A 57671-nucleotide genomic window follows, 5' to 3' on the forward strand; every position below is an offset into this window, starting at 1 on the left:
TGCCGATTCTTCATCGGCAGAAGCGGGAGCGGGACTGCTGTAAGCTAAAAGCTTCTAAAATTGCTTTACAAAAAACTTTGGTTCGGCAGACAAGAATAATCAGTATAATCATTTTTAATTTACTAATTTTTTTAGTAAATTTGATTTATGGAAAATCTATATTTAGTATGTTTAGTCCCTCCCATTTCTATTACAGAAGATATAAACGATATCAGAACCTACATTTCAGATAAATTTAATGTGCACGAATCATTAAAACGTCCGGCACATATTACCTTATACCCTCCGGTAAAATTGTCGGATTACAATACGGAAAAAAGTTTTTTCGAAGCTTTAACAGATGCTTCCTTTCATCAACCCTTTACACAAGTACTCCGAAATTTCAATTCTTTTTCGGAACATACCTTTTATCTCGACGTTGAACAAAATGAAGGATTAATGCTCCTGGAAAATCAGATAACCAAAGCACTAAAACCTTTAAAATTGATCGAAAAAAAAGAAAAATTCAATCCACATTTAACTTTGGCTTTCAGAGATGTAAATCCACCCGTTTTCAAACAGATTTCTGCTGAATTTAAAGACCGTAAATTTAAACGTGAGTTCCCGGTTTCATCCTTTTCTGTTTACAAGCATATGGATAAAAGATGGCAGCCCTTTAAAGAATTCTCTTTTAAAGATCCCGATACAAAACCCAAAGCTTTAAGCCTTTTTGGTTAATTAAAACGGCATACCTATACCAAAATTGTATTGTATAAAACGATAGGTATCAGGTCCGTGTGTAGCATTGTAAGTATCTTTAAAATCTCTCGCTCCGGATAAAAACTTACTGATTACCCATTGATCCGAACCCGAGAACTGAGGATCTTTAAGCTTTAAGCCCACATCAAACCTAAACACAAAATATTGCACATCGTATCTCAATCCTACACCTGTTCCAACAGCCAGCTGCTGTGCAAATTTACTTAATCTAAATACGGTTTGTTCATCAAGTGTTGGCGTTGAAACGAGGATTGATTCGCCTTTACGTAGGTTCCAGACGTTACCAATATCAACAAAAGCTGCACCTTTCAATGTTGCACCAAGAAACTTCTTGGCAACGGTAAAACGGTATTCAAAATTGGTCTCAATCCGCATGGTTCCAAGCTGATCAAGCCCAAAAAATGCCCTTCTGAGTGTATCACTTCTTAAAAGACCTCTATCGTAGTTACCAGGCCCGATGGTTCTTGCCTGCCAGGCCCTTATTCCGCTCGATCCACCAGCAAAAAACTGCTTTTCGAATGGAATACCTGTTAACACCGAATTTCCATAGGCGTAAGCTACGCCTGCGTTTAAGCGGGCAACAAACTGCCGCTCCCCACCCAAGTGTTTGTACCACCTTAAGTCAACCTCCGGGCGCATATATTGGTTAAATGGCAAACCCAATATTTTTGCAGGATCGTTGTTGGCAGGATCGTTTTTATTGCCACTTAATTTAGATATGCCCTGCAACATATTACCCGCAATGTCCATCCCTGCCCTTAAATAAACAAAAGACCGGTATTCATTTAGCTTATTTGCATTTAAGGTATAAGTATATTTCATTCCCAGGGTTAAATCTTTACGACCTAACAATGTTGAGTAATACAGGTTATTCAATACGGTTTGAGCATCAACATTCGGATCTAAATTACCAAAACGGTATTCGAAATTTAATGGGGTAAAAGAGTGTAACTTAGATTTGGTTTCAAACCAATCATAAGTGATCGAATTGATAAAAATTCTTCTTACTGATACATCTTTTTGCAAAGCATAAATATAACTGCTTGAAAAAGTAGTGTGCGGCATTCCATTGCCACCCAAAACCGGATTGTAAAAAGGAATCATTAATCTGGGTACCGTAATACTGGCACTGATTGAAAAATCGCGCTGATAAATATCACTAAAGGGTTTAGCGCCATTGCCAATTCTTGATTGCAAACCACCTTTTACCTGAAGTTCAAATCGTTCTGCTCCTCTGAAAATGTTATTATTGGTATAGGTATTTCCGAGAGTAAACCCTACAGTACCTCCATTAAACGGCACCTCACCTTCCACACGGTTAGTCATCACCTTTTGTGGAATAAGCTGGATTACAGCATTTACTTTATTTGAGGTACTATCTCTCCTGAAATAATCGATCTTTACATTTTTGAAAATATTAAGTTCATATAACCGATCGTAAGTGAGGTTTTCATTCCGGATATCGTAAAGGTCGCCTTGCTTCAGAAAATCATACCTCACAATTGGGTTTCTGCGGTAGCGTTTGGAAAAATCGGTGAATATAATGCCGTTAACCGTGTCTTTGCTGAGCTTATAACGCACTGAATCAGGAAAACCATCAGGGTTAGGTGCAATAATCATGTGAGTATATCCAATATTGAACTGCTTATGTTCGCCGTCGTTAGGGTTGGCTACATTTAGGTTAAGATCAATTTTATTGGTTTTAGAAGTAGGCTCCGCACCGTAAACGTCGAAATTAACATACGGTCTTAAGAAATAAAAATATCCATTTTCTTTCATGATGCGATAAATCTGTTCCCTTTCATACGTTAAAGAGTCTTCATCATACTGCATTCCCTTGTGTAAATGGGTTATTTTAGCCTTATTCGATTCGTAAAGGTTTTTAATATTTGTATTTGGTATTGAATCTGAAAGTTTATCAATAAGATAAGCAGGCCCGGGTTTTGCACTGAATACAATTTCGGCTTTTTTATCTGCAATCTTTATAGCAGAAGTTACTTCGGCCTGGCGGTAGCCCTTACTTTTTAAAAACTTCTGGATCTGTGTTCTGGAAATTTCGACCAGCGTGCTATCTAAAATGGCTGGAGGCGTACCAAAGGGCTTAATATCACTGGTTTTATACCGGCCATCTTTAGTATTAAACAGGTTATATAACGGCACCTGAATACTCAGCTTAGAAGCTGGCCTGATATCTTTCTGAACATAATTATAAGCCTGTTCTTCAAACTTAGCATCAACACTGTCAATAGTTACCTTTTTCACTATCGATTGATAGTCGGCAATGTATTTAGTTGATGAGCAGGCCTGAATTAAAACAATAATAAATAGTAATATTGCAGTGCTTTTCAGTTTAATATTTATTGAGTTTTGGTATGCTTTCAAAATCACAGATTAGTTTTATAAAATCGTTACATCAAAAAAAATATCGTAAAGAACATGGTTTGTTTATTGTTGAAGGTATAAAATCCATACAAGAATTTTTCCAATCAAGCTACCAGATCCACACTATATTTTACAACAGCGAACAATACAATTTGTTACCCAAATTACCCGCAAATATAAACTTATTTGAAGTAAAGAACGCCGAATTAGACAAGATTAGTACGCTGCAAACACCACAAGGCTTTTTAGCGTTGGTCCACATCCCCAAAAACAAGGAATTGGATCTAAAAGAGTTGAAAAATGAGTTCACTTTAGTGTTAGATGGTGTTCAGGATCCGGGCAATATGGGCACCATTATCCGTACGGCAGATTGGTTTGGTGTTAAAAATATAATCTGTTCTGCCGACTCTGTAGAAGTATTTAACCCAAAAACGGTACAGGCTACCATGGGCTCTTTGGCACGGATAAATGTTTATGAAGCAGATTTACCAGCATTGTTAGAGAAGAATACCATTCCTGTATTCGGTGCATTGTTAGATGGCGAATCGATTTACAAAACGCAATGGGGAACTGAAGGATTGGTGATTTTAGGAAATGAAGGAAAGGGAATATCGCCTGAAGTGATCAAAAAAATAAATAAACCGGTTACCATTCCAAAAATTGGGGAGGCAGAATCTTTAAATGTAGCTGTAAGTGCCGCAATCTTTTGCGCTGAGTTAGTGAGAGTTCGAAATTAAATTGAGATATTATTTGCAGGCTAGCTAATAATTGCTATTTTTGCAGCCTTGAATTTAAGGGTCGAGTGGCCGAGTGGCTAGGCAGAGGTCTGCAAAACCTTCTACAGCGGTTCGAATCCGCTCTCGACCTCCATTTGTACAAATAAAATAATTAAAAGGTTATTACCATGGCAGTTACCAGATTAAAAAGAAAAGACAGAAGAAATAAAAATACAGCTCACCAAGAGGTGGCTTTTTTAAAGAGAGCAACTAACATTGAGTTAGGAAGCCGCTCTGCACAACCTAAAAGCGATCAATTAGCTAAAAACAATGCTGTTTTAGCTACTTTGGCAAAATAGTTTTTAGAAATTCTTCTTAAAGATTTAAAGCATCCTTCTGATCAAAGGATGCTTTTTTTTATGCCCGAAAAATTTGAATAATATTTAAATTTGATAACAACGAAAGATAAAACCATGAATCTTACAGAAACTCTTTCAAAATTAGAATCACTCGGCGAAGAGAAGGTCCGTACCATGCACCTCAAAAACGGTGCAAGAGAAAACATTTTTGGTGTTAAAATGGGCGACATCAGGGCAATAGCCAAAAAGATCAAAACCGACCATGCGCTTGCACTTCAACTCTGGGAAACTGAAAATATTGATGCAAGATTGCTTGCCATCTTAATCATTAAACCAAAAGTGCTATCTGCAGAACAGATTGAGAAAATGGTAGCATCAGAAAATTTTACCTGGGCTGCAGACTGGTTTTACAATTACATCGTTAAAGAATATCCTGAAAAGGAACAATTCAGGGAAAAGTGGATGAATTCAGGAAATGTTATGCTGGCCCGCGCAGGCTGGAGCTTAACCAGCGGACGAATCACCAGAGCACCTGAAGGAATAAACATTGCATCAATTCTCGACCGGATTGAAAATGAAATGCCTAAAGCAGCTCCAGAAATCCAATGGACGATGAATACTGCATTGGCTCAAATTGGCATTAACCACCCTGATTATAGAGAAAGAGCCTTAGCAATCGGCGAAAAACTTGGCATATATCGTGATTACCCCGTTTCTAAAGGCTGTACTTCACCGTTCGCACCAATATGGATTAATGAAATGGTAAGCCGCCAGAAATAGTTGTTTAGCCAGTAGTGAATGTAGTTAAGTTAAGGAGAAATATTACCACCACAAACCTTTCATGATAAACCCGATAGTAGCGTAAAACCCGCAGGCGAGGAACGAGCCAAGGCTTTGAAGCGATAGCGGGACGATCACCGCCAAAAAATACTGACATTCATTTCCAAAACCTAAAAACGTCTTAGATTTTTATGAAATAAATTAATCCTCACACTAACAAAACGTATAGCAAGATTAGTTTTTACATGAGAATAAAAAAGAAACTTTCATAAATTTAACACCTTCAGTTTATCAGTTATAAAACTATAAGGCGCGCTTAAACTAACGCTTTACAGATGCTTTTGATTAATCCTGGCCCCTCATATATAAAACCAGTATACAATTGAATTAAAGATGCTCCGGCATCCAGCTTCTCTTTTGCATCTTCTGCGGAATGAATCCCACCTACCCCAATAATCGGGAAAGCTTTGTTTGATTTTTCTGAAAGATAACGAATGACTTCAGTAGAGCGTTCTTTAACTGGTTTCCCACTCAGTCCTCCGGTTTCCGCTTTTAATTGCTGCTCTGTGGCCAGGTTTTCCCTGCTAATGGTGGTATTGGTGGCAATAATGCCTGCAATCTTCGTTTCTGCTACAATCTCTATAATATCATCTAATTGCGCATCAGTTAAGTCAGGCGCAATTTTCAACAAAATCGGACGCGAAATATCGTTTTTACGGTTGCGCTGCTGTAAGGTATTCAGAATTTTTTTCAGGGGTTCTTTTTCCTGCAGTTCGCGTAAACCTGGCGTATTTGGCGAACTTACATTTACCACAAAATAATCTACCACATCAAAAAGACGATCGAAACATTTAATATAGTCGCTTACTGCATCTTCATTTGGTGTAGCCTTGTTTTTACCGATATTGCCACCCACCACAATGTCAGGATGTTTATCTTTCAGCAAACGCAAACGCTCGGCCATTACATCTACCCCTTTATTGTTAAAGCCCATCCGGTTGATTAAAGCTTCATCATTAGGTAAACGAAACATTCGGGGTTTATCATTTCCGGGCTGAGGCATTGGCGTTACCGTACCCACTTCGATAAATCCGAAACCTAAATTATTAAGCGGTTCCACATATTCACCGTTTTTATCAAATCCGGCAGCCAGGCCAACGGGATTTCGGAACTTTATTCCAAAAACCTCACGTTCTAAACCTTTAATGTGTACATCAAAGCTGCTACGGATAATGGTTTTACCCAGTGGAAATTTATCATTAAACCACTTTAACCGCTTGACTACAAAATAATGTACATTTTCAGGGTCAAATTTGAAGAATATTGGTTTAATAAGGCGATACATGGCACGAAGATAAGAACTTATAGGTAATTATGGAAGATGGAAAATGTAAAATGGATGATGAATCTTTCAATATCCCTATAAGTTCACTAATTTATTTGCCATTCGTTTATTGGTCTGGGGGCCGAAATGCAAGTTTCATCTACAACTTTGGTTGATGGTTTGATGGCCATAAGTGATCATTACGAATGACCAGTAATCAATCCCAATGATCCATGCGACAAACATTTCGCCCATCAACTATGAACCCAGGCAACCTGCCTGTCAACGAACAAACCAATGAATCAACTTCCGCCCTCACCCATTTTCCATCCTACATCTTCCCTTTTCCATCTTCCCTTTTCCATCTTTTAGTACGCTGCTGTAAACTGCTCCTGATGATGTGCTTTATTTTCCAGCTCATCAGCAATAACAATCGCCAAATCTTCTACCGATAAAATAGAACGGCCTTCTTCATTAAAAACCGGGCTAGTTTTACCCAAGCGGTATTTTCCGGTGCGGCCAATAGTGATGCCTTGATTCATCTCAATAGCCGGACTAAAAAACAACCAATCTAATTCTTTCTCTAGTTTTAGCGTATTAAAATAATCTCTTACTGCTGTTGCTCCTGGTTTGTACTCGGCAGGGAAGTTTGGTCCGTCTACGATTTGGTGACCATCAATCTGCAAAGTACCTGCTCCACCGATAAAAATATAACGTTTAACGCCCGATGCCTTTACAGCAGCCTGAATGGCATTTGCACCCTCTACTGTATCGTTATATAAATTTGGGTTGGTCCAGCCTGCGTTAAAAGCACTTACCACCGCATCCGCTCCTTTTAAAGCTGCTGCTAATTTTTCCGTTTCTAAAACATCGACAGCAATTTTATTCACAAGATCATTGGTACTTTCAATTTTGGCGGTATCGCGTGCAATGGCAATCACTTCATTTCCACGACTTACTAATTCGTTCAAAATCGCTTTGCCTACAAATCCGGAGGCTCCAATTAATGCTACTTTCATATTATTTAATTTTTAATTAACTTATTATTATAAAATTGTAATGTTTTTTATTACAGTTATATCCAAAAAAAAATTATTCAAACGCCGAGGCAAAATCTGCCAATGTCTGTTTTGATAAATTGGCGATTAGCGCATTCTCTGCATTGCTATACAGGGAATCTAAATGTTGATTGATCTGTCTACCGATCGGACATTTAGGATTCGGTTCATTTTTATGTTGCCCCAACACATTGCTGCTTCTAACCGATTGGTACACTTCGCCCAGATTAATATCTTTGGCACTTTTAGCCAGAAATGAACCTCCTCCCTTACCTTCTTTACTTTCAACAAAACCATGTTTCCGTAAATTCATAATTTCCTTGCGGACCAAAACAGGATTAATATTGATACTTCCGGCCAGATACTCTGAACTCACAACAGCACCTTTCGCCTCATTTAATAAGGTTAAAATGTGTAGGGAGATTGGAAACCGGCTATTGCTCATTCTGTAATTATTTTTATTACAGTACAAAAGTAAGAAGGTTTTATCAGAATCAAAATTTATTTTACAATTTCTAATAACGCTTGGTCACTGCATTCAGGATAGCAGTTTTTCCTATTTGACTTTCCACCTGAAAAAAGCCTTTAAATTTCGTACTTTTGCAGCCGAAATGATTTCAATAAATAATTTAACTTTCCTGATTGGCTCAAGAGCCTTGTACGATGACGCGAACTGGCACATAAAACCTGGCGACAGAGCCGGTTTGATTGGCGCCAATGGAACAGGAAAATCAACACTTTTAAAAATAATTGTAGGCGAATATGCACCTAGTTCGGGTACTGTTTCCATGTCGAAAGACCTGAAAATTGGCTACTTAAACCAGGATTTACTTTCTTATGATTCTCACCATAGCATTTTGCACGTGGCCATGGAAGCTTTTGAGCGCCAAAACCAGTTGCATGATGAAATTGAAGAACTACTTAAAAAAATCGAAACTGATTATAGCGAAGAGGTTTTATTTAAATTAAGTGATAAACAGCAAGAGTTTGAAGCTTTAGATGGCTATAACATTGAATATAGGGCTAACGAAATTCTGGCTGGTCTGGGTTTTAGCACGGCAGATCAGTTACGTCCGTTAAATACCTTCTCCGGAGGGTGGCGTATGCGCGTAATGCTGGCCAAAATATTACTGCAAACTCCTGATATCTTATTACTGGATGAGCCTACCAACCACATGGATTTACCATCTATTAAATGGCTGGAAAACTATTTAATGGGTTTTGAAGGTGCCATTGTAATTGTATCCCACGATAGGTATTTCTTAGATAAAATTGTAAACCGTACGGTCGAATCGCGCAAGGGCAAGTTAACTGTATATGCAGGTAACTATAGCTTCTATGTGGAAGAAAAAGCCTTACGTGGAGAAATCCAAAAGGGTGAATTTAAAAATCAACAGGCCAAAATTAAACAGGAAGAACGTTTAATTGAGCGCTTTAAAGCAAAGGCGAGCAAGGCTAAAATGGCTCAATCGCGGATGAAAGCTTTAGACAAAATGGAGCGTATTGATGATGTTGATGATGATAACCCGACCGTTAATTTTGCTTTCAAATTTTCTAAACCATCGGGCAGACACGTGGTGCGGATAGAGCATGCCAACAAGAGTTATCCAAATGTGCATATTTTAGATGATGCTGAAGGTGTAATTGAAAAAGGTGATAAAATTGCCTTGATTGGTGCCAACGGTAAGGGTAAATCTACTTTATTGAGAATGATTGCCGGAACTGAAAAATTTGAAGGTTTCTGCGAAACGGGTCATAATGTTACCACCACTTTCTTTGCGCAGCACCAATTGGAGTCGCTGCATTTAGAAAATTCAATTTTAGAAGAATTACAGGCATTTGCCCCAAAACATAGCGATACTGAATTACGGAGTATTTTAGGTTGTTTCCTTTTTACCGGTGATGATGTTTTCAAAAAGATCAAAGTGCTTTCGGGAGGAGAAAAATCGCGTGTGGCCCTTGCTAAATCTTTAACAACAGATTCAAATTTCCTGATTCTGGATGAGCCTACCAATCACCTGGATATCCAATCGGTAAACATCCTGATTCAGGCACTGGATCAATTTGAAGGTACTTTTATTGCCGTATCTCACGATAGGTATTTCTTAGATAATGTGGCCAACAAAATCTGGTTTATAGAAGGCGGAAAAATTAAACAATACCCTGGTACTTATGCCGAATATGAAGAGTGGAATAGCAAAAGGGTAATTCCTGCTGCGAAACCTATTCCGGTTAAAATGCCAGAAAAACCAAAAGAAGAACCAAAACCAATTACTCCCAATACGGCGAACCAGTTGAAAAAGCTGAATGACGAGCTGCAAAAAACAGAGAAATTGATTACCGAACTGGAGCAGAACGTTAAAAACATTGAAGCAGAACTGGCAGATGAAAATGTTTACGCCAAAGCCGATAAATTAGCAGAAGCCAACAAACGTTATTTAGCAACTAAACAAGAGTTAGATAACAGCCAAAGTAAATGGGAAAGTTTAGCTGCTGAGATTATGGAGCTGGAAGGTTAGTTTTAATGTGCAGTCAGATGTTACCATCTGATTGTTAAGTAATCCTTAGAAAATCCAAAAATAGAATTTGAATGCAAATAAGATCAGTGTCAGATAGTAATATCTGACACCACGAGAAAAGCATATTAAGGCCACAGAAATTGGACTGCCCCCAAAAAGTTGGACAAACTTATTAATTATTTAAGACTTGTGTCCGGTATTCAACCGGGCTCATTCCATTTAAGTTCAATCTTATCCTTTTATTGTTATAATAACTAATATACTCATCAACATCACCCTTCAGCTCCTCCACCGACAGGTATTTTTTGCGGTAGAACATCTCAGACTTTAGCGTACCAAAAAAGTTTTCCATTACAGCATTATCCAGGCAGTTGCCCTTTCTCGACATACTCTGTATAATTCCATTCTTGAGCAGGATTCCCTGGTAACTCTTCATCTTATATTGCCATCCCTGGTCGGAATGCAGCATGGGTTTGGCATTACCTGGCTTTTTTTTCAATGCCTGGTCCAGCATATCAGTAACCTGCCCGAAGTCCGGCCTTAGGGATTGCGAATAACTTATAATCTCTCCATTGAACAGATCAATTATGGTAGAGAGATACAGTTTCTTACCGGTTACATTGAATTCTGTGACATCGGTCGCCCATTTTTCAAACGGCCTGTCAACGTTAAACTCCCTGTTGAGTATATTTGGGACTGTTTTGTTCTCTTCTTCTTTATATGATCTGTATTTCTTAAGTCTGACGGCACTTTTCAGGCCCATCTCTCCAGTCAGCCTCAATACCGTCTTATGGTTGATGATGTGCCCTTCCTTTTTCAGCTGGAGCAGCATCCGCCTATAGCCATATCTACCTTTATGCTGCTTGTAGAGTTCATTGAGGCGGCCCCTAACCACTCCGTACCTGTCGGCCGTACCATTACATTTCATATGGTAATAAAATGAGCTCCGTGCCATACCGGCCACCTCTAAAAGCACTGGCAGGTCAAACATATTCCTTAATCCGTGAATGATCAGCGCTTTTTGTTTTTCTTTGATTCTTCTTTCTGGATTAAGGCCCGTAACTTTTTTAAAAACGCGACCTCCGCACGTAAACGATTGTTTTCTTCCAGGACCTGTTCATGATCTGTCAACAGGGAAGGTGCTTTTTTCGGAATCTTTGGCTTCATGAGTCGATGTTTTCCTCTTGTTGTTTCAGACAGTCCCTCGGCTCCAGCAGATTCGTATATCCTTAACCAATTGGATAGGACACTGTTACATCTGATGTTAAAATGAAGGCATGCCGCCCTCAAAGATACCTTATTGGAAATAAAGTAACGGATAACCTCAAGTTTGTTTTCCAGTGAATAGTCTGTCGACTGGGGGATTAGTCCGGCCTCGCCAAAACGTTGATAGAACTGTACCCACTGATAGACCATACGCCGTTCGATACCATTTTCCCTTGAGATTGAATCCAAAGGTTTCTCTCTACTTAAGACCTGACCGATGATAGCCAGTTTAAATTCCAAGCTATACTTAATTTTTCTGCTCATAAAATGCTCCTCTTAAAGTGTCCAACTTTTTGGGGGCAGTCCAAATTCTGTGGCTTTTTTTTGTTGCCACGGAAGCGCAGAAACACGGAGAATAATATTTCAAGTTATGTCATGCTGAGGTACGAAGCATCTGTTCCATAGGTTGCAGATGCTTCGTGCCTCAGCATGACAGCATATTCAAGGTTGCTGTTAACCAGAAAAACCACTGTATTATTTACAATTATTTCCTTCTTATATAGATCCCTCCACTACCGTCGGGATGACGATACGCCGGAAAATCTTCCGTATTAATTCATGTATCCATGCCAACCAAACCCTAACCCAATTTTGTCACTTCCCAATAAAACTTTACTTTTAGCCATGCAGAAAATATTAATTCCGGTTTTATTTTTCATCTCTACTTTAGCTTTTGCACAAAACGATACAAAGTTTACCAACGAGAATAAAATTTATCTTCCAAATATTAAAACTGTGCTTTGCTATAACAGCAATAAAGAGCAAAGTTTACCTGTTATTATGCTCAATTCTTCAGAAACAATCACTTTTTCTTTTGATGACCTGCTGGCAGGCACCCAAAATTACTGGTATACCATTGAACATTGTACTGCAGAATGGGAGACTTCTAAAATTTCGAGCATTGATTATCTGGGGAGTTTTAATGATGACCGCATCATCAATTATCACTACTCTTCTAACACCACACGAAAATACACCCATTACGAAGTCAGCTTACCCAATACCCAAATTCAACCCAAAATCGGCGGCAATTATATATTAAAAGTCTATTTAGATGGCGACAAAAACAAACCGGTTATTTCGCAGCGCTTCTACATGCTCGATAGTCAGATAGCTGTAGCAGCAGAAGTAAACAATTCCATGCAGGTAGAAAACAGGAATTATAAACAAAAAATCAATTTTACCATTAACCATACTTTCCCCATCCCTAACCCCTATCAGGATATAAAAGCGGTGGTGATGCAGAATTTTAATGCGAATACCATTCAGGTTAATACCAAACCAGCCTTTGTACGGCCAAACCAATTGGTTTATAACGACCTCAATACGAATGATTTTTGGGGAGACAACGAATTTAGGAAATTTGATACGAGGAGTTTGCGTTACAAGGCAGATAATGTGAAGGATATTTATCGCGATAATCAATCCGTAAATGTTATACTTTTCCAGGATGCATCCAGAACTGTAGGTGCATTTGCCAACCAGTACGATGAAAACGGAAACTTTTTTATCCGCAATACCGACGGGCGCGACGATAAAACAGAAGCAGAGTACATGAGTGTTTTATTCACTTTAAATGCCCCGGCACCCAGCCCTAACGGCGATGCTTATGTTGTTGGCCGGTTTAACAATTTTACCATAAGCAATGAAAATAAACTCCTCTACGATGCCAACAGGAAACAATTTTATGGCAATGTGATCCTCAAACAAGGCCTCTACGATTATGAGTATGCCTGGTATAATAAAGATACCAAACTAATGGAAACCAAACCTTTTGAGGGTGCATTTTTCCAGACTGAAAACAGCTATCAGATCTTCGTTTATTATCGTCGCCCTGGTGCGCGTTGGGATACCCTGGTTGGTTATACCAATTTAAGCAATAAAGTTTCAGACAGAAGATAACCAACTGGACCGAAGCGAAATAGTAATTGTCAACCTGACTTTTAATATTGCAATACTTACCTTTATTGTTACATAATTTTTCTTTGTTTTAAATGTGGTTTTTTACTTTAGTGTTTCAGAAAGCTAACCAGATAAACACCTGGAAAATTAAGTGTTTCTAACCAAAAATTATGTTTAAAAAATTAATTGCCGCAGCATTAATAGTCTATCCCTGTGCACATATTTCAGCACAAACTTCTACTGATTCCTACACACAATCCATCAATGGAACCAAATTAAAATTCGATATGCAGGCTATACCAGCAGGAAAATTTAAAATGGGAAGTAAAACAGGGAAACCAGATGAACAACCTGTTCATGAGGTTAAACTCGATGCTTTCTGGATTGGAAAACATGAGGTAACCTGGGATATTTTTGAGCCTTTCCTTTACCGCGATTATGAAAAACAAGCCAGTACAAGCGCTATTCCTGCTGAAGTAGATGCCGTTACCAGGCCCACAAAACCCTACCTCGATATGACTTTTGGTATGGGTAAAGCGAACCAGCCAGCAGTAGCCATGACACAATATAATGCCATCCAGTTTTGCAAATGGCTTTATGTGCGTACAGGTGTTTTTTATCGGTTACCAACAGAGGCAGAATGGGAATATGCCTGTAAAGCCGGAACCGAAAGCAATTATGCTTTTGGTGATGATGCGACTAAACTAGGCGATTATGCATGGTATAAAGACAACAGCGATAACAAAACACACCAGGTAGGACAAAAAAAACCAAATCAATGGGGTTTATTTGACATGTATGGAAACGTTAGCGAATGGACCTATGACCAGTACTTTCCCGATTTTTATAGTAAGAGCAAAGGTAAAACTGCAGAAAACCCGGTGGCAGTACCCGAAAAACTCTATCCCAATGTAGTTCGCGGCGGCTCGTATGATGAAACACCAGCTAATTTAACTTCAACAGCCAGATTGGCTTCTGATCCGTCATGGAAACAATTAGATCCACAGATTCCGAAAAGCAATTGGTGGTTCCCTGAAGCTCCTTTTGTAGGCATGCGCCTGGTACGCCCTGTAAAAGCGCCTTCAAAAGCAGATATAGATGCATATTACAATAAGCAACCGATAAAAGACCTTTAAAAACACAACCTAACCAAAATAAAATTAAACACATGAAAAAACCAATTAACCAACAAGATCGTCGCGATTTTCTAAAAGCAACAGCCATGCTGGCCGGCGGGGCCATGTTAAGCAGTATTCCACTAGCAGGAGCATATGCATCAGGATCCGATACCATTAAAATTGCCTTAATTGGCTGTGGCGACCGTGGAACAGGAGCAGCTTTCCAGGCCTTGAGCACTAAATTTAACATTAAACTGGTTGCCATGGCCGATGCTTTCCAGGATCGCCTAGACAGCAGTTACCAATCGTTAAGTTCGAAATTTGCGGCAAAAATGGATGTTCCGAAAGAACGCCAGTTTATAGGTTTTGACGCTTATTTAAAAGCCATTCCATTGGCCGATGTAGTGTTGTTAACTACGCCTCCGGGCTTCCGTCCGATCCATTTCGAGGAAGCAGTTAAACAGAATAAACAAATTTTCATGGAAAAACCTGTTGCTGTAGATGCACCGGGCATCAGAAAAGTATTGGCCGCAGCCGAAGAAGCGAAAAAGAAAAAATTAAACGTTGTAGTAGGTTTACAGCGCCGTTACCAGACCAACTATCGCGAATCGATGAAACGCATTAACGATGGTGCCATTGGCGATATTATGTCGGGCCAGGTATATTGGAATAGCGGGGGCGTTTGGGTACGTCCGCGCACAGCAAACCAAACCGAAATGGAGTACCAAATGAGAAACTGGTATTATTTCAACTGGTTGTGCGGCGATCATATTGTTGAACAACATGTACATAATATCGATATTGCCAACTGGATAAAAAACGGACATCCGGTTTCGGTACAGGGAACAGGTAGCCGTGCCTGGAGAACAGGAAAAGACTATGGGGAGATTTATGATAACCACTCTATCGAATTAACGTATGCCGATGGTGCGGTAATCAATAGCCAATGCCGCCATTTCGAGGGTACCGCTAACCGTGTTGATGAATCTTTTCAGGGCACCAAAGGCAAAATTTACCTTTCGGGCAGCAACCAGGCCATTATGAAAGATTACAGTGGCAAAGAGCTTTATAACCACAACACCAAAGGAAATGCAAATCCATACCAAACAGAGCACGACGAACTGTTCGATGCGGTTTCTAAGGGAGAATACAAATTCAGTAATGTAGATTATGCTGCAACAAGCACATTTTCTTCAATTATCGGTCGTTATGCTACTTATTCTGGTCAAACCATTAAATGGGATGAAGCTTTAGCGTCGAACATCAGTTTAATGCCTGAGCGTTTTGCATGGGATGCCAACCCAAGGTTAATGCCTGATGAAAAAGGACTGTACCCTATTGCCATGCCCGGACAAACAAAGGTAATCTAAAACTAAATTGATGCGCTACAGGTTTTTGCTTTTCATTTTGCCACTGATTTTTGCCTTTTCGTTTAAAAAAGAATTGAGGCAGTATAAAATCGATGGTTTTGCACAGGGAACCGATTATGCAATAATGTACTATGCTACTGATAGTTTGGCCACTAAAGCTGGCATAGATAGTTTATTGAACGAAATTGATTTATCGATGTCGCTTTACAAAAAGGGATCATTGATAAATCAATTTAATGCTGCCGGAAAAGAAATTAAAACCGATCGTTTTATGAACGACGTGCTAAAAAGGAGTTTTGAGATCAACCAGGATACAAAAGGCATTTTCGATATTACCGTTGCCCCATTGGTACAAGCCTGGGGTTTTGGTCCAAAAGAGGCTAAAAAAGAACCCGATCCGGCAGTTATTAAATCGATATTGGCCTGTGTAGGCATGAAAAACCTAAAACTGAAGAATGGTTTATTAAGCAAACTAAAGCCCTGTATACAAATCGATTTAAACGGAATTGCACAAGGTTATAGTGTCGATTTAATTGCCTCTTATCTTGAACAAAAAGGAATTAAGCAATACGTGGCCGAGCTGGGAGGCGAAATTCGGATTTCAGGACCTAAACCCAATGGCGAAACCATGAAAATTGGCATTGAAGGTCCAGATAAGGATGGAACTCCGGTAATCAGGCATATCGCTGCGATAAATTCTGGCGCCATTACCACTTCGGGCAACTACCGCAAATTCCATCAAAGCGGCAAGAAAAAAATTTCTCACCTGATCGATCCTAAAACAGGATATCCTTTAGATAATGAAATGATTAGCGTTACCGTTTATGCCAAAGATGCCATTACAGCCGATGGATATGACAATGCCTTAATGGCCATGCACCTCAAAGATGCCATGGCTTTCGTAGAAAGCAGAAAAAACCTTGAAGCTTATTTTGTGTATCATCAAAAAGATGGCAAAGTAGCCGATACGCTAACTAAAGGATTCAAAAAATTAATTATACGCTAATCTGTTAAAACTAAACCGATGAAAAGAAGTGAGTTTATAAGAAATAGCCTGCTTACAGCTGGTGCGATTACTACAGGAGCAGGATTTACCAATACTTTTGCTGCCGAAAAAACAAATGATACATTAAGCGATAAAACTTTTAACCTCGATTATGCACCGCACCAGGGCATGTTCCAAAACCATGCAGGCAAGAGTTTTTTAGATCAGATCCAGTTTATGTACGATAAAGGTTTCCGTTCGATAGAAGATAACGGTTATCTCGGTCGTTCTGTTGAAGAACAGGATAAAATCGGTAATTTACTGGCGAAACTGGGCATGCGCATGGGTGTTTTTGTGGTAGATGGTGGCGATAACTGGAAAACCTCGTTAACTACGGGCAAAAAAGAATTTAGAGATAAATTTATCGAAACCTGTAAAAAATCGGTGGAAGCCGCAAAACGCTGTAATGCCAAATGGCTTACCGTAGTGCCTGGGTTTTATGAACGCAACTTGCCTTACGGCAATCAGTTTGCCAATGTAATTGATGCCATGCGAGCCGGAGCGGAGATTTTTGAACCCCACGGTTTGATTATGGTCTTGGAGACCCTGAGCGATACCCCGGAACTTTTCCTGCAAAAAACAAATGAAACCTACGCAGTTTGTAAAGCGGTTAAAAGTCCTTCGTGTAAAATTCTTTATGATATTTACCACATGCAACGTACAGAAGGCGACTTAATTAAAACCATCGATCGTTGCTGGGATGAAATTGCCTATATCCAGATTGGAGATAACCCAGGCCGGAAAGAACCGACAACCGGAGAAATCAATTATAAAAACCTGTTCAAACACCTGCATACCAAAGGCTACAAAGGCGTTATGGGCATGGAACACGGCAATTCTAAAGGTGGAAAAGAGGGTGAGCTCGCTGTTATTTCGGCGTATAGGGCTGAGGATAATTTTTTGTAAGTTGTTCAAATAAGTGTCGTCATCTCGACTGAAGCGCAGCGAAATGGAGAGATCTTTAAACTTGCTATAACTATGTTCAAAGATTTCTCCACTACGGTCGAAATGACGATTCCACGCCGTGGTCTGTGTCCCCACAGACCACATATATCACTCTCTTCTCCTACCCCACTTTCAACACCCACACCGATACACTTCCCGCATTGCAATGAAACTCTGCCCAACCATTTTCATCAATAACTACTTCCTGCTGGCGATAGCCTAGGGCATCAACAAAGGTTTTTCCGGCAAAGTGTTTACCAATTTCCATTTTTTTAAATCCTTCTTCTCCTGTACTCAACAATACGGCTAAACCACTATTTTCATGTTCTTCATCACCGGCACGGGTCCATCCTACACAAATGCCATGGTCAAAATAATCACGTTGCTCACCGTAGGCTAAGGCTGTACGGATTTTACTCATGGTTTCGACCGCAGGGATGGCCACTAGCTCAACATGTACCTCATCACCTTCTTTGTCTTTATCATCATAAATTCCTCCATACAGATCAGGGAAGAATAAACAGGGAATGCCTTGCATACGCAACAGGATCATGGCATAAGCCAAAGGCCTGAACCAAAAATCGACATAAGATTCTAGTGCCTGCAAAGGTTGCGAATCATGATTATCAACAAATGTTACCGCCAGATCAGGCTTTACCTGTACCAGCGTTCCATCAAAAATCGTCCGCATATCAAATTCCTCGTTCTTACTCGCCAGGAAAAAATTATGATGCAAAAGCGAATCGAATATTTGTGTCCTCCCGCCGGTAATTTCAATATAGTTCAATTGCCCCGCTATATCCACCACATTCCAATCCTCGGCTACAATAAAAAACTCCCTGTTAAATTTTTGGTTCAGGTGATCGATCCACTCTACAATAAAATCCGGATTGATGTGTTTAACCGCATCTAACCTGAAACCGTCTACCTTAGTGGTTTCCACTACCCATTCGCCCCAGTATTTTAACTCTTCAACTACAGCCCTGTTGCGGTAATCGATATCATTAAACATCAGGTAATCGTAATTACCAAATTCAGTAGATGGAACCTCTTCAAAACCTTCACCTAAGTGGTTTTGGATCGAATAAATAGCTGTTTCCTTTCTATCCTCTGCCCAGTCTACCCCACTAAAACATTCATGATTCCATATAAATTCAGAATATTTACCCTTTCTCCCGGGGAAAGTAAACTTTGTCCAGGCTTCTATTTCGAAAACATCGCTGGTAAATTCATTTCTATCATCAGGATTTACCGTTCTAACGGCTATTTTTTCGAGTTCGTCGCCACCTGCTTTGTGGTTAAAAACCGCATCGGCTAAAACACCTACCCCATTATTGTGCAGTGCTTCAATTGCTTTGATATATTCGTCTTTAGAACCATGTTTGGTACCTACACTTCCTTTCTGATCGAACTCGCCCAAATCGAACAGATCATAAACCGCATAACCAACATCATAAGCGGCATTGTTCGATTTATAGGCTGGTGGCAACCAAACGGATGTTACGCCAATTTCTTTTAAATGACTTGCTTCAGCAGCTACTTTAGTCCATAAATTTTGTTCTTCGTTATAGTACCAATGAAAAAATTGGATCAGGGTCTGGTTTTGCATTAATTAGATTTTTTGTATGGATAACATGAGAGCTGATGAATTTGTTTTTGGATTGAAGATCTTCACAAGTTCTTTCCTGCTGATTTCGCAGATCACCGCAGAAAAACAACTTAAATCTGCGAAAATCCCTTTGACCTGCGGGAGCAATCTTGGGTGTGCTTTTCCCGCTGATTTCGCTGATGCCCGCAGAAAAACAACTTAAATCTGCGCTAATCTCTTGAATCTGCGGGAACAATATTACTCATGCTTTTCCCGCTGATTTCGCCAATGCTCGCAGTAAAACAAAATAATAAGAGCCTGTTTAAAATTAAATAAAATTTATTTCCTATCTCAGTCTGAGCGTAGTCGAAGACCATTTCAACGCATTAATAAAGCAATCGACTACGCTACCATTGACAGACTCCCAAAAAAGGTCGTCATTGCGAGGAGGAACGACGAAGCAATCTATCATGCTAATGATCCTTGCTATAAAGATTGCTTCGTCGGCTGAAAAAGCCTTCTCGCAATGACGATCGCTCGGAGAGATTTATTGGAATTGCAATAGTCTACTGGAGATTTTTTTTTGTCATATTATTTTTATTGAGAAGCATTACTTTAGATATTTTTCTTTCTTTTAAGCTGCGATTTTAGGATTTATTGAGCTGTTTGCAAACTCTAATGGCGATAAGTACCCTAAGTATGAATGTCTTCTTTTTCTATTATACCAGACCTCTATATATTCAAAAATGGCTAAACTAGCCTTCGCTCTTGTTTTATATATCTGCTGGTATATCATTTCTGTTTTTATAGTTTTAAAGAAACTCTCTGCAACTGCGTTATCCCAACAGTTTCCTTTTCTGCTCATGCTTTGCTTTATCCCTAAGCATTCTAATTTTTTTCTGAACTCGGAACATGCATATTGTATACCTCTGTCTGAGTGAAAAATTAACTGTTGGGTAATAGGTCTATTCTTTATAGCCATTTCTAATGCCTTTATCGTGGTGTTCTCAGCTTCCATATTTTCACTTAATGACCAGCCTACAACTTTTCTATCCGCCAGATCTATAACTGTTGTCAGATATAGCCAACCTTCCCCAGTTTGTATATAAGTGAGGTCTGAAACCCATTTCTCTCTAATATTGGCGGCATAAAAATCTCTATTAAGGAAATTTTCTGCTAAGGAGTAAGTGTGCTGTGAATCTGTTGTCTGTACCCATTTCTTACGGATGGTACTCTTTATACCCAATCTGCGCATCAGCCTGGCAACTCTGGGCCGAGAGATAAAGATCCCTCTGGAACATAATTCGGCAGTAATACGCGGACTCCCGTAACACCCTTTACTCTCTGCGTAAATCTTGCTTATCTCTATCATAAGATAATTATCATCGGTAAGCCGCTTACCCTGGGGGTTTTTTAACCAGTAATAAAAACTACTGTTGTTTATTCCAAATACCCTACACATCCTTTCAACAGAAAATATCTTTCGGTAATCTTTTATAAATCCGAATATCTCCCGTCTCCCTTGGAAAAGATGCCTACCGCCTTTTTTAATATATCACGTTCTAGCTGGGCTTCTTTAAGCTCCTTTTGAAGTTTCCGAATCAATTGCTGCTCCTCGCTAAGGCTTGTAGTATCAGCTTTTGCAATTCCTTCGCGCTCTTTCCATTTACTTAAAAGGTTCGAACTTATACCCAATTCTATTGCAACATCCTTTATCGAACCCCGCGCATGGGCCAGATCCAAAGCCATTCTTTTAAAAGGCTCATCAAATATTCGTCTGCTCATATATTCAAATTTAAAGTTTAATGTTTAAATCTGACAAATAAAACCCTCCAGTCAAATGTAGCAACTCCATTATTTCCATTAAATTCTACTGTCACTTATATTGATTTTTATACAAAAAATTATCCCTAAGGGTGACAGCAAAAGGCTATTTATATTTCTTATAAAATTTAAACAGGCTCTAACTCTGCGAAAATCTCTTAAATCTGCGGGAACAATCTCGCAACGCTTTTCCCACTAATTGCGCAGATCACCTCCGAAAAACATCTGCTAAATCCACCAGAATCTATTTGCAATACAATCTTAACCACATTTTAATTACTTTTGCCCTTAATGAGTTTAAAAAAGAAATTTGCCAGAGAAAGTTTTACCATTATGAACGAATTGGTATTACCAAATGATACCAATACCTTAAATAACCTGATGGGTGGGCGTTTGCTTCACTGGATGGATATTGCAGCGGCAATTTCGGCTCAAAAACACTGTAACCGTATCGTGGTGACCGCTTCGGTTGATAATGTTTCTTTTAAACAGCCCATTAAATTAGGTGATGTAATTACCATCGAAGCTAAAGTAACCCGGGCTTTTAATACCTCGGTAGAAGTGCGTTTAGATGTATGGGCAGAAAATATTCCGAGTGGTGCAAGGCAGAAAAGCAACGAAGCGTACTATACCTTTGTAGCGCTTGATCAGAGTGCACGCACCATACCCGTACCAGAACTTATTCCGGAAACGCAGGAAGAAATTGATTTGTTTGATGGTGCCCTGCGCCGCAGGCAGTTACGTTTGGTTTTGGGTGGCAAAATGCATCCTGATGAGGCCAGCGAACTCAAGGCACTTTTCTTTAAAGCATAATTTTTACGTTAAATTTCTTTTCAGCTTAACATGATTGTTTTATTTTAGCAGTCTACCTTACGCTGAAAAATATGACAACTTACACCATACTTATTATTTTAAGCGGATTAGTAATATTCTCTTATCTGTTTGATTTAGTGGCGAGTAAAACCAAAGTACCATCGGTTTTATTGCTCCTGCTTTTAGGTATTGGTTTACGTTTACTGGTCGATAACCTAAAGATACAAACCTTCAATTTTCTATCTATTTTACCCACATTGGGTACTGTAGGTCTAATTTTGATTGTTTTTGAGGGCTCGCTCGAACTTAAATATGATCAGCATAAAAACAAGGTCATTAAAAGCGCTTTTTTTTCGGCCTTAAGTATTTTACTCGGTACCACCAGCGTAATTACCACCATTATTTACCAGATTTCGCACCACGATTTATATACCTGTATTGCCAATGCCATCCCTTTTAGTGTAATCAGTTCCGCCATTGCCATTCCATCGGCCGCAGCATTAAACAATAAAGATAAAGAGTTTGTGATCTACGAATCCTCTTTCTCTGATATCCTGGGGATCATCATTTTTAATTTCACCATTACCAACCATTCGGTCACTACCTCCGCATTTATCGGCCTGGGCTTAAGTACCTTTCTCATCCTTTTGCTATCGGCCATTGCCTGTGTGGTATTGTTGTACATTATGGGCCGCTTGGTACACCACATCAAATTTTTCCTGATCATCGCCATCCTCATCCTGGTTTATGCCATTGGGCAGTCTTACCACCTCTCTTCGCTGGTACTGATCCTGAGTACTGGTTTATTCCTGAACAATGCCGATACCATCCAGAACGTTTGGTTCAGGAGTATTTTTTTATATAAGAATTTAACGGCCGATTTATCGCAGCTTTACCAGTTATCGGCAGAAAGTGCCTTCATTTTGCGGACTTTTTTCTTCGTTATTTTCGGTTTTACCATGAACATCGGCGAACTGAACAACAAGATCGTACTCGCCAATGGCTTTTTTATTCTGATCACGATATACCTTATCAGGATGCTCTTCCTTAAAATATTTAAAAAGGATACTTTAGGCCCGATTTTATACATCGCCCCCCGCGGACTGATCAGCATTTTACTTTATTTCAACCTGCCCGCCTCACTAAAAATACAGGAAGTGGGTACACCGTTTTTATTCCTCGTGGTGTTGGGTTCGAGTATTGTAATGACGCTTGGGATTACGCTGAGTAAGAGAAATAGTGTGGCTCAGTAGTTTATTGGTTCAGTAGTTCATTTGGTTCATTGTGCTGATCGTCATCTCGATCCGATAGCTATCGGATGTAGCGCAGCGAAATGGAGAGATCTATATAGACAGATTATATCGTCAGTTGTTTAAACCGGTTAATCCACTCCAAACTATACCCCCCCGTTCAATAGACTCCAAACTTCCGAGTAAAGACTTTGGACTACAGAATAAGGACTTCAAACTACGCCCCCATTTCCAAAATCTTATCAAACTCTGTGGCTTTAAGCGGCATTACCGATAAACGCCCTTGTCTAACCAATGAAATATCAACTAAACTTGGCTCAGCTTTAATCTGCTCCAGCGAAACCGGGTTTTTCAGGCTTTCTACAGGCGATAAATCAACCACCACCCAGTTGGCATCATCAGTTGTAGGGTCCTGGTAAAATTCTCTCACCACTTTGGCAATGCCCACTACGTTTTTGCCTTCGTTACTGTGGTAAAAAAGCACCAAATCGCCTTCTTTCATGGCTTTCAGGTTATTCCGTGCCTGGTAATTGCGCACACCATCCCAAAAGGTGCGGCCATCTTCGTTAAATTTTTCCCAACTGTATTTAAAAGGCTCTGATTTTACTAACCAATGGTTCATCTTATTCTTTATTTAAGGCTCAAAACTAACAAAACAGAACGGATTAGAAAATAGGTTGAAAAGAATGAGTTTTCAAAATATTAAAAATTGATTAGTTTTTCGGAATATCATTTTCAATGAAAATTAATATCTTGTGGATATAAATTAATAACAAAAATGGCAGAATACGCTTTACCATATTTCGGAAACTTACCGACAGAAAATTTAGAAGAATATTATGATGTTGATATTGAATTAAATGGAAATGAAATTCAAGTAGACCTTAATTTTGAAAACCAGACGGTTGACACATTAATACTAGCCAAAGTAAAAAATTTCATTGAAAAATTAGAAAAATTTGACAAGCTGAATAAGACATATATTCTCGATGACTATAATGACGAAGATGGCGACACAGTAAAATTTTACTTAGAACACCATCTTGAGGAACTAGATAAAGAAGAACTTACAAAACTTGTAAACTTTAACGACACGATAACAGAACCTGAACAGCAACTTTTGTCAAAATTGAAATTAGTTAGAGTTGGTCTTTATCCTGATAATGAAGATAACTTCGCCATTTTTGATTACTCAATTGGAAAAGATATAACAAATTATTTGGTAGTAATAAATACTGATGAGAACGGACAACTGGACTATATGACAATGGAAAGCTAAATACCTACAGCCACCATCCATTACTAACGCAAGTCTTAGCGTTTACGCTAGTGGACTGAATGACTTGTGCTTAGCAGAGATTTAATTGACGGATTTATCAAGCACAAGTCAGGCCAATACTTTGACCAGGGGGCACTAAGACTTGCGCTAGATGTAGAAGTCAATTTGATGGTATATTGATTTTTTTACATACTTTTAATCCTAATTTATAAATACGCTACTCTCTTTCGCCAATCTGCCCAGTTCTGGGCAACTATGCGCTACAGTATAGCCCTTATATTTTAGTTGTAAGAAAAATAAACAAACCAATTCTATTAAACAACGATTATGAAAAAAACAATTACCTTTTTAATTGTCCTATTGTCAAGCGTCAATATCTATGCCCAAGAAAATATTGATTTATTAACATACGCCAATACCCAAGACATTATTTTTTTTAGCTCAATTAAAAATGGTGCTAAAGTAAAAGAGTATATAACGGTTAGTAAGAATAGTGTAAAGATAGGTGACACTTTAATATTAGGAACGCCTACTTCTGAAGAAATGAACACTAGGACTTATTCAGGCAGTTATGGCACCAAAGCAAGAGGAGGTGTAGCCCAATCAAGAAGTACTTCTAAAAAAACTTACGAATTCTTACAAATGGGTAGACCTGCTGGGTTTGGAAGTATTATGGCTGCTATGAATGGAAATGCGCAGAGTATGGCAGATAATAGTTTAAAAAATACTTCTGTAATTGTCAATGAAATAATAACATATCATAGGGGCAGTAAAAATAAACCTTTGTACGTCGTTATGGTTTTAGGTGAAATAAATGGTAGAGCTTTTGGTATAAATAAATATTTAAGTGTAATGGATACAGAGTTAGCTATTGAGTCTGGTGAAGTTTTACTAAAAAACAGAAAAATGACTAGAGATGAGGCTATTGCAAAATTAAAAGAAGCGAAAGAATTAATGGAAATTGATATGATGAGTAAAGAGGAATTTGAAAAATTAAAAAAAGAACTTGCTCCAATTATCACCTCTAAACCCCAAGACTAACCCTCATTATAATGAGATTTTGAAAGATGTAATACCAAAGATTAAAATGAAAGAATTGCTAAAGCAGGGGTTTTATTGATGAGCTATGGACAGACAGGTGCGGCGCTTATCCAATTGGCCAGTCAAACAGATTCTTTCACAACACAAGCCGCAATGATTGATCGACTAGATGAACTGTCCTATCATAATTTGCAGAAGAAATATAAACTTAGCGATGATATGCTTGACAAGGTATCTAGTTTTGCGATACCCTATTGTAAATAGTCTAAAGATCTACCTAAACACTTATTGCCATAATTTAATTAAAAGCCTTACGATACATGAAATCAATAAAAAACCCATTACTAATAGCTATAAGCTGCTTATTTATATCTTGCGGAAGTTCTTCAACATCAACAGTTCAAAAGCAAACGCGCACTCTGAATATAGAACGCTACTTAGATTCAATCCAAAATAAATTTAATGGCTACAATACTAATACAGTTATCAAAGATGAATTGAATGAAACCTTGAAGAAAGATTTCAAGAAAGCCATCAAAAAAGGTGTTCTAAAAGATTTGCCATTTAAATTAAATAGAGTTGAGAAGTGTGGCGATAAATACATTTTAGATCTTGAGCATTTGCTAACTTCAAAATATTATGACACAGGGGTACTGAGTAAGGTTGAGATGAGTATTTATGCCATTACTGATGAACAGACTGCAAAATCAATAAAGGAAGGTGAATTCTATTTAATAGATTTCAGGTTTAATGAATATATTACGTTTGACAACAATGATAGATACTGTGCATTAGTTTTAATGTCGCCGTTTATGGGATATTTTGGTGATGAAATACAGTTTGGTGCTATTGGAGGAAAACTAATCAAGATTAATAAATTCACTGAATAAAATTACTAGCGCAAGTCTTAATTTTTAGACTAGCGGGCTGGATGACTTGTGCTTAGCAGAGATTTAATTTACGGATTTTTAAGCACAAGTCAGGCCTATGCTCTGGCCAGGCGCACTGAGAATTATGCTAGAATGGGGCTTAAGTAAGTGAAATGCCTTCTATGCTATTAGTTTAGAATATGAGCTTTAAATTTTACTGGATGTCTTTCGGTAATGGTGGTGGCGCTAAAATTACCTCAACTTTATTTTCAGGTGTGGGAAGTGGAAGTTTAGCGAGCAGCGTTATTCCAAACGATAGATGATTATCGTTAGCATGAATGGCCATGCCTGTCAGCGTGCATTTTTCATCATCAAGACGTAAAATATCTGCTGAAGGCTCAAATTCTTCAAAGATGGTTTCAAATGCTAAAGTCTCCTTTGCATATTCAATACAGTCATAATAAATTGCTTTATCTGTCATTTTGTATTGAACTTTCGTTATGATACCTCCTTCTTCAGTTAAAATAAAAGCTTTGCCATGAGTCTGATAAAGAATTAAGTTTTCCACTTTGTGATTGAAACTAAACCCGAGCGCAATGAGAAGTTCATGAGCGTTATTCACTGAAATATGATATAAATCCCAAATCTGTTGTGGTCTAATCTTCATTTCGTTCATATTTAAAGTTAAACATTTGGATTAAGAAGTTATGCGTAAAATCGTAAATTCCATTACTAGCCATTACTAGCGCAAGTCTTAGTGCCTAGGCTAGCGGGGCTGGATGACTTGTGCTTTGATGAGGAATTTAATTGAGAATCTTTTTTTAACACAATTCAGGCCAATGCTTGAGGCAATGTGGGCTAAGACTTGCGCTAGAATAAGGGGTCTACTAATATTCAGAAATTTTGTCAATGAATTGCATTTCCTATTAATACAATTCAGTACATTTGAAATGATTAATAATATTAGTAAATCGATTGAAAACATAAACAATATACGTAATGAAAATTATAGAAGTCATAAATAAGATGGCATTAAGTTCTGATAAAATATCAGATATCATTTATAAATTTAAAACTGAGTTCTATTTCGTTTATGACAAAAAGTATAACTGGTCAATAAGTAAAGATGAAAACGACCATTACTTTTTACATTTATACCATAAAAATGATATGACTATTCAGGAACTATCTGAATATACAAGTTGGGAAACTTATACATTTAAAAGTTATGTGAGTTCAGATTATGATTCACACGAAATTGAATCATTTGCTTACTTATACAACATAATAGAAGAAAAAGAATCGGGGATAGATCACATCCTTAACGATATTTTATCCGACTTTTAAAATTAAATCTAATATCATTAATTATAAATGAAAATTAAATCTCTCATAATAGAAGATTTATTCGATATATTTCACTACGATATTTCGTTTAAATCGAATGAAAATGTATTTATTATTACCGGACCAAATGGTTTTGGTAAAACAATGGTTTTGAATATCATCAATAATCTTTTTAATAGAAAATTCCTTTTTTTTCAAAAATTAGTTTTCAAAAAAATCTCATTTTTTCTTGAAAGTAGTATTTCTATAATATTAGATCGTAAAATAAAGGATTCACAACAGGAAATTACAATATCATTTTTTCAAGAAAATAAATTGATTGATACAATTAATTTTTCAAATAAATTAGAAGTTGATATTGAAAGATCTATACAGCGATATCTACCTATAAGAAGAATTTCTGACAATAAATGGATAGATTTAAGAACGGATGAATCATACTCGTCTCGATCTGAATTGGTTGAAAAATATGCTGAGTATTTACCTGATGATGTAAAAGGAAAAATCCATAAAATATCATCTCCTCTAGTTAATGATATATTAGATTCAGTTAAAGTCTATTTAATTAAGGAACAAAGACTATTTATTAAATCTAGTCTCAAAACTGGAATGCATAGAGATGAGTCTGATCAACAAGTTATGGTAGAGACAATTCAAACATATGCAAAAGAACTTAAGTTGTTGATTAATGAATTTACACAGAAATCATTTAAAAGATCGCAAGAACTAGATAGCAGTTATCCAAATAGATTAATAAACGAGAAAAATATTTTAAATAAAAACGAATACGAAATTCGATATAATTCTCTAAAAAAAAAACAAGACAAACTGACAAAATTAGGATTATACGAAAGCACTCAGGAGTTTTTAGCATATAGTGCTAATGACGCCAAAGCACTTTCTGTATATATAAAAGATTATGAATCCAAACTTGGGGTATTCGATGAACTACTAGAAAAAATTGTACTATTCTCTAATATTTTGAACGAACGTAGATTCACTTTCAAAACAATAGGGATCAATAGAGATCAGGGATTTTTCTTTAAAACTAGTAAAAATTCTGATTTAAGATTAAATGATTTGTCTTCTGGAGAACAACATGAAGTTGTCTTATTATATGAATTAATTTTTAATGTAAATAAAAAAGCTGTTATTCTTATTGATGAGCCTGAAATATCACTTCATATTACCTGGCAAAAAGAATTCTTGAATGATCTAATCAAAATAGTTGGTAATAAGGATGTCCAAGTTCTAATTGCAACACATTCACCTGCAATAATAAACAATAGATGGGATTTGGTTCATAATCTCGAGACTGCCGAATAGCGATGAAGCAGGCGGACATTACTTATCAGGATAAACTCATAGAATTGAGGCTTGATATCAAACACCCAAACAATCATAACATAACTTATGTCTTAGTTGAAGGAGAGACCGACATTCGCTTTTTCAAAAAATTTTTCAATGTCGAGACATCAAAGGTTGAAAGTGTTCCAGGAGGGAAGCTAAAGGTTGAAGATTGTACTGAAGAATTATTGAAAATCAGAGATAGAGTTATAGGGATTAGAGATTCTGACTTTATAAATTTATTCCCTAAAACTAATCCTAAAACTAACATTTTTTTTTCGGACTGGCATGACATTGAAATATTGATGATCTATGATGATGAAGTCTTTAGTTCAATTCTATTTGAATTTACTAGTATAGCTTCGGATAAACATTCTGATATCAGACTAAATTTGCTAAAAAGTATCAGAGAGATTTCACTTTTAAAATGGTTAAATGAAATAGAAGATTTAAGACTTGATTTTGATTCTACTAGTTTCCATATACTAATATCTTTTAAGACTTTTCAAATTGATTTTGATACTTATTTTGATAGATTGATCAAAAAATCAATAAATGCAAAAATTAAAGATTTAGAAATTGTAAAGTCCAAAATATTTGCTCTTCAAATAAAAAACCCAGATTTTTTTCAATTAACAAACGGCCACGACTTTTTAAAAACTTTAGCACACTTTTTTCGTGAAGAATTCAAGCACAATGGAATCACTGATAATTTACTCGGCAGTATTTGCAGATTAAAATTTACAGCAGACATGTTTAAAAAAACCCAGCTTAGAAATGAAATTTTAAAATGGTCAGAAATGAATAAATGCCAGATTTTGAATTAAAAATTTTCCTCCTCGCTAGCGCATTGAACTGCAAGGTATGAACCCCATACTTGCGCAAGTCTTAGCGTTTACGCTTTGGGCTGGATGACTTGCGCTTAGCAGAGATTTAATTGACGGATTTACTAAGCAAAAGTCAGCCCTATGCTCTGGCCAGGGGCACTAAAACTTGTGCTAGATATGGTTACTTTAAAAACCCTTTAGAATTTCTTTCAAATCAGAAATATTTTGTTGATTCTTTTGCATTTCGTTAAGAATGGTCTTATGAATTTCAACACTGGAATTTATATGTGTATTTCGGTGAAAGTGACCCCTCTGTTTCGGGCCAAACTGGCCACCAATTTGATTACCGGATGATGCACATCTAAGTTCCTTTCCCTCTGAACAAATATACACTTCGGATCCAAATCCATTTTCCTCAGGACTTTTCGGTTTAATCCATCTTACTGCCGGATTTATCCTCAATTCAGACCTTTCTAGCGATCAAAATCCATTCGCAGGTACTGGAACGCGTAAAAAAACGCCATACCCCCTTCAAAACAGCGAAGTGACCGTAGTCCATCCCGAATAGTAGATATGCTCCCAGAAGCCTTTATTTTATGCAGAAATTGAAAAATTATTCCCGAAAGCCAGTTGCGAAAAAAGCTGATCAAAAGATCAGAACGGCCAGTTTGCCCCGAAACAGGTGGTCACTTTAAAGCGAAATGGGGTGACAATTTAAATGCGGAACGGCTGGCCATTTTTGCCGAAATGCCCAGTTTAGCAGCGTCTCAGGATCTTTTTATCAATGTTATGCTAAACGACAATTGTAAAAACCCAAACACACAGCTCCCAAATCAGGTAGCAGCTGTAACAGAATTCCGGAAACTGATTGAAGCCTATTTCGATATGATTGGTTTATCGGATGTGAATCAATTCCTTACTGAAATGCTTAGCGCAGCTATCGGGCCCGATCCGCGCTCTGGCAAACACAAACCCATTACCATTGCCAACGCCCTTTATGATGTAAACAATATCATCAGCCTGCTTACCAAAACAAAACTTTTGGCCAATGAAGAAACCTTTCAGCGTTATGCCATAAACCTCGGTTTTCACCTAAAAGCTGTTGGCCAATTTGATGTGGAGCATCTTTCTGAATTATTATATGTTGGATTAAATGCCTACATCTTTCAGGAGGATGATTTTGAAGGCGCAACCTTAAAGTTTTCTGCCGAAATTACTGCTGCCTATAAAATGATTTATGATTGGCTGTCAGACTGCGATGCCTGGTGTAATGCTGTTGAGTGTGATGAATATAATGAAACTGCCGGTTTAGCAGCTACACCATAAACGTAAAAAAGTTTAATTAGCCATTTAACTTATACAGCTATGAGGGAAAACTCCCCTCCTGATTTAGGAGGGGTGCCCAACGGGCGGGGTGGTTTAATCCATTACTAGCGCAAGTCTTAACGGTTTACGCTAGTGGGCTGGATGACTTATGCTTAGCAGAGATTTAATTGACGGATTTATTAAGCACAAGTCAGGCCTATGCTCTGGCCAGGGCCAATAAGACTTGCGCTAGATGTGGGTAAGATTCATTATTTCTTAACGAATAATAACCATAATTATCAGGGAAAACCATCAAATTGAAGAAAAATTTTCCATGAAATGCTAAGAGTATTATACACCTCATATTTACCGAGGCTTTAACAATATGTTAATGAAGAAATAATAACTCGCATCTGTATTTCCATATATCTTAGCGCAATTAATTCATACAAATCTTATATTAAAAAAACAGAAAACAATGAAAAACATTATCGCTCTAATGCTCAAAACATCAATGTTGATGTGTTTGATTATCTCGCTCTACTCTTGCAAAAAGGGCGCAGACACTAGTAACAATGTCCTAAGCGAAAAGGAAACGCTTCAACTGGTCGGGTCAGCAAAAACCTTATATGAAATGAAAGTAAAGGATAATCCAACAAGCCGCTTTGCTGTAGACTGGAGTAATTATATAACTGAAGGAGATAGTATCTTGGTTGTCAAAACAAAAGGTGTAAGTATTGCCACAGCTGGCCGCAATAAGGACAATGATGTGGCTATGGTTTCCGGCGTAATTATTAGATTAAAGGATAAGCAAATAATAGGTGTACAAAAAGTAGATTTTTTTGGTAAACAATCTGTAGTTAAAGCAAAGGGGCTAAAGATCTTGGCATCATTTAATAAATTGACGTCTGGAAAATCCGACATCGCTGATGGAATTTTTCTTCAATATAGCCTCAAACACAATAGAAATGTTGGGGGCTTTTCTATTAAAAACGGAAAAATTGAAGGCAATAGATATATAGCACAACAAAGAATAGTGAGCCTAAACAATTCAACTGGATTTAAAACAAATACCCGTGCTTTAAATTCTTCCAATAAATTAATGGGCCGTTATGGTACTTCTAACTGTGAACCAGTGTATCTCATTATCTGGGATAAACAGACAGGACGGGTTATTTCTCAGACGTGGCTGTATGACGCCTGCGAAGATGAAACTGATCCGGAGGCTACTAACCCGGCCACTCCTCCATCTGACCCCGAACTAGACCCCTGCGCAAGTGATGATGCTGCAAATGGTTTAGGTTATGACCTCGCTGGTGATAACAACATGATTGAGCTTGAAAAGGAAGCTCCCGGAGGTAAAACAAGGAGCATGATATACCGATGGATGTTTTTAAAAAACAGCTTTAGTTTATGGTCGTATATGAGCACCGAACGTGGCTTTCATAAAAAGGTAGGAGAAGAATGGCAGTGGGACAGATTGGAACATTTAGGCGAAGGCTTACAGGGGATTACCCCTGCCACAGAAATAACAGTCTCTAATTTTATTCTTCAGCCAACAATTGGAAAATATTATGCAACAGCAAAAGCTTATTTTAACTTCAAGGCCAAATTGATCTGCGAATCAAAATTGAACCCAATTCCTGGTACAAATGAAAATCTGACTGCAACGTGCGAAGTTTGGTATGTAAACGATATTTTTTAATGAGATTCTTGCTAACCACATTATTTGCAACAGCTTTGCTGGCTTCATCATGTAGTATGAATACCAGTCCTGAAATATTAGCTATGACTAGCTATGCAGATATCGTTGACCGCAAGACTGGGGCTATAACACCTGCAAATACTGATACTAGTTTAGTTTCCAGACTGGGGAACATTATCTTATACCGTAAAACTATCCGTGGTACTGTGTACAACGAAAAGGCTATTAAGAACGGTGTAATGGAGGCTGGAGATGATCCTGCTACAATATCCTCAAGATCGTTTGAACACCGTTTTTTTATCCATTACATGGATCAAAAGACGGGGATGAGATATGATTCTATTGCAGCAAATGGAAATAGAAAGCGCTTTAATGTTGATTCTTTGTTAATGGAAGATCCGATTCTAAAAGGCGGAACTGCTGATTTTGATGATAAAAGCATTTTATTGTCAAAAACCAATACAAAAGAAGGCTATGTCAAGGAAACTTATAAATATACTGCCAATCTAGGAGACAATTATCCCGATTCGGCTTATCTGATTTTCGATAAAAGCTGGAAAAACAAGATAAATTATACATTATCGAAAAACATTGATAGTGTGCGGAAAATGAAGCTTGTTCGTATCAATTTAATTTTTAACCCTATAAGCAAAGAGAAAAGTGGCAGTGGGGCAGCAATTCCGAAAAAGGTGATTGATGTGAAAATATTTGAGCCCAACTTAAACAAGCATGACTTATTGGAAATAAAACAGGCTTTTGAAAAATTTAAACAAGATGAAAAGGAAGATCAATAAGAGGTTTTTATCGGGATCGGAAAAAATGTTCTTTTCATTCTATTGATTATTAAGACCATTCACAACTCTCGTTCAAAATTAAATATTTATTTTACTAAATTAAGCCCGAGCATTGCTATGTTTCGGGCTTAATTTGTGTATTTCGGTGAAAATGGTTTTTTCCCACTTTTGGTGGTGAAGTCGGTTTGCAATAACTGATTTTTAAACCTGTTTATTTGCCTAATTATCGTTACCTAAAACGAAGAATTATGAAGGAATATCTCTTACAAATAAGTGGAACAATAGGAATTTTGGCTAATGTAATTGCTTTTATCTTTTGGCCGAGGAAATCTTAAAAAAAGAACAATGGTGGTAGCGGCTAGCCCTCTCTCTGGAATACGGTTTTTGAAATTACGGTCTTGGGCATACCTCATCCTTTCTTCGAAAAACAATTCCCTCACCATCACGTTGAAGCTTATAAAAACAAAAACTCTTTTAAAAACGACCAATGAAATTAACCGACAAACAAATAGAATTTGGTTTCAATTACTACTTTAAAGAAGAACATGATCTGATCAAATCGGTTGTGGAAGTTTCAGAATATAATGAGGAAGAAAAACTCATTATTAATTGTACGCAATTAGGCGATTCCTTTACACCTCAATACAAAACCCAAAAAGACAAAAAACGTGTGGTAACGGAATGGTGTGAGTTTTTAACCCAGAATCAAACAGCCTTCAAAGAGTTACATTTTGGAACAAGAATGCCCCAGGAACTTTTTGATGCGGTTTGTAATCAAAAGCAATTAAAGCGCCTTGAGATTAAGTGGGGCGGCTATAAAGATATTTCTGCAATTGAAGGATTAACCCATATCGAATTATTGCATATTGGTTCCGGAGCAGGTGTTGAATCGATAAAACCTTTAACAAAACTTAAAAATCTGATAGGTTTATCGGTCGAAAACTTTCAAAAAATAAATAACTATGATGAACTTTCAAATCTATCGACACTCGAAAGTTTGAGCATTGAAGGTGATGGCTTCGGACCGCAATACATCAAAATTGAGCAAATAGATTTCTTAAATAACATGCCTCAACTCAAGTTCTTCCGCCTTTTAACGGAAAGACTTCAAAGCAAAGACTATAGCCCAATTTTATCACTAAAAAACATAGTGCACCTTTCTTTAAGTGGAAATAAACAAGTTAAGACACTTTACGATGAGATCTTTGAATTACCTAAGTTAAAATGGGGAATGATCAAAACCAGACCCGAATTGTATAAGAACTAAAAAGTGAACAATTCATTTAGTTAACCCTCGCTGGCGCATTGAACTGCAAGTACAGAACTGCCAACTGCAAGCATAATGTTGTCAACTGCGCTGATAGAACTATCAACTGCAAGCATAAACCTACCAGCTGCAAGTATAATGTTGTTAACTGCAAGCATAAACCTACCAACTGCAAGTATAATGTTGTTAACTGCAAGTATAAACCTATCAACTGCAAGTATAATGTTGTTAACTGCAAGTATAGAACTATGAACTGCAAGTATAAAACTACGAACTGAAAGTTTATAACTATGAACTGCAAGTTCAGAACTGCGAACTGAAAGTTTATAACTATGAACTGCAAGTTCAGAACTATCAACTGCAAGTATAAACCTATCAACTGCAAGCATAATGTTGTTAACTGCGCTGATAGAACTGTTAACTGCAAGTATAGAACTATCAACTGCAAGCATAAACCTACCAACTGCAAGTATAATGTTGTTAACTGCGCTGATAGAACTGTTAACTGCAAGCATAAACCTGCCAACTGCAAGTATAATGTTGTTAACTGCAAGTTCAGAACTGTGAACTGCAAGCATAAACCTGCCAACTGCAAGTATAATGTTGTTAACTGCAAGTTCAGAACTGTGAACTGCAAGTATGAAACTTCCTTGATTTATGCGCCATTTGAGCAACAATATTTTGTAGATTGATTTATTGTATTTATCTTGCCTATGCTAAATGATAATTAACATATTTTACTAATCTTAACAAGGGAAGCAATTAAGTAAGCAATTCAATTTTTAACAATATTCCTGAGACGAGCGGTAGTCCCGCATCTATATTTTCTCTGTAAAGAGTTAATTGTCGTTTAGCAGCGTCTCAGGATCTTTTTATCAATGTTATGCTAAACGACAATTGTAAAAACCCAAACACACAGCTCCCAAATCAGGTAGCAGCTGTAACAGAATTCCGGAAACTGATTGAAGCCTACTTCGATATGATTGGTTTATCGGATGTGAATCAATTCCTTACCGAAATGCTTAGCGCAGCTATCGGGCCCGATCCGCGCTCAGGCAAACACAAACCCATTACCATTGCCAACGCCCTTTATGATGTAAACAATATCATCAGCCTGCTTACCAAAACAAAACTTTTGGCCAATGAAGAAACTTTTAAGCGTTATGCCATAAACCTGGGTGATAACCTACAAGCTGTTGGCCAGTTTGATGTGGAGCATCTTTCTGAACTATTATATGTTGGATTAAATGCCTACATCTTTCAGGAGGATGATTTTGAAGGCGCAACCTTAAAATTTTCTGCCGAAATTACTGCTGCATATAAAATGATTTATGATTGGCTGTCAGACTGCGACGCCTGGTGTAATGCTGTTGCGTGTTATGAATATAATGAAACTATCGGTTTAGCAGCTACACCATAAACGTAAAAAAGTTTAATTAGCCATTTAACTTATACAGCTATGAGGGAAAACTCCCCTCCTAATTTAGGAGGGGTGCCCAACGGGCGGGGTGGTTACTAGCAGTTATATCACTTAATTTCAGTAGGTGAGACACCAACCGATAGATAAAAAGTTTAACTGGCCATTTACCCTATACAGCTATGAGGGAAAACTCCCCTCCTAATTTAGGAGGGGTGCCCAAAGGGCGGGGTGGTTACTAGCGGTTATATCACTTAATTTCGGTAGGTGAGACACCAACCGATAGATAAAAGGAAAACTCCCCTCCTGATTTAGGCTATCGTGTGGACACATCTTTTTGAGTTTAATTTTTTAGGCGTTTTGCTAGCTTCCTTAAATAACCCATTGTTTTAACCGAAGAACGCCGTCAATCCCAAGGGCCGGAGAAATCAAAAAAACAGGTGCAGAATAGAACAAATAGCATTGCCAAACCTAAAACGCAGTGGTTTTGTGTTCATAAACGCTAATTTAAAGTTTTAAAGAAGTATTGAACACAAACCCCGAAGGGCTCAATCAGACTAAAGAAAACACAGACAACAACTGATTAAACGAAGTGCCGCTGTTTTTTTGATGTGTATAGGATTGTGTAAAAGGCCCATTGCTGGATTGACAGAGCGCTTTGGGTACTTTGGCGCTCCAAAATGCGTAGCATTCTTGAGCACAGCTAAAACCAACTGCAACTGCGAAAAACTACCATGCCACCGCGGCATAGAGCGGAAAAGACAATGCTTGCTTAATTAATGTTTTGGAAATAAATGCCTTTTTATAACTGGAAAGATGCTGAAATAAATTCAGCATGACGACCGCCTTAATGAAGTACTAAAAAAACATATATATAGGTAACAAAAGATGTGTCCACACGATAGGATTTAGGAGGGGTGCCCAAAGGGCGGGGTGGTTACTACCAGTTATATCATTTAATTTCGGTAGGTGAGACACCAACCGATAGATAAAATGAAACTGCCGGTTTAGCAGCTACAGCATAAATGTTCAAATTTTAACTGGCCATTTACCTTATACAGCTATGAGGGGAAAACTCCCCTCCTAATTTAGGAGGGGTGCCCAACGGGCGGGGTGGTTACTAGCGGTTATATCATTTATTTCGGTAGGTGAGACACCAACCGATAGATAAAAATATAATGAAACTGCCGGTTTAGCCGCTACACTATAAACGTTCAAATTTTAACTGGCCATTTACCCTATACAGCTATGAGGGAAAACTCCCCTCCTAATTTAGGAGGGGTGCCCAACGGGCGGGGTGGTTAATCCATCACTAGCGCAAGCCCTATGTTATTAAATTAAAGTTTTTAACCACAGATGCACACAGATAAACACGGATTTTTATATCTGTGTGCATCTTTTTTATCTGTGGTTAAATTATGTTCATTATTAAGCGCAAATCTTAGCATCTACGCTAATGGGCTGAATGGCTTGTGCTTAGCAGAAATTTAATTAAGAATTTTTAAAGCACAAGTCGGGCCTTCGCTTTTTGGCCCAGGCGCTAATACTTGCGCCAGATATGTTTAATAACACATTTTTAAATCAAACTAAACCCTATTCCCCACGCATCAAAACCTCATCTATCATTCCAAATTCCTTTGCTTCGATGGCGCTCATCCAATAATCGCGACTGGCTATTTCATTAATTCGTTCATAACTTTGGCCACTATGTTTCGCCAAAATATGGTACAGATCCGATTGTACTTTTAATACCTCTCTAATCCTGATATCCATATCAATAGCGGTTCCTTCTGTCCCACCCGAGGTTTGATGGATCATAACCCTCGAGTGCTGCAAAGCCGAACGTTTACCGGCAGCACCGGCACACAACAATACCGAACCCATAGAAAGGGCGATGCCCGTACAAATGGTGGCCACATCAGGTGCGATAAATTGCATGGTATCATAAATACCAAAGCCTGCATACACCGATCCACCGGGCGAGTTGATATATAATTGGATGTCGCTTTTGGTATCAACCGACTGCAAAAAAAGCAATTGTGCCTGTATCACATTTGCATTCCGCTCATCAACGGCTTCCCCTAAAAAAATAATCCTGTCCATCATCAACCGCGAGAAAACATCCATCTGTGCCACATTCAGCTGGCGTTCTTCTGTAATGTAAGGCGTCATGGCAACAGGCAGGGTATAAGCGGCGTTTCTGCCCATATACTGATCTACATAAAGGCTGTTTAAGCCCTGGTGTTTTACCGCATAAAGGCGGAATTCTTTGTTAATATCCATCGTATTGATTTTAAATTTCAGGCATAGCGATGCCCCTGCCCCTATTGTGGAGCATGATGTATAAATTAAAGTGATTGCTTATTTGCGGAACAAACGCATTACCTTTTGCCTGAAGCTTTGATGCTCAGCAGTATTAAACAGCGTTTCGTGTATGTTATTGATTTCATTTTTCAGCTGCTTCCGGCCATAATCACGCACTATTTTGTAGGTTTTGTTCTGCCAGTAAACCTGTTGCTTTAGTTCAGGTTGCAGGATCATTTTGGCTTCGAACAGGAAACTTTCTCCATCCTTACCGTCCGACAGCAGATAATGCTCTATTAAACGGAGCTCATTCAACGATGTCTTCATATTTTAAGGATTTTGCTTTAACGGTTTCTTTTACTTTTTCGAGGCATTTAAATTTCTGAGCCGTTGCAGAGCGTGCACCCGAAAAGCCAAAGCGCCCGGCCAGTGTTTCCATATCCAGTTTTTCATAATAAAAAGCACTGAGCAACTGCATACATTTCTGTCCGGCCTGCTCCAGTAAATGCATCAGTTTCCCTGAAGAAACTTCCTCGTACCCGGTATCTGCCAAATCGATCTCTTTATTAAAAACAAGAGCAAGCGAATCAAGGGTAACATATTTGTCGTTTTCCTGATAACGTTTGATCCATAAGTATTTGGCAATTCCAAATATATAGGCTTTCTCCTGGTACTTCAGCCTCAGCCCCGAAACCTGTACTTTCTCGTAATACACCACCAGTGCATCCTGAAAGATGTCTTTCGCTTCCTCAAATGATCCGCCCATCTTGCTTACGTGCCTTGCCACCAAAGGAAAAGCTTCTTTGTAGAGTTTCATAAAAAGTGCTTCGCGTTGGCTGGGCTCCTCTTTGATGGATGTTGCTGTCATGATTACTATGTTTTATATAGTATGTGGGGATTTTTGATCAGATATCACCTAAAATTAGCAATTATTTTTTTGTGGGCGTTAGTTAATCTATTGTTCGGAAACATATTGTAAAAATTGTCTGGAGCCTAATGCCAGCTTGCTTAGAAAAAACACAATCCTTACCGAAACAATATTAATACTACCTTGTGGATAATCCTCTTTTAAGGAAAGTTTAGGCATTATGCTAGCTTGCTTTGAAATAACTCAACCCTCACCGAAGCACGCCCGTCAATCCCAAGGGCCAGGAAATCAAAAAAACAGTAGCACAACAGTACAAATGGCACTATCAAACCTCAAACGCAGTGGTTTTGTGTTTCATGTTTGCAAAAACTTTCACCCACCCTTAACGAACAAAACAAAGTGCCGCTGTTTTTTTGATGTGTATGGGGTTTGTGTAAAAGGCCCCTTGCCGGATTGACAAAGCATTTTTGCATACTTTTGATGCCTCAAAAGTTTGATGCCCCGCGGCATAGAGCGAAAGAAGAATCCATACTGTAGCACATTAATCAACTCCTATCTTACCCCTTCAACTTACCCGGAGTTAAACCAAATTTCTTTCTAAAAGCATTGCTAAAATGCTGTACCGAGGAATAACCAAGCATAAAGGCCACCGATTTTATGGATAAGCCTTCCAACAGTAGCTCTTTTGCATGGTTAAGCCTGTAATCGCTCAGGTAACCGAATATGCTGTTATCAAATAACCCTTTAAAGCCCTGTTTAAGTTTAAATTCGTTAATACCGCATACTTTAGCCAGTTCGGCAACGGATGGCGGCTGGTGGATATTGGCAATGAGGTAATCCCTCGCATGATAAATACAATCCCTATCGTAAGCAGAATGTAAAGCCGCAGGTTCTTTTTGCTTATTGGCCCGCTCAAAAGCTTCGGCCTGGAGTACCAGCAGTTCAATACATTTCGATTCGATAAACATATGTTTCAAGCCTTCCGGATAATCACAATCGAGAATATCGCGGATGCAGTGCTGCATGGTCCATGAAATAGGGAGGTTTTGCTCCCCAAGCTGTGTATAACAACCAGTATCTACATGATCTGCCAGAACCTGTAATGCTTTGGTAGAGTGCTCTGCCAGTTGCAAAAACTTTTCTTTAGCAAAATGTACCTCAAAAAAGCGGTAGCTATGGCCGGTATCATATTGGCCTGTACCATCAAGCTCAGGCATATAAATTATATTCTGCTGGTTAGCATTAAAGGTGTACTGTTGTTTATTTACCTCGTTAAAAATGGTCCCATTGCCAGAGAGCGTAAAACGCAGCTTAATCATATCCGGCACATCATAGGTAGGCCTGAAATACATCTGGTGTTGTTTAAACAGGATGTCGCCGTACACAATATAAATACCAGGGATATTGATCTGCACCAATTCTGCATCACTAAAAGAAAAACTGTGTTTCTCCTTTCTTTCTGTAACCAATCCCCCACTTACGGAAAGATCATCAAATCTGCCCCCTACCTTTTTCCAGGCCCCGTAATTCTTCCCAACATTGATTCCCATAATGGCAATTATCACAAAAAAAGCCGGAATAACGCTATTGGGTTATCCACAATTCGATTTTATGTAAAAGAAAATCCTTTTAATGTAAAAGCGTACAGCAGCTATTTTTCAATTTTGCACCAATTGCGAAATGCACCGCAAGATGTTAATCACTTTATCATGGAAGAGCAAGAAGACCAAAATACATTAACGCTAGATAAAAAAATTGACACTCTCCCACCTAAAAACAGTCTAATTTTTAAACTTTTACAACATTTACCCTTAAAAAAGGATGCAAATGTATTAGAAATAGGGCCTGCGAACACCGAACACCTCTCTTACCTGTTCCAAAAGGCAAAGAATTTAAGTTATACAGGCACTTATTCTTCTGAAACTGGAATAAAAGAAGCCTTTTCTATAGTTGAAACTGAAGGTAATCCGGTAGATTTGATTAAAATAACAGATAATGAACTCAATTTACAGGATAATTCCTTTGATTGTTGTTTCACAGCCAACACCATTTATTTATGGCCTGATCCTTTAAAATACTTAGCTGAAAGCTACCGCGTATTAAAACCGGAAGGAAAAATGAACCTTGCCTTTGTTGAAAAAAACTTTGGTGCCGGCCTGCCCTGGACACAGCTCGATTTTACATTTTACGAGATTGATGAAGTAAAATCGTTTTTCAAACAATCAGGATTTGCAAAAATTGAAGTAAAGAAATTAACGGAAACGATAATCGATCAGAACGGAAAGGAAATTACCAAACCGTTTATCATGGTATCAGGTCAGAAACAATAGTTGATCTGGTGATATTCACATCCCGGTGGAATCCAATGTTATTAAGTTAAGGGAAATTTATTGTATACAAATCAATATAAATGCCATTAGAATTTAATGGGAATAAATCTCCCCGAAGGATCGTCATTGCGAGAAGGCTTTTTCAGCCGACGAAGCAATCTTACAACGATCGCTACTAGCGTGCGCATTAAGATTATTCATTTTTGCAGTTGTTTTTAAAGGTATTCATGAGCTCACTTTGTTCGGTTATCTTCGTTCCTCGCAATGACGACCTTTTTTTGGGAAACTATCCCGTGTATGTCCGTAGCATTCCGAAGGGCGCTACAGATTGATAATAGAAAGAGCCTGTGATTCGTTTTAATTGAGTTTATACACTCAATTTTATTCTTGCATCCATAGAGACGCTATGCTTAACGCTACGGACAGAACTTTCTTTAACCGGGCTGCTCCGACACAGCTATACACCAACAATACCTTAAGATAACTTTCCCTTTACCTATTATTTAGCTATTGTTAACCTCCTGATCTAAAGCGAGTCAAATCTTTGATCTACCTGATCTCAACCAGGGGTATCACTTAACCAAAGCAAGGGTTAAGCAGTGTGCAAGCAGGTGTTACGCAAGCCTGGCCGGAAGGTGGCATAAACGTGGGGTAAATGTGGCGTAAAGGTGGACTTGGAATATTTTTTTGAGGGATCTTTAATCAAACGGATTGATTTGGGTTATCATCGCTTTTGATTAACCTAATATAAGAAATTATGGTGAAGCGGGCAAAAAAAGGACTTCGCAGTTTAAGGCTTTGTGACGCTGAGTTCAGATTTATTTAGCCTTAACGCGGTAACGTTCTTTTACGTCCTTTAAAGCACATTATATTTTCAGAATATGCTATCGCTTAGTGGTTAGTGAACGATCTTGAAAACCAGTTCTTTTAAGAGTTCTCCATCATCAACATTGCCGGTACTGTCTAATCCTTTGCTTTTTAAATCATATTCACGGAGTAAACCGATCACCTGGAAAACTTTTCCTGTGTTATAATTTCTGGCCGCAACCTCATAATCTTTAATAAAGAATGGCGGTACACCCAATGCTGATGCAGCATCGGCCTTATTGGGAATATAATGGTATTTAAGAAGTTTGGTGAAATAACCGCCTAAATTGGCCAAAACCATTACTGTTGGATTGGCTTTAGGGTTACTGGCGAAGTAATTGATAATTTTATTACATTTTAGCACATCGCGGATGGCCAGTGCCTTCTGCAATTCGAAAACGTTATACTCTTTACTAATGCCTATATTTCTCTGAACCAGGTCGGTATTAATGGTTACTTCCTTCGAAACATTGAGCATTAACTTTTCGATCTCGTTGGCAATTTTGGATAGATCGGTACCCAGATATTCGGCCATTAAAGCCGACGCCTGCTGATCGATCTTGTAACCTTTTTCTTTGATAAATTCTTCAATCCAGGGCACCAGTTTATAATCGCGCACGGGATCTGACTGAAAAATCAGTCCACTTTTATTAATTGCCTTATAGATTTTTTTTCGTTTATCGAAATTGGCGTATTTATAGGCCAGCACCAAAATGGTACTTGGCAGCGGTTTTTCGAAATAATTGAGTACAAATTCGCCCTCTTTTGAACTGTCTTCCTTGCCCCATTTTAAATCCTGCGCTTCTTTAACAATCACCACCTGATAATCAGACATCATGGGATAACGTTTTGCAGCACCCAGAACCGTAGCCATATCGGTATCTTTTCCATATAAAACCGTTTGATTGAAACCTTTTTCGGCATCGTTCAGCAGCTTATCTTCGATATAGTCAGTCACCTGATCAATGTAATAAGATTCTTCACCATGCAATAAGTATACAGGTTTGAACTTTCGGGCTTTGATATCTTTAATAATTTCGGCAGCAGTCATTGCCCGTAAAATTACAATTTAGGTTTAAGGATTTGGGTAAATGTTTATAATTTATAGATATGAGATGTTAGATGTGAGATTTGAGAGATTAGACTGGAGACTTCATCGCATAATCCAAAATTAACTACCTTTGAAGCCGCTGGGTTTTATAAATGGATCAGGATACTGCAAAATATATTGTGAATTATTTTTCTAATCTTCTTACTCCAGAAGAGAGGTTAGCAATTCGGCATACCCATTCTGTAATTAAGCTGGATTTAGATTCAGGCCAAGTAAATAACCCAAAGGCCATTAATGTTTATAAAAAAGCTGGCTGGCTAAGCGAAGATCAGGATATCTTAATCTTGTTGCAAGATGGATATGATTCCTTCGAACTTACTGTTGCAGAAAGAATTTTACTACAAAATCCAGAAGTAGTATTCCTAAATAAATGTCCTAATTGCAGTAAGCTAGCGAGAACGCCTTTCGCCAAACAATGTAGATTTTGCGCACATAACTGGCACTAAAACACCCAAAAATTATCACCGAAAACCGCTAACTGAGAAAATGTTCACTCCTACTCCGCTTAACCTTCCGCCCTATCCATTTAAAATTACCCAAAAGGATGACGTGGTATTTATTTTTGATGAACTGAGGAAGAAACACCTGGTACTTACACCCGAAGAATGGGTGCGACAGCATTTTATACAAAATCTGATTTTAGAGAAGAAATTTCCACGTACGTTAATCCAGATTGAAGGTGGTTTGGTTTTAAACCAATTACAAAAACGAAGCGATATTTTGGTTTACAATACCGCTGGCGAAAAACTGATGTTGATTGAATGTAAGGCACCAAAGGTAAAAATTACACAATCGGTTTTTGATCAGGCTTCGCGGTATAATTCGATACATCAGGCCAGGTGGATTGTGCTAACCAATGGCTTGCAACATGTTTATGCCAGGATGGATATAGAAAAAGGCAGCTTTAATTTTGTAGAAGAAATGCCTGAATATTTGGGGCTGTAGTGCAAGAATTTCCTTTTTTGTCATCCTGAACGTAGTGAAGGATTTTTATTGACCGTTATTACGAATGACGAAGCGATCTTAAAAGGTATCAATGTATTGTAATGCTTTTTTTGGAAAGCAGAAACAGTAGCATTTAGGTTTATCCAGCCCCGCTCCCGCTTCTCCCGACTTTAAGTCGGGATCCCGCTTTGATCGGGTTTAGGTGGCACAGCCAGCATTCCTATTAGAGGTTGCAAAGAGCAAGAATAGCGCTCTTTATGAATCATGCTATTTAACCTTCAATAGCAGCAAAAGCCTTCCGAATCTAAACCTGATTGAAATGTAAAGCCCACAGCGCAGCGAGGACTTGTAATGAAAAGCAGGACTAACTTTAAACCAACCACAACAATTGCTTTCCAAAAAAAATCATGAGCATTAAAGATTCTTTCTTTTTCCGTCATTGCGAGGAGGAACGACGAAGCAATCTTACAACGATCGCTATTAATCTATCTTTTAGATTAATCTATCGGTTGGTGTCTCACCGACCGAAATTTAAAGATTCTTCACTTCGTTCAGAATGACAAAAGAGAATATGATCTAAACACTGTATTCCGGCTTCCAAACCTGCTTATTACCGCTATAAATCGCCTCGTTACACATGGCCACGCAAATAGCGGCCTGGGTTCCGGTATTGATATTTGATGCAGGTTCTTTCCTGGTGGTTATCGATTTGTAAAATTCATCCAGCGCATAATTTGTTCCATCAATGGTGGCTTTATCTAAAATCGGGATTCCTCCGTCTTTATTTACCACAATTTTAGTGGCTCCGGTTACCCCATCAACAATACCCAGATCTTTTTTGGTGCTTTCTTCAGGATAAAATAAGCCGGTATTGGTAAGCAAAGAAACCGAACCTTTGGTACCCTTTATTTTAAACAGATAACCATCGTGCGCATTGCCACAAGTGGCTCCGAAGTTGCCAATCATGCCTTTTTCATTATACCGCAAAATGGCTTGTATGTTATCATAAGTTTCTCTGCCATCTTTAAAAACATCTATGCCTCCCGAACCCATAATTTCATCAGGTTGGGTTTCGAAAGCCCAATTGATAAAATCGATCTGATGTGAGAGCAGTTCGGCCGCTAATCCGCCAGAGTATTCCTTGTACATCCGCCAGTTAATTTTGCGCTCTAAAGCCGGATCCGGAACCGCCCTGCGCCAATTTCCATTGCGGTCCCAACGACAATCGATTTGGCTAACCTTACCTAAATAACCACTTTGGATCATGTCCTTCACCTTAAAATACAAAGGCGAATAACGATACTGATAGCCCACCTGAAAAACCTGGTTGGGATATTTTTTGACCAGTTTCTTAAGTTCGAGTGCCTGTGCAATATTGTAAGTCATGGTTTTTTCTACATACACATGTTTACCTGCCAGCACCGCATCTTTGGCAATTCTGAAATGTTCGCTTAAAGGCGTGGCAATAAAAACCGCGTTGATTGTTTTATCGTCTAAAACTTTACGGTAATCTTTAATGGCTTTTGCATCGGCTGCAACATACTTTTCGGCCTCTTTAAGCCTGAAATCAAGTAAATCGCAATAGGCTTTGATATTATATTTAGCCGGCATGGATTTTATTACCGATAAAACTCCTTTACCGCGATCGCCACAACCGATCATGGCCACATTAATGATTTCACCAGCTCCTAAATTTGCAAAACCCTGATTGCCCAAAAATAAACCAGAACCTATTAGGGCTGATGTTTTAACAAAAGATCGACGATGCATGATATGTTAATATTTTTATTTCTTTAAAATTATGATTTGGAGCGCCAGGATAATACTGCTATTAATGGTAGTCCCGCCAATGCTGCAATCTTTTTGTTGCCGGTATCTACCATTCAACCGGAAATACAACAAAAAGTATTTCCGCTTATGTCGGGGCTAATTAACTTATTTAGTGCTTATGGGTTTCTTTCATAGCACAAACGCTAATTATAAACCCGATTGAGCTAAATAGCCCGGAGCGTAGCGAGGACTATATGCGAAAGCGGGGCTGCAGGCCGCCATATTGAACCACCATTCGTTTTCAAATTAGTAGTGTTAAACCTTACAAGGTTTTAATTTTAATGGTCCTGAAATCTACTTTATTGCCATGATCCTGCAGCAGGATATGTCCTTTCGGCGCTTCGCCAAAGTTTTTCCAGTCTTTATATTTACTAATGGCAACCAGTTTTTTAAACTCTTCTGATCCACGTGTATATTCCAACACTTTAACCCCATTTAAATAATGTTCTACTTTGTTATCAGGATAAACTACCAAACGTCCATTGTTCCAGCTGCCGATTGGGCGCAGGTAGCGGGCTTCTTTTTTAGCAGTCATTAAATCGTATAAGGATGCCAAAGTGCGGTTTCCATCTCTACCCAATTTTGCGTCAGGGTGCAATTCATCATCTAAAACCTGGTATTCCAGACCAATGGCCGAACCTTTGTTATTTTCGCTCAGGGTAACAAAATATTTTACACCGCTATTGGCTCCCGGTGTCAATTTAAACTCGAACGACAAATCAAAAGCAGCATATTCATCTTTGGTTACAATATCGCCGCCGTTGGTCGATTCGGCACCCCCAGATGGTTCAACGCTGATTACACCACCGGCAATTTTCCATCCTTTGGCAGGGAAAGCAGTTTTATAAGCACCAACCCAACCTGCACTGCTTTTACCATCGAACAATAGTTTATAACCTTCAGATTTTTCGTAAGCAGATAAAGTATTTGGTATTAAATTAACCGTATAAATTCCTTTTGGAAAAGCTTTGGCTTTTAGCCCTTCAGTTTGGATATTGATATTTTTGAAGTAAACTTTCTTGCCATCATTATCGAGGTTATTGCCAATACCATGAACCTGCAAACCGATAAATCCTGATTGATCCAAAGTATCAATCACATAGGCAACAGGAGTTCCATTTACCCAGGTTTTGGTTTCGTTACCGATACATTCGATTTTGTAATGGTTAAACGCATTCTTTTTATACAAGGATTTTGCCGATGGGTTAAGTTCTAAAGGATATAACCACAATCTTCTGGCTTCGTCGTAAATTCCACCTGTCCATGCTCTTGGTGTAGGGTCTATTTCTACCTGCCGGCCAAAAACCAATCCTTTACCATTATTTCCTTCTGGTTTAATATGGCTACGGGTTTGCACGCCAGAATTAGTGGTTTCACCTTCGAGTTTCACATCCAGTTCTAAAATGAAATCGCCATATTCTTTTTCGGTGATTAAAAATGAATTTGGTGTGCCTTTGGTCATTGTTCCCACAATCATTCCATCTTCAACCTTGTATGGAGCAGCACCTGCAACAGCTTTCCAGCCGGTAAGTGTTTTACCATCAAATAATGGTTTTGCTTTTTGGGCAGCGGCTGACAGGCTGATCAGGGAAAGGGCTAGAATACTATATTTTTTGATATCTAACATGATAGGTTTTATTATTTTAACCACCTAAGCCACCTGAGAACACCTTAACCAAGTGTTCTACCGGGACATTAAGCGTATTGTATAGTTTGAATAGGTTAATATTTAAATACTTTTCCGTTTGCGATTACTTCTTGTCTGCTTTCATCGAAAACTGCTTTTGCACCCGTGCGCACCGCAGCATTCGTCATGATATTGGCAATAGAGTGTGAATAACCAGCTTCTACAGGTGCGTTTGGTGTTTTACGGCTGCGCACACATTCCATCCAGTTGCGCATGTGGCCTGAGGTTAATCCATCACCGCCCATATTGGCGCCGGTTGCTGCTTTAATTTCGGTTTTACTTAAATCAAATTCAGGCAAAAGATTAGCCTTCAATCCCATGGCTGCAGCTTCTTTTTCCCTTAAACCACCTTTTGGCGATACTTTATTGGTAATCAGGTTGAGCTCGCCACCATTCGAGTAATAAACCTCGCCTACATCACCTACACTGTTCTGCATTCTTGAAGTAAAAGTAACCTGGAAGCCATCGGTAGTATCTGGCTGGCCATAATCGAATACGGCAACCATCGAATCCCAATTTCTACGGCCATCTTTCCAGGTGTAAATACCTCCGTTTGCCACTACACTCCGTGGATGTTTTAAATTGGTAAACCAATGCACGGTATCAATCTGGTGGCTCATCCATTGCCCGGGCATACCCGACGAATAGGGCCAGAATAATCTGTATTCTAAATATTTCCTGGGATCAAAAGCCTCGTTCGGACGGTTTAACAAAAACCTTTTCCAATCAATATCTTCTTCTTTTAATTTAGCTACTAAATCTGGCCTGCGCCACCTGCCTGGCTGATTTACATTCCATACTAAATCCACAGCAGTAATCGGCCCGAATTTTCCATCCTGTATAAATTTTGCGGCATTGATATAATTTTCTCCACTCCTTCTTTGCGAACCTATTTGCACGATCTGCTTGCTGGCCTTAACGGCTTTAAATGCAGCTTTGGCATCGTCCATGGTTTCGGCAAAAGGCTTTTCTACATAGGCATCGCAATTGGCCTTTACAGCCTCGATGGTATGAAGTGCGTGCTGAAAATCGGCGGTACTGATAATTACGGCATCAAGGTCTTTTGTAGCATAAAGCTCATCGTTGTTACGGCAGGCTTTAATATCATGACCAAATTTTTCTTTTAAATGGGCAATTCCTAAATCTCTACGATAGTTCCATAAATCAGAAAGACCAACTATATCGAAATTGAGTTCCTTGTTGTGGTTCAGGAAACAAGGCAAAAGGGTGTCTTTAAAGCGATCAGAAAATCCAACAACACCAACACGTACCCGATCATTTGCACCGATGATGCGTCCATAACTTTTGGCGCTCATGCCCATGGTACCTGCATAGGTTGATGCAGCAAATACTGCTGATTGTTTAATAAATTTTCTTCTGGAATTTTCCATAGAATAAAACGGTTTAAATAAGGTTAGATAGCTTATGCGTTAAACGATTCATAAGATGTTTAACAGCATCCAAATTAGGACTTTTAGTTTAATAAAAAGGTGAGCTTTGGTAACAATTTAGAAAGGAAATAGAAGATGGAAAATGGAAGATGGAAAATGTAAGAATTAAGATGGGAATGGATGAAAAAGAATCTGTATCATAAATATAGAATAGTCATCCTGAGGGATAATTTATTTAATAAAAATCAATATTAGAGACGTATAATTGATTTCTTTTGCCATACACCACGGTCTTGCCTCGGCTCGCCGCCGCCGAGGGGCTCTTTCTTTTTGGCATTAAAAAGACCAGCGAAGCTAGCTTGAATGCCATTGAAAACATAAAGACACATGAAAAAACAAAAAATGCCGGCTGAAAATTTATTCATTTGTTGTTTATAACTTTCAGTTGCATTCATGAGGGCTTCGCCGTTTTCTTTTAAAGCCAGTTGTTCGGCCAGAACAGTGCAGCCCGAAAAATTTATTAGGCCGGATTTAAGTAGAACGGGGATACCGTGCTATGGCCTAGCTGGATGGAAATGCGAAATCGGTTAAAATGCTGATTCGACGATTGTGAAATAATGTCAATGATAACTTGTCGGTTTTTAAGTATCTTAAAAGGCGTTTCGACAGGCTCAACGTGACAAATTCGATTGAATTACAATTTATGAGACAGTCTCTTATTTAAGACCTATAAGGTTTCAAAAACCTTATAGGTCTGTGAGATTATTATTAGCCTAAAACCGCTAAACTTTCTTCAATAATTTTGATTTTAGCTTCAGCATCGGCTTTTTTATTGCGTTCATTGGCAATAATCTCGGGTTTTGCATTCTGTACAAAACGTTCGTTACTCAATTTAGCATCAACCGACTTTAAAAAGCCCTGTAGATAAACTAAATCGGCATTTAAACGTTCGCGTTCTGCTTCTACATCAACGTTTTCGGTTAGTGGAATAAAGAATTCATCTTTACCGGCCATAAAAGCCGTTGCGCCAACAATTTTATCGTTTACAATCTCCACTTCTGATACATTGGCCAGTTTAAAAACGATGTTTAACCATTTTTCGTAATCAAGATCAGAATTTACCTTAATGCTTAATGGCAACGCTTCTTTAGGCGAAATCTGCTTCTGGTTCCTTACATTTCTAATTTCGGCTACCACAGTCTTAATTACCTCTGCATCTTTCAATAATTGCTCATCAAAAGTTCCGCCTTTCGGAAATTCGGCCACAATACAGCAATCCAGTTCCCCGCGATCGGCAAAGAGGTCATCATGCCATAACTCTTCAGTGATAAAAGGCATATTAGGATGCAATAACTTGATGATATTTTCGAAGAACGCAATAGTTGCTTTGTAACTCTCCGCATCAATTGGCTGTTGATAAGCAGGTTTAACCATTTCTAAATACCAGGCACAGAAATCATCCCAAACCAGTTTGTAAGTGATTGTTAATGCTTCAGACAGTCGGTATTGTTTGAAGTTAGCTTCAATTTCTACCAACGCTTCGTTAAAGCGGTTTTCGAACCAGGATATGGCCTGAGTATTAGGGTTAACCAGTTTTTCGTCAACTTCCCATCCTTTTACCAAACGGAAAGCATTCCAGATTTTGCTGGCGAAATTACGTCCCTGTTCACAGTAGCTTTCATCGAACATTAAATCGTTCCCAGCTGGTGACGACATTAACATCCCCACACGAACGGCATCAGCACCATATTTTTCAATTAATCCGATGGGATCAGGTGAGTTACCCAGCGATTTAGACATTTTACGGCCTAATTTATCGCGCACAATCCCTGTTAAATACACATTGGTAAATGGTTTTTTGCCCATAAACTCATGTCCGGCCATAATCATACGGGCTACCCAGAAAAATAAGATTTCAGGTGCGGTAACCAGATCATTGGTTGGGTAATAATAGTTGATGTCTTTATTTTCAGGATTTTTAAATCCATCGAAAACTGAAATCGGCCATAACCATGATGAGAACCAGGTATCCATCACATCATCATCCTGCCTTAAAAATGGCTCTAACTGATGTTTGAATCCAGCTTTTTCCGTTTCTGAGCAGCTTTCATCTAAATGTTTTTTCTTCCAGAATTCTTCTAATGCTTCATCTTTGGTTTTGGCAACTACCCAATTTCCTTTATCATCGTACCAGGCCGGGATTCTTTGCCCCCACCATAACTGACGACTAATGTTCCAATCGCGAACATTTTCCATCCAGTGGCGGTAGGTATTTTCAAATTTATTGGGAATCAGGTTTACTTCGCCATTCAAAACATCATCCAAAGCTGGCTGCGCCATCTCTTTCATCTTCACAAACCATTGCATCGAAAGTTTTGGTTCGATAGCAGCATCGGTACGCTCAGAAAAACCAACCTGCGATTTATAATCCTCCACTTTTTCTAAATGCCCAGCCTCTTCCAGCATTTTGGCGATTTTTTTACGCGCAACAAATCTGTCTTCGCCCACTAAAATAACAGCCAGTTCATTTAAAGTTCCATCATCATTTAAGATATCTGTAACTGGCAAATTGTGTTTTACACCCAGTTCATAATCATTTAAATCGTGTGCCGGTGTAACTTTTAAGCAACCTGTACCAAATTCGATATCTACATATTCATCCTCAATAACCGGAATTTCGTGGTTAACCAGAGGCACGAAAACTTTTTTACCTTTTAAGTGCGTAAAACGCTCATCGTTCGGATTGATACAGATCGCCGCATCGGCCATAATCGTTTCCGGACGCGTAGTCGCTATGGTTAAGAACTGATCGTCCGTTCCCGAAATCAGGTATTTAATGTAATAGAGTTTCTGGTTTACTTCCTTACGGATCACTTCTTCATCAGAAACGGCCGTTTTACCAGCCGGATCCCAGTTAACCATACGGATACCCCGGTAAATCCACCCTTTTTTGTAGAGATGAATAAACGAATCAATAACTGCTTCAGAAAGATCTTCTTCCATGGTAAAGCGGGTACGGTCCCAATCGCAGCTTGCGCCCAATTTTTTTAGCTGTTCTAAAATTATACCACCGTATTTCTCTTTCCACTCCCAGGCGTATTTCAGAAATTCCTCACGAGAGAGATCTTTTTTATTGATTCCCTGTTCTTTTAACATCGCCACAACTTTTGCTTCGGTTGCAATAGAGGCATGATCAGTTCCCGGTACCCAACAAGCATTTTTACCTTGCATGCGGGCTTTACGGATCAATACATCCTGAATGGTATTATTGAGCATGTGCCCCATGTGCAGTACACCTGTGACGTTTGGCGGCGGAATTACGATGGTGTAAGGTTCGCGTTCATCGGGTTCTGAATGAAAAAACTTTTTAGATAGCCAATAGCTATACCATTTATCTTCTGTTTCTGCAGGATTGTACTTGGTGGATATGCTCATGAATGTATTAAAAATTCAAAAATAGCTAATTAAGCTGAAAGACCAAAGCCAAGCAAGTGGAAAGCTGAAAGACTAAAGCAGGTAAACTTCAGATAGGTATACATAGAAGATAAGCGTGTTAGTTTTTAGAAAAGCAGGTGCGTATTTTGATTTAGCCCTGCTTTGCATACAAGTCATCTTCTGACGAAAAATCCTTTCATGTAGCCACAACTAATTATGACATTCTTCTGCCGCTCTATGCCGCGGTGGCAGGGTACTTTGGAGCGCCAAAGTACCCAAAGCGCTTTGTCAATCCAGCAATGAGCCTTTTGCACAATCCCATGCGCATCAAAAAAACAGTGGGCACTTCGTTTTGTGTTCAATTTTTTTTTAAAATCAAATCATCGTTTATGAACACAAAACCACTGCGTTTCAGGTTTGTTAATGCCAAATTATCTGAACTGCAACTGTTTTTTTGATTTCCCCGGCTCTTGGGATTGACAGCGTCCTTGGTTAAAATCCGTGCTTTATTAAAGTTGCTTAGCAAAATGCCTAAACTATCCTCAAAAAAGATGTGCCAATACGGTAGAATGAAAAATCGGGATTGCAGGCTTTACACGTCAATCAGGTTTAGAAAAGTTGGTTCGTGCAAAACAAGAACGATAATGAAGTTTTATTAAACGATTACTCTACGTCATCAAAAACATCATCCAAAGCCAGTTCAAAACCAGGCAATACGGTTGACGTAATTTTTTCGCTTAAGGTGAATATTTTAGAGGGTTGGAATTTACCCATCTCATTTAGGGTATATATCAAAATGCTTTGATCACTTTGGCTCACCACCCAATATTCTTTAACACCAAACTCTTCATAAACCTTATACTTATTTAGCAGCTCCATTTTGGTATTTCCCGGCGATAAAATTTCGATTACCAGATCAGGTGCGCCGATACAGCCGCGGGCATCGAGTTTGCTTTTATCGCAGATTACGCAGATATCAGGTTGGAGAACAGTAAATACATCTTTATCAGCTTTGCTTTCCTTTGGAAAACGGACATCAAAAGGCGCCGCATAAACCTTACAGGGTTTACCTTTTAAAAAATTAATTATTGGATTTAACAAATTAATAGAAACACCTTGGTGCACCCTTGATGGCGCAGGACTCATTTTAAATATTTTGCCTGCAATCAACTCTACCCTTTCAGGGAAAAGCCAGTTTAAATAGTTAGAATAGCTATAAGTTAACGATGCATCAAGTTCATTGAACTGCCTGACAGGCTCATCATCGTTTAAAACAGGATATGGAACAGGTTTAGACATAGCCTAAGATACTAAAAAAAATAGTAATCTGAAAAATATTTATGGATTTTATAAATCCTTAAAAACATCATCTAATGCCAGTTCAAAACCTGGTAATACAGTTGACGTAATTTTTTCGCTTAAGGTGAATATTTTAGAGGGTTGGAATTTCCCCATCTCGTTTAGGGTATATATCAAAATGCTTTGATCACTCTGGCTCACCACCCAATATTCTTTAACACCAAATTCTTCGTAAACACGGTACTTATTAAGCAGTTCCATTTTGGTATTTCCTGGTGATAAAATTTCGATTACCAGATCAGGCGCGCCGATACAGCCACGAGCATCAAGTTTGCTTTTATCGCAGATTACGCAGATATCCGGTTGTAGTACGGTATATACATCCTTATCAGCCTTGCTCTCTTTGGGAAAGCGAACATCAAACGGGGCCGGATAAACCTTACATGGTTTACCCTCTAAGAAATTACCAATTTTCAAGAAAATATTACCAGCCACTTCCTGATGCACTCTTGATGGCGCAGGACTCATCTTAAAGATTTTACCTTTAATCAGTTCTACTCTTTCGGGAAAAAGCCAGTTTAAATAGTTTGAATAACTATAAGTTAACGATGCGTCAAGTTCATTGAACTGCCTTACAGGTTCATCATCGTTTAAAACAGGATATGGAACAGGTTCAGACATAATCAAATATACTAATTTTTATAGTAATCTGACTTTCTATTTTTCAACATATCTTAATACCATTAAGAAATTAAGGACATTAAGTTTTAGGCAATTACTTAACTATTTTAATTTTCTTAATGGTAGAAGTATAAATTTACTAAAACTTCATCTTCTGAATTCTCACCGCATTTAAAATCGCCAGAAGTGCCACACCAACATCAGCAAAAACCGCCTCCCACATGGTTGCTATTCCTCCTGCCCCTAAAATTAAGACAATTGCTTTTACCGCAAATGCCAATACAATATTCTGGATGACTACATTTTTGGTTGCCTTACCTATTTTAACCGCGGTTGCAATTTTAGAAGGCTGATCGGTTTGAATCACTACATCGGCTGTTTCGATCGCAGCATCGCTACCCATTGCGCCCATGGCAATACCAATATCGCTGATCGCCAATACTGGTGTATCGTTAATTCCATCTCCCACAAAGGCCACCACCTTACTTTTGTCGCTTTTAATTGCTTCAAGTCTGGCAACTTTATCTTCAGGTAATAAATCCCCAAAATAAGTATCAATTCCTAAACTCAAGGCTACTTTTTTAACAATTGAGGTTTTATCACCGCTTAACATCACAACCTGTTTTATTCCGTTTTCGTAGAGCTGTTTAATGGCATCGGCAGCATCTTCTTTTATTTCATCGGCAATTAGAACATAACCAACATATTTCTGGTCGATAGCAACAACAACTATACTTTCTTCTATCGACGCAATTTTAGGCTCAAAATCAATATTAAATTTCTCCAAAAGTTTAACATTACCTGCTAAAACCTCTTTACCATTAACCAGCCCCTTCAAGCCCATTCCAGCAATTTCCTCAATGTTTTCGGCAGGATGAATTTCTTTTTCACCAGCATATTCTACAATGGCTTTAGCAATTGGATGAGTCGATTTGGCTTCAACAGCCGTTAATAAATTCAAAAATTCTGCTTCATCAATACTGCTTTCTACTTTTTGAACATTGAAAACACCTTTTGTTAAGGTTCCGGTTTTATCCATCACAACCGTATTCAGTTTGGTAATCAGATCAAGGAAATTAGAGCCTTTAAAAAGAATACCATTTGCAGATGCCGCACCGATTCCGCCAAAATAACCCAATGGAATAGAAATGACCAGCGCACATGGACAAGATATAACCAGGAAAACCAGCGAACGATACAACCAGGTTTGGAAATGATATTCGTTTCCTAAAACCAAAATTGGGATAGTAACCAGCGCGAGGGCTAAAAAGAAAACAATCGGGGTATATATTTTCGCGAACTTGCGAATAAAAAGTTCGGTCTTGGCTTTGCGGGTAGTGGCATTTTGAACCATTTCCAAAATGCGGGATAATGCACTATCGGCAAAAGCTTTGGTCACTTTAACTTCGATTACTTTATCCAAATTAAGCATCCCTGCCAAGATCGATTCGCCCTTATTAATTGTACGCGGTTTGCTCTCGCCAGTTAAAGCAGCAGTATTAAAACTGCTTTTATCACTTATCAATTCTCCATCTAAAGGGATTTTCTCTCCAGCCTTTACTTGTATGGTTTCGCCAATTTCTACCATTTCAGGATTAATGTCTTCGTATTTTCCGTTGCGCAATACATGTGCTACATCTGCACGAACATCAAGTAATGCTTTAATATTCCTTTTGGCACGGTTTACCGCAGCCATTTGAAACAACTCGCCAATGGTGTAAAAAAGCATTACCGTTACGCCCTCAGGATATTCTCCAATGGCAAAAGCACCAATGGTAGCGATAGACATTAAAGAAAACTCGGTAAAGAAATCTTTGGCTTTAAAAGTTTCCCAAACCTCGCGTAAAACCGGAATGCCAACAGGTAAATAAGCCACGATATACCAATAAGGGCGAATGACCTGAAATGCCGGAACATTAAAAAGATTATCGAACGCAATTCCAATCAGCAACATAACCAACGTTACGATGGCTGGCAAATACGTTTTAAAGGCTGATGGATCTCCACCATGGTCGTGGTCATGTTCGTCGCCTTCTTCATGTGCATGATCATGGCTATGTTTTGGTTCGGAATGCGCTTTACTACTGCAACAGCTATCTTCTTTATCGTGTGAGTGACTCATTATATCTATAGTATGCTAAACATCATTTTTATTGTTAACGATAAAACCTTGCGGGTTTAGATAACCGTTTTCAAATTTATGGAAAATAAAATGTTTTATCCCGAATCATTCTTAATAGCAATAATTTTTACAAGCGCACAATAAATTTTGTTAAAAAATGTTAATAGTGGTATAAAAGATTTAAAATCATGAAATCTATTAAAATTTCTTTTTCAGCATCAGAACTTATCAGGAGGCTTGGCTTAGCAAAAATATACTACTGGTTTAACAAGTAATATTCTTAATATATAACACCAGTATTAATTAGTATTTCATAAATTTCGCATCATTATTAACTTATTAAGCGAATGAAATACCAAAATTTGAAAAGATATTTTGCAGCGCTAGGTATAGTCGCCGCCGGATTTTCTGCAAATGCACAAACCAAAAAATTTATCGACCCTGCCAACATGGATCTTTCCGTTAAACCAGGCGACGATTTCTACACCTACGCAAGTGGTACGTGGATAAAAAACAATCCAGTTCCTGCTAAAGAAACGCGTTGGGGTTCATTTAATGAGCTTCGCGATTTCAACATCAACGCTG

51 protein-coding genes, 1 tRNA gene and 1 pseudogene (1 of these 53 only partly in view) are annotated in these 57671 nt (G+C 38.3%); 29 read left to right on the top strand and 24 right to left on the bottom strand.

All coding sequences use genetic code 11. The features are described from left to right. Positions 1-147: 147 nt before the first annotated feature. Complete coding sequence (locus tag KYH19_RS13170; protein WP_219075456.1) at positions 148-717, top strand: 2'-5' RNA ligase family protein; 570 nt, start codon at positions 148-150, stop codon at positions 715-717. Here KYH19_RS13170 and KYH19_RS13175 read toward each other — a convergent pair whose 3' ends face one another. Further along, positions 718-3141: a BamA/TamA family outer membrane protein gene (locus tag KYH19_RS13175; RefSeq protein ID WP_219075457.1), complete on the bottom strand. Its 2424-nt coding sequence runs from the start codon at positions 3139-3141 to the stop codon at positions 718-720. Between KYH19_RS13175 and KYH19_RS13180 the strand changes: the two genes are divergently transcribed. The 4 genes from KYH19_RS13180 (at position 3132) to KYH19_RS13195 (ending at position 4996) form a co-directional block, all read left to right on the top strand. Then, positions 3132-3878: an RNA methyltransferase gene (locus KYH19_RS13180; protein WP_219075458.1), complete on the top strand. Its 747-nt coding sequence runs from the start codon at positions 3132-3134 to the stop codon at positions 3876-3878. The genes KYH19_RS13175 and KYH19_RS13180 overlap by 10 nt on opposite strands. Positions 3879-3937: 59 nt before the next feature. Further along, a tRNA-Cys gene (locus KYH19_RS13185) sits at positions 3938-4011 on the top strand. Positions 4012-4045: 34 nt separating this feature from the next. Further along, a complete protein-coding gene (locus KYH19_RS13190) occupies positions 4046-4216 on the top strand; it encodes a spore protein (RefSeq protein ID WP_219075459.1) in 171 nt (56 codons plus the stop codon). A gap of 114 nt (positions 4217-4330) precedes the next feature. After that, positions 4331-4996: a DNA alkylation repair protein gene (locus KYH19_RS13195; RefSeq protein WP_219075460.1), complete on the top strand. Its 666-nt coding sequence runs from the start codon at positions 4331-4333 to the stop codon at positions 4994-4996. A 316-nt stretch (positions 4997-5312) separates the two neighbouring features. On the opposite strand, the gene KYH19_RS13200 is transcribed toward KYH19_RS13195, so the two are convergent. The 3 genes from KYH19_RS13200 to KYH19_RS13210 form a co-directional block, all read right to left on the bottom strand. Next, positions 5313-6341: a quinone-dependent dihydroorotate dehydrogenase gene (locus KYH19_RS13200; RefSeq protein WP_219075461.1), complete on the bottom strand. Its 1029-nt coding sequence runs from the start codon at positions 6339-6341 to the stop codon at positions 5313-5315. Positions 6342-6688: 347 nt separating this feature from the next. Next, positions 6689-7339 carry an NAD(P)-dependent oxidoreductase gene (locus tag KYH19_RS13205; protein ID WP_219075462.1) on the bottom strand — a complete coding sequence of 217 codons (651 nt, stop codon included), beginning with the start codon at positions 7337-7339 and terminating at the stop codon, positions 6689-6691. A 73-nt stretch (positions 7340-7412) separates the two neighbouring features. Next, positions 7413-7823 carry an Rrf2 family transcriptional regulator gene (locus KYH19_RS13210; RefSeq protein ID WP_132400714.1) on the bottom strand — a complete coding sequence of 137 codons (411 nt, stop codon included), beginning with the start codon at positions 7821-7823 and terminating at the stop codon, positions 7413-7415. A gap of 166 nt (positions 7824-7989) precedes the next feature. On the opposite strand from KYH19_RS13210, the gene KYH19_RS13215 reads away from it, so the two are divergent. Beyond that, positions 7990-9897 carry an ABC-F family ATP-binding cassette domain-containing protein gene (locus KYH19_RS13215; protein ID WP_193421642.1) on the top strand — a complete coding sequence of 636 codons (1908 nt, stop codon included), beginning with the start codon at positions 7990-7992 and terminating at the stop codon, positions 9895-9897. A gap of 172 nt (positions 9898-10069) precedes the next feature. On the opposite strand, the pseudogene KYH19_RS13220 reads toward KYH19_RS13215, so the two are convergent. After that, a pseudogene (locus KYH19_RS13220) lies at positions 10070-11427 on the bottom strand (IS3 family transposase). 360 nt (positions 11428-11787) lie between these two features. On the opposite strand from KYH19_RS13220, the gene KYH19_RS13225 reads away from it, so the two are divergent. The 5 genes from KYH19_RS13225 (at position 11788) to KYH19_RS13245 (ending at position 17504) form a co-directional block, all read left to right on the top strand. Then, on the top strand, positions 11788-13065 hold the full coding sequence (locus KYH19_RS13225; RefSeq protein WP_219075463.1) for a DUF5103 domain-containing protein: 1278 nt from the start codon (positions 11788-11790) through the stop codon (positions 13063-13065). Positions 13066-13235: 170 nt separating this feature from the next. Beyond that, positions 13236-14201 (top strand): SUMF1/EgtB/PvdO family nonheme iron enzyme, encoded by a 966-nt coding sequence (locus KYH19_RS13230; RefSeq protein WP_219075464.1) that lies wholly within the window; start codon positions 13236-13238, stop codon positions 14199-14201. 32 nt (positions 14202-14233) lie between these two features. Next, entirely contained in the window at positions 14234-15553 is a 1320-nt protein-coding gene (locus tag KYH19_RS13235; RefSeq protein ID WP_219075465.1) for a Gfo/Idh/MocA family oxidoreductase, read from the top strand. A gap of 10 nt (positions 15554-15563) precedes the next feature. Further along, positions 15564-16559 (top strand): FAD:protein FMN transferase, encoded by a 996-nt coding sequence (locus KYH19_RS13240; protein WP_219075466.1) that lies wholly within the window; start codon positions 15564-15566, stop codon positions 16557-16559. 18 nt (positions 16560-16577) lie between these two features. Next, a complete protein-coding gene (locus KYH19_RS13245; RefSeq protein ID WP_219075467.1) occupies positions 16578-17504 on the top strand; it encodes a hydroxypyruvate isomerase family protein in 927 nt (308 codons plus the stop codon). Positions 17505-17664: 160 nt separating this feature from the next. Here the strand turns inward: KYH19_RS13245 and KYH19_RS13250 are convergent, their stop codons facing one another. Beyond that, positions 17665-19152, bottom strand: a complete 1488-nt coding sequence (locus KYH19_RS13250) for an alpha-amylase (RefSeq protein WP_219075468.1) — start codon at positions 19150-19152, stop codon at positions 17665-17667. 25 nt (positions 19153-19177) lie between these two features. On the opposite strand from KYH19_RS13250, the gene KYH19_RS13255 reads away from it, so the two are divergent. Beyond that, positions 19178-19354, top strand: a complete 177-nt coding sequence (locus KYH19_RS13255) for a hypothetical protein (protein ID WP_219075469.1) — start codon at positions 19178-19180, stop codon at positions 19352-19354. A gap of 411 nt (positions 19355-19765) precedes the next feature. Here KYH19_RS13255 and KYH19_RS13260 read toward each other — a convergent pair whose 3' ends face one another. Then, positions 19766-20683 (bottom strand): IS3 family transposase, encoded by a 918-nt coding sequence (locus tag KYH19_RS13260; protein WP_132404431.1) that lies wholly within the window; start codon positions 20681-20683, stop codon positions 19766-19768. After that, positions 20626-20916 carry a transposase gene (locus KYH19_RS13265; protein WP_132404428.1) on the bottom strand — a complete coding sequence of 97 codons (291 nt, stop codon included), beginning with the start codon at positions 20914-20916 and terminating at the stop codon, positions 20626-20628. Before KYH19_RS13265 ends, KYH19_RS13260 begins: the two co-directional genes overlap by 58 nt. Before the next feature lie 330 nt (positions 20917-21246). Between KYH19_RS13265 and KYH19_RS13270 the strand changes: the two genes are divergently transcribed. Further along, the gene (locus KYH19_RS13270; RefSeq protein ID WP_219075470.1) at positions 21247-21768 is read left to right on the top strand and encodes an acyl-CoA thioesterase; all 522 of its coding nucleotides are present in this window, start codon (positions 21247-21249) and stop codon (positions 21766-21768) included. A 71-nt stretch (positions 21769-21839) separates the two neighbouring features. After that, on the top strand, positions 21840-23021 hold the full coding sequence (locus KYH19_RS13275) for a cation:proton antiporter (protein WP_132400684.1): 1182 nt from the start codon (positions 21840-21842) through the stop codon (positions 23019-23021). A gap of 214 nt (positions 23022-23235) precedes the next feature. On the opposite strand, the gene KYH19_RS13280 is transcribed toward KYH19_RS13275, so the two are convergent. Then, positions 23236-23640: an EVE domain-containing protein gene (locus tag KYH19_RS13280; protein ID WP_121287062.1), complete on the bottom strand. Its 405-nt coding sequence runs from the start codon at positions 23638-23640 to the stop codon at positions 23236-23238. A 156-nt stretch (positions 23641-23796) separates the two neighbouring features. On the opposite strand from KYH19_RS13280, the gene KYH19_RS13285 reads away from it, so the two are divergent. The 3 genes from KYH19_RS13285 to KYH19_RS13295 all read left to right on the top strand — a co-directional run bounded on the left by KYH19_RS13285 (position 23797) and on the right by KYH19_RS13295 (position 26228). After that, positions 23797-24297, top strand: coding sequence for a DUF2004 domain-containing protein (locus KYH19_RS13285; protein WP_219075471.1), 501 nt, complete (start codon positions 23797-23799; stop codon positions 24295-24297). Between the two features lie 327 nt (positions 24298-24624). Further along, on the top strand, positions 24625-25338 hold the full coding sequence (locus KYH19_RS13290) for a hypothetical protein (protein WP_219075472.1): 714 nt from the start codon (positions 24625-24627) through the stop codon (positions 25336-25338). 320 nt (positions 25339-25658) lie between these two features. Then, the gene (locus tag KYH19_RS13295) at positions 25659-26228 is read left to right on the top strand and encodes a hypothetical protein (protein ID WP_219075473.1); all 570 of its coding nucleotides are present in this window, start codon (positions 25659-25661) and stop codon (positions 26226-26228) included. Positions 26229-26421: 193 nt separating this feature from the next. Here KYH19_RS13295 and KYH19_RS13300 read toward each other — a convergent pair whose 3' ends face one another. Continuing rightward, positions 26422-26874, bottom strand: a complete 453-nt coding sequence (locus KYH19_RS13300; RefSeq protein ID WP_219075474.1) for a hypothetical protein — start codon at positions 26872-26874, stop codon at positions 26422-26424. Between the two features lie 359 nt (positions 26875-27233). Here KYH19_RS13300 and KYH19_RS13305 point away from each other — a divergent pair, with 359 nt between their 5' ends. The 7 genes from KYH19_RS13305 to KYH19_RS13335 all read left to right on the top strand — a co-directional run bounded on the left by KYH19_RS13305 (position 27234) and on the right by KYH19_RS13335 (position 34799). After that, the gene (locus KYH19_RS13305; RefSeq protein ID WP_219075475.1) at positions 27234-27554 is read left to right on the top strand and encodes a hypothetical protein; all 321 of its coding nucleotides are present in this window, start codon (positions 27234-27236) and stop codon (positions 27552-27554) included. Positions 27555-27581: 27 nt separating this feature from the next. Further along, on the top strand, positions 27582-28880 hold the full coding sequence (locus KYH19_RS13310) for an AAA family ATPase (RefSeq protein WP_219075476.1): 1299 nt from the start codon (positions 27582-27584) through the stop codon (positions 28878-28880). A 2-nt stretch (positions 28881-28882) separates the two neighbouring features. Then, positions 28883-29728 (top strand): DUF4435 domain-containing protein, encoded by an 846-nt coding sequence (locus tag KYH19_RS13315; RefSeq protein WP_219075477.1) that lies wholly within the window; start codon positions 28883-28885, stop codon positions 29726-29728. Positions 29729-30358: 630 nt separating this feature from the next. Beyond that, positions 30359-31054 (top strand): hypothetical protein, encoded by a 696-nt coding sequence (locus KYH19_RS13320; RefSeq protein WP_219075478.1) that lies wholly within the window; start codon positions 30359-30361, stop codon positions 31052-31054. A 457-nt stretch (positions 31055-31511) separates the two neighbouring features. Next, on the top strand, positions 31512-32738 hold the full coding sequence (locus KYH19_RS13325) for a hypothetical protein (protein ID WP_219075479.1): 1227 nt from the start codon (positions 31512-31514) through the stop codon (positions 32736-32738). Continuing rightward, a complete protein-coding gene (locus KYH19_RS13330) occupies positions 32738-33532 on the top strand; it encodes a hypothetical protein (protein WP_219075480.1) in 795 nt (264 codons plus the stop codon). Before KYH19_RS13325 ends, KYH19_RS13330 begins: the two co-directional genes overlap by 1 nt. Positions 33533-34019: 487 nt before the next feature. Continuing rightward, a complete protein-coding gene (locus KYH19_RS13335) occupies positions 34020-34799 on the top strand; it encodes a hypothetical protein (RefSeq protein ID WP_219075481.1) in 780 nt (259 codons plus the stop codon). 20 nt (positions 34800-34819) lie between these two features. Here KYH19_RS13335 and KYH19_RS13340 read toward each other — a convergent pair whose 3' ends face one another. Then, positions 34820-35476 (bottom strand): hypothetical protein, encoded by a 657-nt coding sequence (locus KYH19_RS13340; protein WP_219075482.1) that lies wholly within the window; start codon positions 35474-35476, stop codon positions 34820-34822. A 206-nt stretch (positions 35477-35682) separates the two neighbouring features. Here KYH19_RS13340 and KYH19_RS13345 point away from each other — a divergent pair, with 206 nt between their 5' ends. Next, positions 35683-36219, top strand: a complete 537-nt coding sequence (locus KYH19_RS13345) for a hypothetical protein (RefSeq protein ID WP_219075483.1) — start codon at positions 35683-35685, stop codon at positions 36217-36219. Positions 36220-37809: 1590 nt separating this feature from the next. On the opposite strand, the gene KYH19_RS13350 is transcribed toward KYH19_RS13345, so the two are convergent. The 4 genes from KYH19_RS13350 to KYH19_RS13365 all read right to left on the bottom strand — a co-directional run bounded on the left by KYH19_RS13350 (position 37810) and on the right by KYH19_RS13365 (position 40938). Then, positions 37810-38499, bottom strand: coding sequence for an ATP-dependent Clp protease proteolytic subunit (locus KYH19_RS13350; protein ID WP_219075484.1), 690 nt, complete (start codon positions 38497-38499; stop codon positions 37810-37812). A 78-nt stretch (positions 38500-38577) separates the two neighbouring features. Next, positions 38578-38847, bottom strand: a complete 270-nt coding sequence (locus KYH19_RS13355) for a hypothetical protein (protein ID WP_219075485.1) — start codon at positions 38845-38847, stop codon at positions 38578-38580. Continuing rightward, positions 38828-39388, bottom strand: a complete 561-nt coding sequence (locus tag KYH19_RS13360; RefSeq protein WP_219075486.1) for an RNA polymerase sigma factor — start codon at positions 39386-39388, stop codon at positions 38828-38830. Before KYH19_RS13360 ends, KYH19_RS13355 begins: the two co-directional genes overlap by 20 nt. Before the next feature lie 557 nt (positions 39389-39945). Then, positions 39946-40938, bottom strand: a complete 993-nt coding sequence (locus tag KYH19_RS13365; RefSeq protein ID WP_219075487.1) for an AraC family transcriptional regulator — start codon at positions 40936-40938, stop codon at positions 39946-39948. 159 nt (positions 40939-41097) lie between these two features. On the opposite strand from KYH19_RS13365, the gene KYH19_RS13370 reads away from it, so the two are divergent. After that, complete coding sequence (locus KYH19_RS13370) at positions 41098-41718, top strand: class I SAM-dependent methyltransferase (RefSeq protein ID WP_219075488.1); 621 nt, start codon at positions 41098-41100, stop codon at positions 41716-41718. 898 nt (positions 41719-42616) lie between these two features. Here the strand turns inward: KYH19_RS13370 and holA are convergent. Beyond that, the gene (gene holA / locus KYH19_RS13375) at positions 42617-43636 is read right to left on the bottom strand and encodes a DNA polymerase III subunit delta (RefSeq protein WP_121287101.1); all 1020 of its coding nucleotides are present in this window, start codon (positions 43634-43636) and stop codon (positions 42617-42619) included. Positions 43637-43788: 152 nt separating this feature from the next. Here holA and KYH19_RS13380 point away from each other — a divergent pair, with 152 nt between their 5' ends. Beyond that, a complete protein-coding gene (locus KYH19_RS13380) occupies positions 43789-44142 on the top strand; it encodes a hypothetical protein (RefSeq protein WP_219075489.1) in 354 nt (117 codons plus the stop codon). 40 nt (positions 44143-44182) lie between these two features. Beyond that, positions 44183-44641, top strand: a complete 459-nt coding sequence (locus KYH19_RS13385; RefSeq protein ID WP_219075490.1) for a type I restriction enzyme HsdR N-terminal domain-containing protein — start codon at positions 44183-44185, stop codon at positions 44639-44641. A 576-nt stretch (positions 44642-45217) separates the two neighbouring features. On the opposite strand, the gene KYH19_RS13390 is transcribed toward KYH19_RS13385, so the two are convergent. The 8 genes from KYH19_RS13390 to KYH19_RS13425 form a co-directional block, all read right to left on the bottom strand. After that, positions 45218-46411, bottom strand: a complete 1194-nt coding sequence (locus KYH19_RS13390) for a Gfo/Idh/MocA family protein (RefSeq protein WP_219075491.1) — start codon at positions 46409-46411, stop codon at positions 45218-45220. Positions 46412-46733: 322 nt separating this feature from the next. Continuing rightward, on the bottom strand, positions 46734-48098 hold the full coding sequence (locus KYH19_RS13395) for a DUF1080 domain-containing protein (protein WP_219075492.1): 1365 nt from the start codon (positions 48096-48098) through the stop codon (positions 46734-46736). A 95-nt stretch (positions 48099-48193) separates the two neighbouring features. Beyond that, entirely contained in the window at positions 48194-49549 is a 1356-nt protein-coding gene (locus KYH19_RS13400; protein WP_219075493.1) for a Gfo/Idh/MocA family protein, read from the bottom strand. A 251-nt stretch (positions 49550-49800) separates the two neighbouring features. Continuing rightward, a complete protein-coding gene (locus KYH19_RS13405) occupies positions 49801-50004 on the bottom strand; it encodes a hypothetical protein (RefSeq protein ID WP_219075494.1) in 204 nt (67 codons plus the stop codon). Positions 50005-50317: 313 nt separating this feature from the next. Beyond that, a complete protein-coding gene (locus KYH19_RS13410) occupies positions 50318-52984 on the bottom strand; it encodes a valine--tRNA ligase (RefSeq protein ID WP_219075495.1) in 2667 nt (888 codons plus the stop codon). 663 nt (positions 52985-53647) lie between these two features. Beyond that, positions 53648-54283, bottom strand: coding sequence for a Uma2 family endonuclease (locus KYH19_RS13415; RefSeq protein WP_132395264.1), 636 nt, complete (start codon positions 54281-54283; stop codon positions 53648-53650). Positions 54284-54331: 48 nt separating this feature from the next. Next, entirely contained in the window at positions 54332-54964 is a 633-nt protein-coding gene (locus tag KYH19_RS13420; protein ID WP_219075496.1) for a Uma2 family endonuclease, read from the bottom strand. 139 nt (positions 54965-55103) lie between these two features. Further along, positions 55104-57086 carry a heavy metal translocating P-type ATPase gene (locus KYH19_RS13425; RefSeq protein ID WP_219075497.1) on the bottom strand — a complete coding sequence of 661 codons (1983 nt, stop codon included), beginning with the start codon at positions 57084-57086 and terminating at the stop codon, positions 55104-55106. A gap of 347 nt (positions 57087-57433) precedes the next feature. Here KYH19_RS13425 and KYH19_RS13430 point away from each other — a divergent pair, with 347 nt between their 5' ends. Next, a protein-coding gene (locus KYH19_RS13430) for a M13 family metallopeptidase (RefSeq protein WP_219075498.1) crosses the window boundary here: on the top strand, positions 57434-57671 show its 5' end (the start). The gene runs 1796 nt beyond the window's last position; 238 of the gene's 2034 nt are visible here — the first part of the coding sequence; it begins with the start codon at positions 57434-57436; its stop codon lies off the right edge, out of view.

The organism is Pedobacter sp. D749 (assembly GCF_019317285.1).
Lineage (GTDB): Bacteria > Bacteroidota > Bacteroidia > Sphingobacteriales > Sphingobacteriaceae > Pedobacter.

Coding starts and splice junctions, on each gene's coding strand:
- KYH19_RS13170 (WP_219075456.1), top strand. CDS start 148: ATGGAAAATCTATATTTAGTATGTTTAGTCCCTCCCATTTCTATTACA.
- KYH19_RS13180 (WP_219075458.1), top strand. CDS start 3,132: ATGCTTTCAAAATCACAGATTAGTTTTATAAAATCGTTACATCAAAAA.
- KYH19_RS13190 (WP_219075459.1), top strand. CDS start 4,046: ATGGCAGTTACCAGATTAAAAAGAAAAGACAGAAGAAATAAAAATACA.
- KYH19_RS13195 (WP_219075460.1), top strand. CDS start 4,331: ATGAATCTTACAGAAACTCTTTCAAAATTAGAATCACTCGGCGAAGAG.
- KYH19_RS13200 (WP_219075461.1), bottom strand. CDS start 6,341: ATGTATCGCCTTATTAAACCAATATTCTTCAAATTTGACCCTGAAAAT.
- KYH19_RS13205 (WP_219075462.1), bottom strand. CDS start 7,339: ATGAAAGTAGCATTAATTGGAGCCTCCGGATTTGTAGGCAAAGCGATT.
- KYH19_RS13210 (WP_132400714.1), bottom strand. CDS start 7,823: ATGAGCAATAGCCGGTTTCCAATCTCCCTACACATTTTAACCTTATTA.
- KYH19_RS13215 (WP_193421642.1), top strand. CDS start 7,990: ATGATTTCAATAAATAATTTAACTTTCCTGATTGGCTCAAGAGCCTTG.
- KYH19_RS13225 (WP_219075463.1), top strand. CDS start 11,788: ATGCAGAAAATATTAATTCCGGTTTTATTTTTCATCTCTACTTTAGCT.
- KYH19_RS13230 (WP_219075464.1), top strand. CDS start 13,236: ATGTTTAAAAAATTAATTGCCGCAGCATTAATAGTCTATCCCTGTGCA.
- KYH19_RS13235 (WP_219075465.1), top strand. CDS start 14,234: ATGAAAAAACCAATTAACCAACAAGATCGTCGCGATTTTCTAAAAGCA.
- KYH19_RS13240 (WP_219075466.1), top strand. CDS start 15,564: ATGCGCTACAGGTTTTTGCTTTTCATTTTGCCACTGATTTTTGCCTTT.
- KYH19_RS13245 (WP_219075467.1), top strand. CDS start 16,578: ATGAAAAGAAGTGAGTTTATAAGAAATAGCCTGCTTACAGCTGGTGCG.
- KYH19_RS13250 (WP_219075468.1), bottom strand. CDS start 19,152: ATGCAAAACCAGACCCTGATCCAATTTTTTCATTGGTACTATAACGAA.
- KYH19_RS13255 (WP_219075469.1), top strand. CDS start 19,178: ATGAGAGCTGATGAATTTGTTTTTGGATTGAAGATCTTCACAAGTTCT.
- KYH19_RS13265 (WP_132404428.1), bottom strand. CDS start 20,916: ATGAGCAGACGAATATTTGATGAGCCTTTTAAAAGAATGGCTTTGGAT.
- KYH19_RS13270 (WP_219075470.1), top strand. CDS start 21,247: ATGAGTTTAAAAAAGAAATTTGCCAGAGAAAGTTTTACCATTATGAAC.
- KYH19_RS13275 (WP_132400684.1), top strand. CDS start 21,840: ATGACAACTTACACCATACTTATTATTTTAAGCGGATTAGTAATATTC.
- KYH19_RS13280 (WP_121287062.1), bottom strand. CDS start 23,640: ATGAACCATTGGTTAGTAAAATCAGAGCCTTTTAAATACAGTTGGGAA.
- KYH19_RS13285 (WP_219075471.1), top strand. CDS start 23,797: ATGGCAGAATACGCTTTACCATATTTCGGAAACTTACCGACAGAAAAT.
- KYH19_RS13290 (WP_219075472.1), top strand. CDS start 24,625: ATGAAAAAAACAATTACCTTTTTAATTGTCCTATTGTCAAGCGTCAAT.
- KYH19_RS13295 (WP_219075473.1), top strand. CDS start 25,659: ATGAAATCAATAAAAAACCCATTACTAATAGCTATAAGCTGCTTATTT.
- KYH19_RS13300 (WP_219075474.1), bottom strand. CDS start 26,874: ATGAAGATTAGACCACAACAGATTTGGGATTTATATCATATTTCAGTG.
- KYH19_RS13305 (WP_219075475.1), top strand. CDS start 27,234: ATGGCATTAAGTTCTGATAAAATATCAGATATCATTTATAAATTTAAA.
- KYH19_RS13310 (WP_219075476.1), top strand. CDS start 27,582: ATGAAAATTAAATCTCTCATAATAGAAGATTTATTCGATATATTTCAC.
- KYH19_RS13315 (WP_219075477.1), top strand. CDS start 28,883: ATGAAGCAGGCGGACATTACTTATCAGGATAAACTCATAGAATTGAGG.
- KYH19_RS13325 (WP_219075479.1), top strand. CDS start 31,512: ATGAAAAACATTATCGCTCTAATGCTCAAAACATCAATGTTGATGTGT.
- KYH19_RS13330 (WP_219075480.1), top strand. CDS start 32,738: ATGAGATTCTTGCTAACCACATTATTTGCAACAGCTTTGCTGGCTTCA.
- KYH19_RS13335 (WP_219075481.1), top strand. CDS start 34,020: ATGAAATTAACCGACAAACAAATAGAATTTGGTTTCAATTACTACTTT.
- KYH19_RS13345 (WP_219075483.1), top strand. CDS start 35,683: ATGCTAAACGACAATTGTAAAAACCCAAACACACAGCTCCCAAATCAG.
- KYH19_RS13350 (WP_219075484.1), bottom strand. CDS start 38,499: ATGGATATTAACAAAGAATTCCGCCTTTATGCGGTAAAACACCAGGGC.
- KYH19_RS13355 (WP_219075485.1), bottom strand. CDS start 38,847: ATGAAGACATCGTTGAATGAGCTCCGTTTAATAGAGCATTATCTGCTG.
- KYH19_RS13360 (WP_219075486.1), bottom strand. CDS start 39,388: ATGACAGCAACATCCATCAAAGAGGAGCCCAGCCAACGCGAAGCACTT.
- KYH19_RS13365 (WP_219075487.1), bottom strand. CDS start 40,938: ATGGGAATCAATGTTGGGAAGAATTACGGGGCCTGGAAAAAGGTAGGG.
- KYH19_RS13370 (WP_219075488.1), top strand. CDS start 41,098: ATGGAAGAGCAAGAAGACCAAAATACATTAACGCTAGATAAAAAAATT.
- holA (WP_121287101.1), bottom strand. CDS start 43,636: ATGACTGCTGCCGAAATTATTAAAGATATCAAAGCCCGAAAGTTCAAA.
- KYH19_RS13380 (WP_219075489.1), top strand. CDS start 43,789: ATGGATCAGGATACTGCAAAATATATTGTGAATTATTTTTCTAATCTT.
- KYH19_RS13385 (WP_219075490.1), top strand. CDS start 44,183: ATGTTCACTCCTACTCCGCTTAACCTTCCGCCCTATCCATTTAAAATT.
- KYH19_RS13390 (WP_219075491.1), bottom strand. CDS start 46,411: ATGCATCGTCGATCTTTTGTTAAAACATCAGCCCTAATAGGTTCTGGT.
- KYH19_RS13395 (WP_219075492.1), bottom strand. CDS start 48,098: ATGTTAGATATCAAAAAATATAGTATTCTAGCCCTTTCCCTGATCAGC.
- KYH19_RS13400 (WP_219075493.1), bottom strand. CDS start 49,549: ATGGAAAATTCCAGAAGAAAATTTATTAAACAATCAGCAGTATTTGCT.
- KYH19_RS13405 (WP_219075494.1), bottom strand. CDS start 50,004: ATGAATGCAACTGAAAGTTATAAACAACAAATGAATAAATTTTCAGCC.
- KYH19_RS13410 (WP_219075495.1), bottom strand. CDS start 52,984: ATGAGCATATCCACCAAGTACAATCCTGCAGAAACAGAAGATAAATGG.
- KYH19_RS13415 (WP_132395264.1), bottom strand. CDS start 54,283: ATGTCTAAACCTGTTCCATATCCTGTTTTAAACGATGATGAGCCTGTC.
- KYH19_RS13420 (WP_219075496.1), bottom strand. CDS start 54,964: ATGTCTGAACCTGTTCCATATCCTGTTTTAAACGATGATGAACCTGTA.
- KYH19_RS13425 (WP_219075497.1), bottom strand. CDS start 57,086: ATGAGTCACTCACACGATAAAGAAGATAGCTGTTGCAGTAGTAAAGCG.